Source organism: Pseudoalteromonas sp. ASV78, assembly GCF_047806705.1.
Classification (GTDB): Bacteria; Pseudomonadota; Gammaproteobacteria; order Enterobacterales; family Alteromonadaceae; genus Pseudoalteromonas; species Pseudoalteromonas prydzensis_A.
This window is the reverse complement of record NZ_JBLOPA010000001.1, coordinates 1,268,116-1,325,786: the sequence shown is the minus strand read 5'-3', so window position 1 is coordinate 1,325,786 and position 57,671 is coordinate 1,268,116. Positions and strand designations below refer to the sequence as shown.

At 41.3% G+C, this 57,671-nt stretch carries 46 protein-coding genes and 1 riboswitch (2 of these 47 only partly in view); of the genes, 26 read left to right on the top strand and 20 right to left on the bottom strand.

The annotated features are described in order from the left end of the window. On the bottom strand, positions 1 to 822 hold the 5' portion of the coding sequence (locus ACMVDV_RS05910) for a PQQ-dependent sugar dehydrogenase (RefSeq protein ID WP_416159058.1). The gene continues 363 nt to the left of window position 1, outside the view; only the first 822 of its 1,185 coding nucleotides appear in the window; the start codon lies at positions 820 to 822; its stop codon lies beyond the left edge, outside the window. Here ACMVDV_RS05910 and ACMVDV_RS05905 point away from each other — a divergent pair. Beyond that, positions 807 to 1,262, top strand: a complete 456-nt coding sequence (locus ACMVDV_RS05905) for a hypothetical protein (protein ID WP_416157522.1) — start codon at positions 807 to 809, stop codon at positions 1,260 to 1,262. The genes ACMVDV_RS05910 and ACMVDV_RS05905 overlap by 16 nt on opposite strands. A 104-nt stretch (positions 1,263 to 1,366) precedes the next feature. Here the strand turns inward: ACMVDV_RS05905 and ACMVDV_RS05900 are convergent, their stop codons facing one another. Continuing rightward, entirely contained in the window at positions 1,367 to 2,566 is a 1,200-nt protein-coding gene (locus ACMVDV_RS05900) for an Nramp family divalent metal transporter (RefSeq protein ID WP_416157521.1), read from the bottom strand. Positions 2,567 to 2,903: 337 nt separating this feature from the next. Here ACMVDV_RS05900 and nhaD (ACMVDV_RS05895) point away from each other — a divergent pair, with 337 nt between their 5' ends. Continuing rightward, complete coding sequence (nhaD, locus tag ACMVDV_RS05895) at positions 2,904 to 4,340, top strand: sodium:proton antiporter NhaD (RefSeq protein WP_416157520.1); 1,437 nt, start codon at positions 2,904 to 2,906, stop codon at positions 4,338 to 4,340. A gap of 113 nt (positions 4,341 to 4,453) precedes the next feature. Here nhaD (ACMVDV_RS05895) and ACMVDV_RS05890 read toward each other — a convergent pair whose 3' ends face one another. Then, a complete protein-coding gene (locus tag ACMVDV_RS05890; RefSeq protein WP_416157519.1) occupies positions 4,454 to 5,110 on the bottom strand; it encodes a nitroreductase family protein in 657 nt (218 codons plus the stop codon). 124 nt (positions 5,111 to 5,234) lie between these two features. Between ACMVDV_RS05890 and ACMVDV_RS05885 the strand changes: the two genes are divergently transcribed. Continuing rightward, positions 5,235 to 6,173, top strand: a complete 939-nt coding sequence (locus ACMVDV_RS05885) for a LysR family transcriptional regulator (protein ID WP_416159057.1) — start codon at positions 5,235 to 5,237, stop codon at positions 6,171 to 6,173. Positions 6,174 to 6,360: 187 nt separating this feature from the next. Here ACMVDV_RS05885 and ACMVDV_RS05880 read toward each other — a convergent pair whose 3' ends face one another. After that, positions 6,361 to 9,540 carry an efflux RND transporter permease subunit gene (locus tag ACMVDV_RS05880; RefSeq protein WP_416157518.1) on the bottom strand — a complete coding sequence of 1,060 codons (3,180 nt, stop codon included), beginning with the start codon at positions 9,538 to 9,540 and terminating at the stop codon, positions 6,361 to 6,363. A 3-nt stretch (positions 9,541 to 9,543) separates the two neighbouring features. Next, entirely contained in the window at positions 9,544 to 10,716 is a 1,173-nt protein-coding gene (locus ACMVDV_RS05875) for an efflux RND transporter periplasmic adaptor subunit (RefSeq protein WP_416157517.1), read from the bottom strand. Between the two features lie 127 nt (positions 10,717 to 10,843). Between ACMVDV_RS05875 and ACMVDV_RS05870 the strand changes: the two genes are divergently transcribed. Further along, entirely contained in the window at positions 10,844 to 11,107 is a 264-nt protein-coding gene (locus tag ACMVDV_RS05870) for a YkgJ family cysteine cluster protein (RefSeq protein ID WP_304179190.1), read from the top strand. 47 nt (positions 11,108 to 11,154) lie between these two features. Here the strand turns inward: ACMVDV_RS05870 and ACMVDV_RS05865 are convergent, their stop codons facing one another. After that, complete coding sequence (locus tag ACMVDV_RS05865; protein ID WP_416157516.1) at positions 11,155 to 13,011, bottom strand: TonB-dependent receptor plug domain-containing protein; 1,857 nt, start codon at positions 13,009 to 13,011, stop codon at positions 11,155 to 11,157. 183 nt (positions 13,012 to 13,194) lie between these two features. On the opposite strand from ACMVDV_RS05865, the gene ACMVDV_RS05860 reads away from it, so the two are divergent. Further along, the gene (locus tag ACMVDV_RS05860) at positions 13,195 to 13,698 is read left to right on the top strand and encodes a peptide-methionine (S)-S-oxide reductase (RefSeq protein WP_416157515.1); all 504 of its coding nucleotides are present in this window, start codon (positions 13,195 to 13,197) and stop codon (positions 13,696 to 13,698) included. Positions 13,699 to 13,725: 27 nt separating this feature from the next. Here ACMVDV_RS05860 and ACMVDV_RS05855 read toward each other — a convergent pair whose 3' ends face one another. The 5 genes from ACMVDV_RS05855 to ACMVDV_RS05835 all read right to left on the bottom strand — a co-directional run bounded on the left by ACMVDV_RS05855 (position 13,726) and on the right by ACMVDV_RS05835 (position 19,526). Then, the gene (locus tag ACMVDV_RS05855) at positions 13,726 to 14,034 is read right to left on the bottom strand and encodes a hypothetical protein (RefSeq protein WP_416157514.1); all 309 of its coding nucleotides are present in this window, start codon (positions 14,032 to 14,034) and stop codon (positions 13,726 to 13,728) included. A gap of 150 nt (positions 14,035 to 14,184) precedes the next feature. Next, complete coding sequence (locus ACMVDV_RS05850; protein ID WP_192542713.1) at positions 14,185 to 14,733, bottom strand: DUF4136 domain-containing protein; 549 nt, start codon at positions 14,731 to 14,733, stop codon at positions 14,185 to 14,187. Between the two features lie 169 nt (positions 14,734 to 14,902). Continuing rightward, complete coding sequence (locus tag ACMVDV_RS05845) at positions 14,903 to 17,680, bottom strand: ATPase (RefSeq protein WP_416157513.1); 2,778 nt, start codon at positions 17,678 to 17,680, stop codon at positions 14,903 to 14,905. Beyond that, positions 17,680 to 18,225: a condensin complex protein MksE gene (locus ACMVDV_RS05840; protein ID WP_304180471.1), complete on the bottom strand. Its 546-nt coding sequence runs from the start codon at positions 18,223 to 18,225 to the stop codon at positions 17,680 to 17,682. The genes ACMVDV_RS05845 and ACMVDV_RS05840 overlap by 1 nt, the downstream gene beginning before the upstream one ends. A 5-nt stretch (positions 18,226 to 18,230) precedes the next feature. Further along, positions 18,231 to 19,526 (bottom strand): hypothetical protein, encoded by a 1,296-nt coding sequence (locus ACMVDV_RS05835; RefSeq protein ID WP_416157512.1) that lies wholly within the window; start codon positions 19,524 to 19,526, stop codon positions 18,231 to 18,233. A 178-nt stretch (positions 19,527 to 19,704) separates the two neighbouring features. Here ACMVDV_RS05835 and nhaD (ACMVDV_RS05830) point away from each other — a divergent pair, with 178 nt between their 5' ends. Beyond that, entirely contained in the window at positions 19,705 to 20,952 is a 1,248-nt protein-coding gene (gene nhaD, locus ACMVDV_RS05830; protein WP_304180467.1) for a sodium:proton antiporter NhaD, read from the top strand. Between the two features lie 115 nt (positions 20,953 to 21,067). Further along, positions 21,068 to 21,239, top strand: a riboswitch (Lysine riboswitch). Positions 21,240 to 21,317: 78 nt separating this feature from the next. After that, the gene (lysC, locus tag ACMVDV_RS05825) at positions 21,318 to 22,721 is read left to right on the top strand and encodes a lysine-sensitive aspartokinase 3 (protein WP_416157511.1); all 1,404 of its coding nucleotides are present in this window, start codon (positions 21,318 to 21,320) and stop codon (positions 22,719 to 22,721) included. On the opposite strand, the gene ACMVDV_RS05820 is transcribed toward lysC, so the two are convergent. Then, positions 22,698 to 23,444 (bottom strand): 4'-phosphopantetheinyl transferase family protein, encoded by a 747-nt coding sequence (locus ACMVDV_RS05820; RefSeq protein ID WP_416157510.1) that lies wholly within the window; start codon positions 23,442 to 23,444, stop codon positions 22,698 to 22,700. The two genes, lysC and ACMVDV_RS05820, sit on opposite strands and share 24 nt — an antisense overlap. A 152-nt stretch (positions 23,445 to 23,596) precedes the next feature. On the opposite strand from ACMVDV_RS05820, the gene ACMVDV_RS05815 reads away from it, so the two are divergent. The 3 genes from ACMVDV_RS05815 (at position 23,597) to ACMVDV_RS05805 (ending at position 25,958) form a co-directional block, all read left to right on the top strand. After that, complete coding sequence (locus ACMVDV_RS05815) at positions 23,597 to 24,919, top strand: sodium-dependent transporter (protein WP_416157509.1); 1,323 nt, start codon at positions 23,597 to 23,599, stop codon at positions 24,917 to 24,919. Between the two features lie 120 nt (positions 24,920 to 25,039). Continuing rightward, positions 25,040 to 25,471 (top strand): biotin/lipoyl-containing protein, encoded by a 432-nt coding sequence (locus ACMVDV_RS05810; RefSeq protein WP_416157508.1) that lies wholly within the window; start codon positions 25,040 to 25,042, stop codon positions 25,469 to 25,471. A 7-nt stretch (positions 25,472 to 25,478) separates the two neighbouring features. Beyond that, positions 25,479 to 25,958, top strand: a complete 480-nt coding sequence (locus ACMVDV_RS05805) for a zinc-ribbon domain containing protein (protein ID WP_416157507.1) — start codon at positions 25,479 to 25,481, stop codon at positions 25,956 to 25,958. 443 nt (positions 25,959 to 26,401) lie between these two features. On the opposite strand, the gene ACMVDV_RS05800 is transcribed toward ACMVDV_RS05805, so the two are convergent. After that, the gene (locus ACMVDV_RS05800; protein WP_416159056.1) at positions 26,402 to 27,382 is read right to left on the bottom strand and encodes a 2-hydroxyacid dehydrogenase; all 981 of its coding nucleotides are present in this window, start codon (positions 27,380 to 27,382) and stop codon (positions 26,402 to 26,404) included. Next, on the bottom strand, positions 27,348 to 27,869 hold the full coding sequence (locus ACMVDV_RS05795; RefSeq protein WP_304183386.1) for a glutathione peroxidase: 522 nt from the start codon (positions 27,867 to 27,869) through the stop codon (positions 27,348 to 27,350). Before ACMVDV_RS05795 ends, ACMVDV_RS05800 begins: the two co-directional genes overlap by 35 nt. A 122-nt stretch (positions 27,870 to 27,991) precedes the next feature. Here ACMVDV_RS05795 and ACMVDV_RS05790 point away from each other — a divergent pair, with 122 nt between their 5' ends. The 11 genes from ACMVDV_RS05790 (at position 27,992) to ACMVDV_RS05740 (ending at position 37,042) form a co-directional block, all read left to right on the top strand. Then, positions 27,992 to 28,873 (top strand): NAD(P)-dependent oxidoreductase, encoded by an 882-nt coding sequence (locus tag ACMVDV_RS05790; protein ID WP_304183384.1) that lies wholly within the window; start codon positions 27,992 to 27,994, stop codon positions 28,871 to 28,873. A gap of 198 nt (positions 28,874 to 29,071) precedes the next feature. Continuing rightward, entirely contained in the window at positions 29,072 to 29,710 is a 639-nt protein-coding gene (locus ACMVDV_RS05785) for a thermostable hemolysin (RefSeq protein WP_416157506.1), read from the top strand. Continuing rightward, entirely contained in the window at positions 29,710 to 31,182 is a 1,473-nt protein-coding gene (locus tag ACMVDV_RS05780) for an AMP-binding protein (RefSeq protein ID WP_416157505.1), read from the top strand. Before ACMVDV_RS05785 ends, ACMVDV_RS05780 begins: the two co-directional genes overlap by 1 nt. Further along, the gene (locus tag ACMVDV_RS05775; RefSeq protein ID WP_416157504.1) at positions 31,179 to 31,868 is read left to right on the top strand and encodes a TenA family transcriptional regulator; all 690 of its coding nucleotides are present in this window, start codon (positions 31,179 to 31,181) and stop codon (positions 31,866 to 31,868) included. The genes ACMVDV_RS05780 and ACMVDV_RS05775 overlap by 4 nt, the downstream gene beginning before the upstream one ends. Then, positions 31,865 to 32,659, top strand: a complete 795-nt coding sequence (locus ACMVDV_RS05770) for an SDR family oxidoreductase (protein ID WP_416157503.1) — start codon at positions 31,865 to 31,867, stop codon at positions 32,657 to 32,659. The genes ACMVDV_RS05775 and ACMVDV_RS05770 overlap by 4 nt, the downstream gene beginning before the upstream one ends. 2 nt (positions 32,660 to 32,661) lie before the next feature. After that, positions 32,662 to 33,309, top strand: a complete 648-nt coding sequence (locus ACMVDV_RS05765; protein WP_416157502.1) for a hypothetical protein — start codon at positions 32,662 to 32,664, stop codon at positions 33,307 to 33,309. A 1-nt stretch (position 33,310) separates the two neighbouring features. Next, the gene (locus tag ACMVDV_RS05760) at positions 33,311 to 33,970 is read left to right on the top strand and encodes a response regulator transcription factor (RefSeq protein WP_304183375.1); all 660 of its coding nucleotides are present in this window, start codon (positions 33,311 to 33,313) and stop codon (positions 33,968 to 33,970) included. Further along, the gene (locus tag ACMVDV_RS05755) at positions 33,970 to 35,274 is read left to right on the top strand and encodes an ATP-binding protein (protein WP_416157501.1); all 1,305 of its coding nucleotides are present in this window, start codon (positions 33,970 to 33,972) and stop codon (positions 35,272 to 35,274) included. Before ACMVDV_RS05760 ends, ACMVDV_RS05755 begins: the two co-directional genes overlap by 1 nt. Before the next feature lie 13 nt (positions 35,275 to 35,287). After that, the gene (locus tag ACMVDV_RS05750; protein WP_246175520.1) at positions 35,288 to 35,614 is read left to right on the top strand and encodes a cupredoxin domain-containing protein; all 327 of its coding nucleotides are present in this window, start codon (positions 35,288 to 35,290) and stop codon (positions 35,612 to 35,614) included. Continuing rightward, on the top strand, positions 35,601 to 36,341 hold the full coding sequence (locus ACMVDV_RS05745; RefSeq protein ID WP_416157500.1) for an iron transporter: 741 nt from the start codon (positions 35,601 to 35,603) through the stop codon (positions 36,339 to 36,341). Before ACMVDV_RS05750 ends, ACMVDV_RS05745 begins: the two co-directional genes overlap by 14 nt. A gap of 38 nt (positions 36,342 to 36,379) precedes the next feature. After that, positions 36,380 to 37,042: a hypothetical protein gene (locus tag ACMVDV_RS05740; RefSeq protein ID WP_416159055.1), complete on the top strand. Its 663-nt coding sequence runs from the start codon at positions 36,380 to 36,382 to the stop codon at positions 37,040 to 37,042. 87 nt (positions 37,043 to 37,129) lie between these two features. Here ACMVDV_RS05740 and sbcB read toward each other — a convergent pair whose 3' ends face one another. Together sbcB and ACMVDV_RS05730 are read right to left on the bottom strand one after the other, a co-directional pair. Then, positions 37,130 to 38,575, bottom strand: a complete 1,446-nt coding sequence (gene sbcB / locus ACMVDV_RS05735; protein WP_416157499.1) for an exodeoxyribonuclease I — start codon at positions 38,573 to 38,575, stop codon at positions 37,130 to 37,132. A 186-nt stretch (positions 38,576 to 38,761) separates the two neighbouring features. Beyond that, complete coding sequence (locus ACMVDV_RS05730; RefSeq protein WP_416157498.1) at positions 38,762 to 40,135, bottom strand: MATE family efflux transporter; 1,374 nt, start codon at positions 40,133 to 40,135, stop codon at positions 38,762 to 38,764. Positions 40,136 to 40,264: 129 nt separating this feature from the next. Here ACMVDV_RS05730 and ACMVDV_RS05725 point away from each other — a divergent pair, with 129 nt between their 5' ends. Both ACMVDV_RS05725 and ACMVDV_RS05720 read left to right on the top strand, forming a co-directional pair. Continuing rightward, entirely contained in the window at positions 40,265 to 41,149 is an 885-nt protein-coding gene (locus ACMVDV_RS05725) for a LysR family transcriptional regulator (RefSeq protein ID WP_416157497.1), read from the top strand. A gap of 516 nt (positions 41,150 to 41,665) precedes the next feature. Further along, the gene (locus ACMVDV_RS05720; protein ID WP_192543126.1) at positions 41,666 to 41,839 is read left to right on the top strand and encodes a hypothetical protein; all 174 of its coding nucleotides are present in this window, start codon (positions 41,666 to 41,668) and stop codon (positions 41,837 to 41,839) included. Positions 41,840 to 41,882: 43 nt separating this feature from the next. On the opposite strand, the gene ACMVDV_RS05715 is transcribed toward ACMVDV_RS05720, so the two are convergent. Beyond that, positions 41,883 to 42,806 (bottom strand): DMT family transporter, encoded by a 924-nt coding sequence (locus ACMVDV_RS05715; RefSeq protein WP_416157496.1) that lies wholly within the window; start codon positions 42,804 to 42,806, stop codon positions 41,883 to 41,885. Positions 42,807 to 42,897: 91 nt separating this feature from the next. Here ACMVDV_RS05715 and ACMVDV_RS05710 point away from each other — a divergent pair, with 91 nt between their 5' ends. Further along, positions 42,898 to 43,791 carry a LysR family transcriptional regulator gene (locus tag ACMVDV_RS05710; RefSeq protein WP_304185605.1) on the top strand — a complete coding sequence of 298 codons (894 nt, stop codon included), beginning with the start codon at positions 42,898 to 42,900 and terminating at the stop codon, positions 43,789 to 43,791. Positions 43,792 to 43,906: 115 nt separating this feature from the next. Continuing rightward, entirely contained in the window at positions 43,907 to 44,734 is an 828-nt protein-coding gene (locus tag ACMVDV_RS05705) for a phytanoyl-CoA dioxygenase family protein (RefSeq protein ID WP_416157495.1), read from the top strand. A gap of 342 nt (positions 44,735 to 45,076) precedes the next feature. On the opposite strand, the gene ACMVDV_RS05700 is transcribed toward ACMVDV_RS05705, so the two are convergent. From ACMVDV_RS05700 to ACMVDV_RS05690, 3 genes are all read right to left on the bottom strand, one after another. Beyond that, a complete protein-coding gene (locus tag ACMVDV_RS05700) occupies positions 45,077 to 46,435 on the bottom strand; it encodes a GGDEF domain-containing protein (RefSeq protein ID WP_416157494.1) in 1,359 nt (452 codons plus the stop codon). Between the two features lie 697 nt (positions 46,436 to 47,132). Then, positions 47,133 to 47,729, bottom strand: a complete 597-nt coding sequence (locus ACMVDV_RS05695) for a LysE family translocator (RefSeq protein WP_416157493.1) — start codon at positions 47,727 to 47,729, stop codon at positions 47,133 to 47,135. A 16-nt stretch (positions 47,730 to 47,745) separates the two neighbouring features. Beyond that, positions 47,746 to 48,567 carry an AraC family transcriptional regulator gene (locus ACMVDV_RS05690; protein ID WP_304185600.1) on the bottom strand — a complete coding sequence of 274 codons (822 nt, stop codon included), beginning with the start codon at positions 48,565 to 48,567 and terminating at the stop codon, positions 47,746 to 47,748. Positions 48,568 to 49,326: 759 nt separating this feature from the next. Here ACMVDV_RS05690 and ACMVDV_RS05685 point away from each other — a divergent pair. After that, positions 49,327 to 57,671 carry the 5' portion of an amino acid adenylation domain-containing protein gene (locus ACMVDV_RS05685; protein WP_416157492.1) on the top strand. Its footprint extends 1,711 nt past the window's final position, so the window shows 8,345 of its 10,056 coding nt (coding positions 1-8,345); it begins with the start codon at positions 49,327 to 49,329; its stop codon lies beyond the right edge, outside the window.

Below are 57,671 nucleotides of genomic sequence, written 5' to 3'. Positions count from 1 at the left end.
GTAATTAGTGCCAGCGGTTAAGTAATTTAGCTCGTCGCCGCCAGCTGGGCCATGCTCGTGGCTGATTATTTGCTGTGTGTCGTAATTATACACTAGGCCTTGGGTGTTGCGGTGACCGAGTGAAAAAACAGCCTGAGCAGCACGATTTTCGTGATCACTAAATGGGTTATCGCGGGGCACACTGCCATCTAAATTAATGCGTAATACTTTACCTAGTTGGCTGGTGATAACTTGCGCTTGCTCTCGATAATCAAAGCCATCACCACTTGAAAATAATAAGGTGTTATCGGGCAATACTAGGGCGCGGCCAGCATAATGTTGTGGTGTGTCTTTATTTGTTGCCACTTGATAAATAATTTTAGGCTGAGAAAAATCAGTGCCATTAAAGGTCGCTTTAGCAATTACGAGTCGGTTTGCGGCTAACTCGCCTTGTGCGTAGGTAAAAATAACTTCATGGGATTCACTGTAGTCAGGAGATAACACGATATCGAGTAGACCGCCTTGGCCGGCAACATATAATCCTTCAAGGGGCAGTTTAACTCTTGATAGCTGGTTGTTTTTTATTATTACTACATGGCCGTCACGCTCGGTGATTAACCAGGTGCCATTAGGTAATTCAATCATACTCCAAGGAGAATTAAGCTCAGTAGCAAGGGGAGCTATGTTGTATTGTTTTATGGGTAATGTTGAGCCTGCGTGTACTGAAAACGCAAAAGACCAAATAAGCGTAATACAACAGATAGATTGTTTACAGCTTAAGCCTTTGCTAATGTGGATAATACGTTTCATTTTAAGTTGAGATAACCATGCCATTTTTAACACGTTTGTTGCCTTCATTTTTAGCTTCCTGGTTACTTACATTCACACTTGCTAGCTTGTTTCATAGTCAATATGTTGTCAATCAATTAGTTAATGTGGGTATAGAGATAAGCTTTAGTGATCGTGTTAATTTAACGCTTGATGATTGGCTTGGGTTATTACCTACCTATGGCGCAATAATTGCCGTTGCACTTGCGCTCGCATTTTTAGTTACAGGACTGCTGTATAGAAAACACCCTAAATATGGCATTCAACTATTTGTTATAGCTGGAGTAACGGCGTTTGCAATTGCTTTAGTAGCCATTGAGTCAATTATGAATATCACGATTATAGCAGGTGCCAGAGGATGGGGGTTCTATACACAACTGATTGCTGGTGCAGTAGGTGGGTATGTTTTCGCTATGTTAGCTAAAAACTATATTAGTAAAGATGACCGCTGCTAATTTTAATATGAATAAAACTCGCCGCGGTATATTTTTCTTTGGCGACTATCAATCAAAAAGCCGCTGTTGGTAATAAGCAGCGGCTTTGGGTTTTAAGAGGCAAGCTAAAAAATCAAGCTAATTAATTTATAGCTACTTAGGCCGAAAATGAGTAATAGCACAGGCAAGATCAACAGATTAACAATAATTGAGTTGGTGTAGTTGCCCATTACAGACTTTTGATTGACTAGCCATACAAGGTAAGTGGTCACAATCGGCAGTAATATGCCATTGGCGGCTTGGGCAAAGATGATCACGGCAACAGGGTCTAAGCCAAGTGAGGCAACTGCAGCACCAAATACTAAAATAACAATGGCGACTAGTTTGAAACGGCTATTGTTCATGTCATTAGACCAGCCAAGCATGCCACATACGGCGTATGCACCAGCAAGTGGCGCAGTGATAGCACTGGTTAGCCCCGCGGCAAATAAGCCAATCGCAAAAAAGTAATGTGCGGCATTGCCTAGTAATGGCTCTAGCTGCATCGCCATATTTGCTGCGCTGACTTTTCCGACCTCAGTGCCGTAAAAAGCGACCGATGCGGTGGATAAAATTGCAAGCGTTATAACCCCACCCAGCGTGATTGATATACCGGTATCTAAATTAGTGTGTTTGATGAGCTTACGTTGATCAATTTTTTTGTCGTGTTTTGCGGCGAGTATACCTGAGTGTAAAAATAAGTTGTAAGGCACAATGGTGGTACCCACTAAGGCTAATACCGTAGTCGCAGAGCCTTCAGGTATACTGGGTATAAAGCCTGCAAGTACTTGAGTCACAGGCGGAGCAGCCATAACCAAGGTGGAGATAAACACTAAACTCATCAAAAGCACTAAAAAGATCAGTGCGGTTTCTACCACTTTATGTTTGCCGCTATAAAGTAAAAGAGCGCTGAAAATAGCGATTAATGGCGTCCAAACTTGTGTTTGTACTTGAGGGAATATTTCGATTAACCCCATTGTGGCGCCACTTAGGTTGCCAGCTTCATAAGCGGCACTGCCAACACCAATGGCACTGATCACTAAAAAGGCGGCGAGGGGTTTAAATAATGGGTGTTGTATATGTGTGCGTAGCGCTTGGGCAAGATCTTGACCAGTAACTACCCCAAGGCGGGCAGCCATTGATTGCAATAATATGGTCGCTATCACTGAAAATAGTAATGTCCAGAGCAGCGCAAAGCCAAAGTTGGCACCCGCTATACTGGCGGTGGTTATAGTCCCTGGGCCAATAAAGGCAGCAGTCACAAGTAGGCCTGGTCCTAATCGCATAAGTAACCTTATATTTTGTTTTAATGGTTGTAACTGTATTCAGTCACTCGGCTTGATATCAATTTATCAGTAAGTTACAGCATACAAGTTAATTAATGTTGTTAAAAGTACAATAAAAATCCAGCCGTTTGTATTCACCGTTATTATCATTGCTATAACGCAAAACAATGAAAATTTAGACTTCTGTATAATAGCGTATGGCGGTTATTATGGTACTTTACGTCAACTTTTTGATAGCACTTTGTTAACAGTGAAACTAAAAATAAAAACTCATGCTGACTACTGGACTGCCAGCTATCAAAAATACAAAATTTAAAATTAAAACAGGACGTACCGTGTGAAAAACTTACTACCAGGCTTTAATCTATTTAGTCTAGTACTTTTATTATTTTGCTCCCCAACGTGGGCAGCTGATGGGCAGTTAAATTTAACTACTTCAACAGTGGGCCTAGTCTGCATTGCGATATTTGTTTTAGCGTATGCGGTCGTTATGCTTGAAGAGAAACTGCATTTACGAAAATCAAAACCGGTATTGGTTGCGGCCGGATTAATTTGGATTTTAATTGGCGCGTATTATGTAAACAATGATGTGCCAGACATTACCGAAGCGGCATTTAGACATAACTTGCTCGAATTTGCCGAACTTATGTTGTTTTTATTAGTGGCAATGACCTATATCAATGCATTAGAAGAGCGCAGAGTCTTTGATGCGCTGCGTTCTTGGATGATCCGCAAAGGCTTTAATTATAAAAATTTATTTTGGATCACAGGCTTCTTAGCGTTCTTTATATCCCCGATTGCAGATAACTTAACAACCGCACTGTTAATGTGTGCTGTAGTAATGAAGGTAGCAGAAGGTGATAAACCGTTTATTAATCTTAGTTGTATAAATATTGTTATTGCTGCCAATGCCGGTGGAGCATTTAGCCCGTTTGGCGATATTACCACCTTAATGGTTTGGCAGGCTGGTTTAGTCCACTTTAATGAGTTTTTAGTTTTATTTTTACCCTCGCTAGTTAATTATCTCGTCCCTGCGACCATTATGAGTTTTTACGTAGCTGATAAGCAACCCACGGCCCAATACGAAGATGTAGAGCTTAAACGCGGTGCAATCAGAATTTTAGTGTTGTTTTTACTGACTATAGGCACGGCAGTAGCGAGTCATAGTTTTTTACATTTACCGCCTGTGCTTGGCATGATGATGGGGTTGGGGTATTTACAGTTTTTTGGTTATTTTTTAAGAATGACTTTACCAGGATCACTCGCTCGAAAAAGAGCGCACGCGGAGCAACTAGGTGATAATGACCGTTTAGCTAAGCTTGGCAGTGTTGTACCTTTTGATGTGTTTAGTAAAGTGTCGCGTGCCGAGTGGGATACCTTATTATTCTTCTACGGCATTGTAATGTGTGTAGGCGGCCTTGGCTTTTTAGGTTATTTAAATTTAATGTCTGAGATGCTTTACGGCAGTTGGTCGGCGACAACGGCCAATATATTCTTAGGGGTTATTTCAGCGGTTATCGATAACATCCCCGTGATGTTTGCAGTGCTGTCTATGCAACCGGATATGTCACACGGGCAATGGTTATTAATCACCTTAACAGCGGGGGTCGGCGGTAGTTTATTGTCAATTGGCTCTGCTGCCGGTGTAGCATTAATGGGGCAAGCCCGCGGTTATTATACTTTCTTTGGCCATTTAAAGTGGACGCCAGTTATTGCGCTTGGCTATGGCGCAAGTATCATGCTGCATTTATGGTTAAACGTTGATCTTTTCTAATAACAAAAGAGCACTGAACAGCAAAATTAAAAGCGAACAAGTTGCTACTTGTTCGCTTTTTTCTTTATACAGATAGTTAAATTTTGTGAGCCAATTTAAACCAACAATATTATTTAAATCACTTTAATGATTTGCTCTTGGCTTAACCGTGATTTTGGCAGTTTTGCGTTATAGTCGGTTTGTGTTTCGTGATAACCGATGACAAGTGCTACTTCACAAATATAACCACCTAACTCATCGGCAAAAAGCTCACCAATTAGCTCGCTATCAACGCCTTCCATTGGGGTTGAATCAATACCTAAACGCGCAACGGCGTGCATAGTATTACCAAGTGCAAGGTAGGTTTGTGCTTTGCTCCAGGTGCCATTGTTACCAGATTCATCGGTATTTAAGTCAACGAATGCGTATGCGCCAAACGCTTGCTCGCGATTTTCTGCTGGCGTACGGCCGTTTGCTATATCTGCATCAATCACTTTTGCATAATCTTCGCGGCTGTATTTTGGGTTGTATGCAAATAAAATAATGTGTGAGGCAGTTTTAATATGAGGTTGATTAAATTGAAACTTGTTAGCAAAAGTATCATGCATACGTTGCTTTGCTTGCTCAGACTCAATAACAATGAATTTCCACGGCTGTGAGTTAATTGATGATGGAGATAAACGCATAGCTTGATAGATAACAGCTAAATCATCTGCCGATACGCGTTTAGTTGCATCATATTTCTTGGTTGTGTAACGCGCTTCTAAGTCAGTAATAATCGGGTGTGTCATAATAGGTTCCTGTAGCGAATAGCTTTATTTAATCAAAGCCGTTGAATGAAGCAGATGATAGCGCTTGCATTACTTTTGATAAACAGCATAATTATTGAATCATTATCAAATATATTTAGATAATATGCAGATTGACGATTTAAAACTCATACTGAAAGTCGCTGAATTTAAAAGTATTACCCTTGCGGCGGCAAAACTTGATATGCGTACAGCAACCGCCAGCGCCGCTATCAAACGAGTGGAAGCGATATTAGGAGTTGACCTATTTGTGCGCACTACGCGGCATTTAAGGCTTTCAGCAGCAGGTGAACGCTACATTCCACAGTGCGAGCAAGCAATAACGATACTTGAGCAAGCTCGGCAAAACCTTAAAGGCGAACACGATGAGATTGAAGGCGAGCTAAGGGTGGCATTATCTTCTGATCTTGGCCGTAATTTAGTGATCCCTTGGATTGATGAAATTATGGATAGTTACCCTAAGGTGAGTCTACGCACGCATATTAGTGACAGTAACGTAGATTTTTACCGAGATTCGGTGGATATAGCACTGCGTTATGGCTCGCCAAATGATGCCAATGTTTATGGATTTAAAATTTGTAACGTGCCCCGCTTATTGTGCGCCACCAAAGAATACGTGCAGCAATATGGTGATCCTCAGCACCCAGATGATTTAGCCCAGCATCAAGGGTTATTTTATCAACTGCAAGATATTATCAATAATGTGTGGGAATTCACCGACGGGCACAACAAATATAAAGTAAAAATGCAGGGCAAGCGCGCCTCTAATGATGGTGACTTAGTACGGCGTTGGTGTGTTGCCGGCAAAGGGCTTGCCGTAAAATCATCATTAGATATAGCCGATGACCTACTAAATGATCGAGTCGTTACCCTGATGCCGGGCTATCAACATACCTGTGGCGAACTCTGGCTCATTTGCCCAAGTCGTCAATCAATTACTCCTGCAGTTAGACTATTACGTGATGCGTGTCGTGAAAAAGCACGCGCGATAATCAGCCAACTAATTGATAAAGGCGTACTTGAACACAGTGTACTCGACAACTAATTATTAAACATATTCTGCGCTATAACGTGGCAATTGAGCATCAAGGGGAGTTTACTATTATTCTGTAGGGTCACTTTTATTTATATGCTTCGCGATTTCGTTTAAAGATAACTCCTTTAAAGTTTTTGCTTCAAATAAAAAGCCCGAACTGTATACAGCTCGGGCTAGTTGGTTGGGATATCAAATTTTATAAAGGTGAGTGGCTTACTTTGCTGTCCACCTTGTCATTAGCCGGAGTTCCATCTAGCAGCGCTTCTTTACCGCGCCATTTACGAATTAATCGTTTGGTATCTTCTAGTGCGACATATTGACATGGGATCAGGATCAGCGTGATCACCGTGGCAAATAACACACCAAAAGCGAGCGATACCGCCATGGGGATGACAATTTTAGCTTGTAAGCTGGTTTCCATAATAATTGGTAACACGCCAATAAAGGTGGTGATTGAAGTGAGCATTATCGCTCTAAAGCGGCGTGCACCAGCTTGCATTACCGCATCTTTTATTGCAACACCGTCAGCGCGGGCTTTATTAACAAAGTCCACCATTACTAATGAATCGTTCACAACCACACCGGCTACAGCAATGATCCCGAAGATAGATAAACCGCTCATGGTCATGCCTAAAATCATGTGACCAAACATGGCGCCAATTACTCCAAATGGGATCACCGACATAATGATTAACGGCTGTGAGTATGAGCGCAGTGGTATCGCTAATAACGCGAAGATAATCATCATTGATAGTGCAAAATCACGCACTTGCTCTGCAACGCTATCCATTTCTTCTTGAATACGCCCAGCAACATTACTTTGTACACCAGGGTAGCTCTTCAATAGTGCTGGTAAGTATTCATCACGAATTTCTTTGGCAATTGCAAACGGTTCAACTTGGTCGGTATCAACCGCAGCCCATACGTTAACGGTGCGTTTTGAGTTTTCACGGCGAATGCGATTTACACCATCAACCAGTTTTACATCAGCAATTTCAGCTAAAGGAACTTCTGCACCCGTTGGTGTAATGATCCGCGCATTGCCGATATCGCTGATTGAATTACGTGCTTCTTCAGGATAGCGGATCATGACTTTTACTTCTTCGCCGTCACGTAAAATACGTTGTGCTTCAATGCCATAATAACTAAAACTGACTTGTGAGGCGACATCAGCAAGAGTGAGTCCCATGCTGTACGCAAGTGGTTTTAAGTCAAGCTGCACTTCATCAGTAGCACTTTGCATTGAGTCATTGACATCACCCACACCTTCCATGGTGTTGAGTTTTTCTTTAAGTTTTGCCGCTACTTCTTTTAGCTGTTTGGCATCTTTACCTTCAAGGCGGAAGCTCACATCACCGTCGTCTCGACCACCATTCATAATACTGTCTTGAATGGTTAGTGTTTTCACGCCCGGTAAAGGAGGCATTTGTTCACGCCAAAGGGCGCTCAATGCAAAGGTATCGATAGGGCGTAACTCAGGATCAATTAATACCGCCATAATGCTGGCATCTGTACGGCCACGTAAACTAACTGACAGGTCACGTACCATGGCTGTGCCATATTGCTCTTTCAGTTGTTTATCAACATTGATAATGACTTGCTCTATTTTTTGCGCGGTTTCTAAGGTGGCTTGCTCAGATGAGGCTAAGTTCATTTCAACCGAAATACGTGGAAAGTCATGAGGAATTTTAGGATTCGCGACAAATTTCACTAAACCACCGGCAAACATACCACCACTGACAATTAATACACAAATAAAGCCAATAATGACGGTATAACGATAGTGAATACAATGACCAATAAATGGCGTGTAGTAGTTATCAACAAAGCGCTTTAAACCACTATCCATGACTTTACGAAGGCGATGCAACGGGTTTTTAGGATTAGGTTCACGGTGTTTCATCGCTGCTAGGTGGGCGGGTAAAATAAGCTTTGATTCAATCAGTGAGAAAATTAAACACAGAATAATTACGCCGCCAATGGCTTTGGAAAACGCAGCACCAGGGCCACTTGCTAAAGTTTGTGGTAAAAATGCAGCAATGGTGGTTAGTACGCCAAAGGTTGCAGGCATCGCCACGCGTTTCACACCACGCACTACGTTATCCAGCGAGTGGCCATGTTTTTCAATTTCAGCACTGGCCGATTCACCCACGACGATGGCGTCATCGACCACAATACCGAGTACGAGTATAAAGGCAAACAGTGACGCTAAGTTGATGGTGACATCTAAAAAGCCCATTGGCATCATTAAAAAGGCGCCAAGGAATGACACAGGCAAACCCATCATCACCCAAAACGCTAAGCGCAGCGGTAAAAATAGCGCAAGCACCACCATAACTAGCAGACCGCCCCATACCATGTTGTCGATCATCATGTCTAAACGACCTTCAAGGTAATAAGTTAAGTCAACAATGGGCGTGAGCTTAACACCCGCTGGAAGCTGGCCTGCTTTATCCGCTAAGTATTGTTTTAGCACTTTGGCTACTTTGGTGATGTCTTGATCTTTTGAGGCGTTTACTTCAAATGACAGGGAGTTTTTACCATTATATTTTGAGTATTGCAGGCCTTCTGCAAAGCCATCGTTGATGGTTGCTACATCACCTAAATACACTTGCGCGCCATCAGGCAATAAAATCAGTGGCAGTTTTTCAAACTCATTACCGCGATAGGCTTGTTTTTCAACCCGCATTGAAATATAGCCATTTTCAGAGCGAATTTGCCCTGCCGACATATTGGCTGAAAAAGCACGTACGGTACTGGCAATATCTCTAAAGTTTAAACCGTACTCGCGTAGTTTATCTGGGCTGACTTCAATGCTAATTTCGTAATCAAGGCCGCCATTAAATTCAACGAGGTTGATTTGCGGCAGTGCTTGTAGTTCATCTTTAATATTATTGCCAAGCTCTTTGAGCTGATAATTGCTCATGTCGCCGTAAAGGGCGAGGATCATCACTTCTTGCTCAAACTTATCATGGCGCACAATTGGGCGCTCCATGTCAGCAGGGAAGGTGTTGATCGCATCAACTTGCATCTTTATTTCATCGAGTACTTCTTTAGTATCGTATTTTTCTTCGATTTCGATCCAGGCTTGAGAAAAGCCACGATTTGAATAAGTAATTTTCCGCTTGATGCCTTCTAAGCCTTCGAGAGCTTCTTCGACCTTAATGGTGATGCCTTCTTCAACTTCTTGTGGGGCAGCACCTGGGTAGACTGCTTGTACGCTGATCCAGTTATTTTCAAACTGTGGGAACATCTGCTTGCGAATAGAAAATGCCGTTAAAATACCGCCGACTAAAATAAAAATCATCAATAGGTTTGCTGCAACAGGGTTACGGGCAAACCAAGCAATTAAGCCTTTTTCGCTATGAATGCTCATGGCTTATTCCTCTTTCAGCGCAAGTTGCGTTGCACCGATAGGCTTATCAGCGTCATTTAGTTTGACTTGCATGCCTTCGGTTGGAAAATCTAAAGCCGAGGTGATCAGTTGCTCACCATCATCTAAGCCTTGTGACGCGATGATCATGCCATTTTGCTCTCTGATGATATTGAGAGACTTAAACGAAAGCGTTAAATCGTCATTCATTACCGCTATTTTAGCGTTTTTCACTAAGTGATGAGGAACGATAATCGCATTATCCAGTTCACGCCCAGCAATTGTGGCATTGATATAAGAGCCAAAACGCAATGGTTGCTCACTGGCATAGGGGGTATCAACTTGTGCTACTAAATAGCTCATACGACTTTTTTGGTCAATAACGCCTTCGCTACGGACAATCTTAGCCTGCCACGTGGTTGGCTTACCGGCATAGTCTGCATTGAGTGTTACATTCGCGCCGATACCACTGTTAGTCAGGTATTGTAATTCTTTATCAGCCACGGGTAGGCGAATTTCAGCAACCAAAGTTGAACTGAGTGCACCAAACTGGCTACCTGGGTTAACAACACTGCCTAAACTAATTGCGCGTTCAGAAATAATCGCATCATAAGGCGCTTTGATATACGTACGCTCTAAATTACGCTTGGCGCGTTTTTCAGAAGCTTGCGCTGCGCGATAGCGGGCGAGTTTTTCTGCTAACTGTGGTTTGCGCAAATAGAGTTGTGAAGGGATCACTTGGTTTGAATCGTCTTTTATACGGTCCCATTCAGCCTGCGCAACATGTGCTTGTGCACGTTCAATTTCTAAGTCTGAGCTTGCTTGCGCTAACCCTGCTTGTGCTTCAATTAATGCCGCTTCATAATCATTTGGATCTATTCGTGCTAGAATATCGCCTTGCTTAACAAAACCACCTTGCACAAATTGCTCAGATACAAACACCACTTGACCGCTCACTTGCGCAACTAGCGGGGTGTGGTCTTTTGCTCTAACAACACCATACGATTTAACGTCTAGGGTAATTGCATCAAGGTGAACTGGATTAACAGAGACCAGTGGGCGTGTATCTTGTGCTGGTTTTTCTTCAGGCGGTTGTTTCATCGCTGAAAACGCAACCGCAAGACCTACACCCGCGACTAACACGGCAATAGGCAGAATGATTTGTTTTTTAGTAGCCACAGGGCTTTCCTCATAATTAGGTGACGCTGTCATTATAATGAAGAAAGTGTTTACAAGGCGTATGAAGATGTAACAAGTCATTACACGATTAACATATTGATGAAATAGATCACAAAAGGGGCAGATTATGAACATATCAGCAATGGCATGTCGGCTTGGCTGTGGCGCATGTTGTATTGCACCAAGCATTAGCTCACCGATCCCAGGAATGCCGCATGGCAAGAAAGCGGGAGAGCGTTGTATTCAATTAGATAACAATAACTTATGCAAATTATTTGGTGATGAAAGCCGCCCGAAAGTGTGCAGTGATTTTAGTGCAACAATCGATGTTTGTGGCACCAGTAACGCACAAGCATTGCAGTTGATCACCGAGCTTGAACACATGACATAAAAAAACCGCATCTTAAAAAAATGCGGTTTTTAGACATATTTTTTTACTTACCAGCTATAAGTTGCACTCAGAGTGTATTGCTCACCGCGCCCAGGTGTACCGGGGATCTCTTCAAATGATTCGCCCCATAAGTTATCAGCCGCTAGGGTGATAAATAGATTATCAAGCTCTGACGGGGTTATTTTCAATGTTAAGTGGGTAAATAACGCCTCATCATCGCCATTTCGTAATGAATTCTCATGTTGCTTACGCCATTCATTGTCAATTCTAAATTCAAGCAAATCCATGGGTTGCCAAACAACGCCAAGCGTGACGCGATGATCAGGAAAGTTTAATGCATAAAAACTGGCATCTATATCTGCTGCGCCATAACTTTCTGACTTGTGCAGATAAGTGTAACTGCTTATAAGTTCAACAGTATCAAAATGCTTAGTTGCTAAAAACTCGATACCAGTGGTGTCGATATCAACGGCGTTAGCAGCACGGGCAGAGGTCGAGTTGAAACTGTAAGTCCAATCGGTTAGGTTTTCATCTTGGCGGTAAAAAATGGCTGAATCTAAACGCCAAGTTTGCTGTTCAAGCAATAAACCCAGCTCTAGGTTCTGGGTGGTTTCGCGGTCAAGATCATAATTACTTCTGAATAACCCACCCGATTCACTGCCACCAATGGCTGTGTATCCGGCTACTTGACTTGCCTGTGCAAACGATAAGTACACCGTGCGCTCTGTACCATCATTATTGAGGGTATGCCAAGCTAAGTCGCCAAGCAGTGAGAACTGCGAGTCATCTCTATTGGTATCATCAAAAGCGGCGCCTAAGCGAATGGTCAGTAATTGGTTAGTATCAATAGCTGTTTTGTATTCTGGTAATACACTGAGTTTATAATAATTGCGCGAGGTAAAGTTATTCTCAAGGGTTGTAGATTCAATTGCATCTTCCATGTATTGCGCTGAGTAATTTATTGCAAACGATTCACTGTTACTATGGCGCCCTGAAAGCGCCAGAGATTTAACTTCTGTTTCATGAAAAGCTTGAAACGCACTGGGGTTTTCACGAGAGTAAATATAATGGTCGTTATTTTTACGATAATAAGCCGATACTTCAACAGAACTCGCTTTTGCATAGCCTTGTTTATGGTTAAGCATGAATAATTGTGTATCAAGATCTTCGCTTTCGTTCACCCCAAATGGCGTGTACAAGTTTGGCCAACCAAAGAACTTTTGTTGCGAGCCATAAAATAAATCTGTTTGCGATTGCGGGCCAGTTAATTGCACGCGCCCAGACGCACGGGTAAAGTCATGATCGCCATTATCAATGGTGCCGTCACTTTGCGAGTGAGCGTAGTCACCTTGAAAACCCAGTTGCCAATCAGGCTGGCCTGCAAGTGGCACACTGACTCCAGCATTGATGCTTTGTAAATTAAAGTCGTTATTACCAGTACCTAATGAAACACTGCCGCCAGTATTGATGGGCGTCCAACCAAACGACACCGTACCAACAGAGCTATTAACACCATACAGGGCATTATCAACGCCAGTAAAAATGTTTGCCGTGTCAAGCATCTGCGGTGCAATTGGGATTTCAGCAAAGTAATGGCCTGACTGTGGGTCGAATAGCGTTGCACTGCCCACCCGAAAGCCGGTGTTTTCAAAAATACCACCGCGAATAGTCACATCCGCTTGTGCTTCGGCCATATTACGTGATTGTAAATCAACACGTGGGTCGTATTCTAAATTTGAGATGGGCGCGGCAAAGGTGCCAACAGGCTCATTATTTGCAGTGGCTGACACTTTTACTGTTATTTGTTCTATGTTGTCAGTGTTATTTATTGCATCAGCTGCGAGTACCGCAGTTGATAAACTGCAAAAAATAGCAGGTAGGACTAGTTGTACTGTTTTTATCACTTTAAAATCTCTTCACGCTTTTATGTATACTGTGCGATAGCTATTGTTTTTAAGTATTGCTCCATGAGCGAACACGCAATAACAGCGTACTATCTGAATAGGGCGCTATTGTACATTAATTCGTAAAATTGCCTATTAATGGCCCATTTTTAACTTACTTTGATGTGATTGAGGTCTCAATAGATGAATATACAACACGATAATAATCTTAATTTAGACAGTGTTTATTTTGCTGGCGGCTGCTTGTGGGGCGTTCAAGAGTTTATCAAGCATTTACCCGGTGTGATGAGCACTGAAGCCGGGCGTGCCAATGGCACCAGTAACAATACCGCGGGTGAATATGACGGTTATGCTGAATGTGTGCAGGTGGTTTTTGATACCGATAAAGTGGCGTTGAACACCTTGATCAGCTATTTCTTTGAAATTATTGACCCTTACAGTATTAACAAGCAAGGCGATGACGTAGGAGAAAAATACCGTACGGCCATTTACAGTAAGCAGCCAGCGCATCTAAACATAGCGAAAGACTTTATTAGTACTCGTGATGATGCAGACAAAATAGTGGTTGAAGTACTGCCTTTGACAAATTACGTAGCAAGCGATCCTGAGCACCAAGACCGCTTAACCAATTTCCCCGATGATTACTGTCATATACCGCAGTCGTTACTGCATAAATACAAAAAGTAACGTACTGAATTTAAGCTCAGATGTTATTTAGGTGTTTGGTTGACCAACTTTTTCATTTTTACCAAAAAAAGTAATAATAAGTGCAACAAATATACCTACAAAACCAACTGTTGAAAATACGAGTTGATATTCACTGTAAATATTTAATATATTCAAGATGCTAGTAAGTAGTAGTAACGATATACCAGTGATTTTTATGAGCGTTAGTTTTTTATTTTGACAAAACCACGCTAGGCATGATGGACACTGTTTCTCGGCGTAAATACTGCTTTTGTTCATCTGTTTAATATCTTTGCTGTTAAATTTTTCTTGGCAGTGAGGGCACGTTAGTTTCATTATTATTCCTTTAACTATAACATATTGAATTGTAATATTTTTCCACTTTTGGTCGCATATTAAACTGAGTCTTAGCTAATACGCTCCAAATTACTACTGGGTATAAAAAAGCTCACTAAAAAGTGAGCTTTTAAAACTATTTATAGCAGATTATTTTGCTAGTTTTTCCGGCGGGAAGCCAGAAAGAATAGTTGCAACGGCTTCGTTTACTGCTGCGTTACGCTGTTCAGGTGTTTGTTTCTTTTGTAGGCGACCTTCACGAGCACCACGCCACACAAGTTGGTTAGAGGCGCGGTCAACAACGTCAATCACTAAAGTGCCTACATCATATTCACGAGTTGTTGTTTGGGTGTTATAACCCATACCCCAGTAATTCCAACGCGCACCGTAACCTACGTTAAATGTGTCAACGTCAACTTTAGTATCAACAGAGGCGTGATAGTTAATCAATACATCAGCTGAGGCTTCGTCGGCAGGTGTCATACCGTTTGCTTGTAATTGTGCATTTACCGCTTCTCGTACACGTTTTTCCATTAATGGACTGATTTGATAATTACCAGCATCTGCTAAGGTAGCTTGTGGAAACCAAGCAAAGGTTTTGTAGTTAGTAAAGTCCACAGATTTGTCGTAATCAATATCGGGGGTTTTTGCACAGGCTGCAAGTAGTAATACAGCAGCTGCAATTAGTATATTTTTCATGGAGTTTGCTCCTTGGCAAATGTAATTACTTTTCGTTAGATAACATAACATAGAATTAATTCAAGGAAATGTTATTTTTTAGCTGTAATTTGTGTACAAAATAGGTGTTGATCAGTTTAGTCGTCCTTGACTGAATGATACATTAATTTACAGAGATACCGCTATTGCCCTATTCATGCTCCACTTCTATCCAGTCTTTTTCATCAACCCAGTTCTGGGCGCCGTCTTTAACTGAGCGAATGGGGACGATATAGTCACAACTGATCTGTGGTTTTACCGAGGCAAAAATAGGCACAAAGCCAAAACTGAGTGCGGTCTCTATGATTGCTTTTTGATTTTGCGGGTCGATATCAGCCGCTTCATCAATATAAATTGGAATACGGTATAAATTTTGCTCTTGGTCGCTTAATAAGTAGCGAATAAACAACATGCCGCATAATAATTTTATGGTGATGCGGGTACCGTTTGAGCCAGCCGAATCAATCTTTTCAAAATGCTCGGTTTCGCCTGCGCGGTTTACTACTTCAAAGCGGATATCAAATAAATCAGTTAAGGTTAAACCCGCTTTATCGGAGGCAAGTTTAATTAAGTGATCTTTGGCTTCGTTTACCGCGCTTTCGCTGTACGGTTCTTGGCTCAGTAAATCCAGCGTGTCGCCTTGCTCAAACTGATTTGAAGTACTGATGATAGTATCAATACTCTCTACCAACATTTTGCGCGGGATCACGTTAATTTTAAACGCTTGTAAGTTAGAAATACGGTGCTGACTAATGCCTTTGTTAAAGCTGTTCATTTCACGGCGCAGTCTGTCTAAATCTTCACGTAGACCTTTAATCGTGGCGGCTACTTCAGTTAATGCGACACGCGCTTGGCGTTCAACCGCATCGCGTTCGTTATCAATATTATGAAACGCGCCAATCAGCTTTTGATATTTACTAAACTCGTCGTTTTCGTTATCAAATTTAGTAATACCGGCATTATAAATATGTAAATAGGTATTACGTACGTTGATATCAAAATTACGCAGCTCTTGGCAGTCTTTATTAAAGTGATGCACTAGGTCGCTGAGATTATCAAAGTCAATTTGAACATCAATCATATAGGGCGTGACTTTACCGCTATATAAATCGAGGGTGTGGTCAATTCGCTCAGATTTAACTTGGCGTAGGCGATCTGCTTGGCGGGAAATAAGATCTTGTTTCGATTTAATAATCGAACGTCTATCACTAATTGAACCGCTGTTATTTTGAATATCTTGCAGGTAGCTATCGACTTGCTCGCGCTCAGCTAATAACTGCTCTTTTAACAGCGCCTGTGCATCATTAGATTGCAGCATAATTTGGTATTGTTCAAAGCGTTTCAGAGCGCTTTCTGCTGCCATTAGTTCATCGTATAAGGCATCTTTTTCTTTTTGCTTTTCAGCCACGTTTGCCGCTACGTCACGCTGTTGTTTGAACTCATTAAGAGAATGCTCAAGGGCGTTGAGTTGCGCACTGAGCTGCTCTTTATTTTCACCGCTTTGCATTTGCACTGGTGACAGCTTTTTCAATTTAATAGTCGCGCCGGGCAGGGTGAGTACACCGCCTTTCACGTTATCTGATAATTGTTCTAAAAATGCACCAAAGGCGTCTTCGTCTGTAATATCAATATCACCATTACTGGTGGTGGCAAATGAGAGAATATCAGGGTTTAAAATACGCGAAATTTCTTCCACTTCTTTTAGCGATAAATCCTCACGCATACGGGTAAATAAATTAAACTCAAGATTTTTAAGCTGCAGCTTTAAGCTCTTAATCTGCTTTTGGGTTTCACTAATACGGTAATCAAGGGTATGTAAACTTTGCCCTTGGGCACTGTTGATTGAATGCGATAGTGACTCGTAATCTTGTTTTAATTGCGCAAGGCTGACTTTTAAAGTCGCTAAGTTGACTAATTCAAATTCAGATTTTAGGGCACCAAAGTCTAAAAACCATTGCTCAATTTGTGTTTGCCTGCGTTCAATATCACGCGATTGCTGGACATAAAGTTGTTGTTTTTGCTCAAACTCGTGTTTTTCGTGTTCAATGTCTTCAAGGGCAATATTAAGCTCAGCTAATTGCGCTTGTTGATAAGTGTCAAAGTCAATCAAGGCTTGGTCAATTTTCGGCGCGTATGCGGCAAGCTTTCCTTTGAGTACGGTTTGATTCTCAAGCATTGATTCAAGGGCGCTGATAGGCTCTTGCATCGACTCGAGTGCTTTTAGCTCACGTTTTGCACGGTTTACTTTATCAAAGGAGCGACGCCACACTTCATAAAAGTCGACCTTAGAGTTTGACATATGACGTTCAAATACGCGTAACATAAAGCGCTTTACGTCGGCAGCGCCTAATTTATGCAGGTTCAAAATACGGCGGAAAATTTCTTTATAAATTGCCGAATCTTGCACGTTGTTAAGCGGGATCATCTTTAAGTTAATGTCGCCATCAAATGGCGTGGCACCACCCGTTAATAGTGCGTTGAGCTCTTGCGCTTTAAGCTCGATAGGGTTAAAGCCTTGCTCTTTTAAATGATTAAACAGCTTAGTGAACTTAATAATGGTTTTACCTTGAGTGTACTGCTCAAGATCAAGCTTGCCTTGGTAACAAAAAAACTGATGTGCGTAACCGGCAATTTTACCAAGCCCAGCTACACCAATCACCACCGGGCCATGGGGCAGGTCGGCTTCGAGTAAAATATAGGATTGATCTGACGAAAAATAAAATTTACGAGTTTCGTCTAAATCATGACCGTCCCATTCTGTTAGGCGTAAATCATTAATAAGCGGAAATTGCAGAGCATTGATCACCGAGCTTTTACCGGTGTTATTTGGTGCACAAATTGAGCTGCTTTTATCAAGCGGGATCACACATTTGGCATAACCGGCGGTGTTTAATAATGCCAGCTTACTGAGGCCGTATAGGTTTTTCATTATTCGTCCTCTCCAATATAGGTTTCTTCGTTTACTTCCATTAGCGCATCAATATAACGGTAAATAGGCGCTTGCAGCATAAAGCCATTTTCTACTTCTCGGCCGAGGCCTAAACGTACCATGCGTAAGTACACGTCTTTGCGTAAATCAGAGCCAGAGAAAATTTCGAGCTGATCAAACAAGTGTTTGTTCATTTGCACTAGCGTTTGCATCAGTTCTAAATCGTTTACTTCGTCAAATAAGGCGCGCATTGGATCTTTACCTGAGTTGGCGTAATGCTCAATAAGGATATAAACCGTTAAGGCAATAGCGCGGGAGATTTTGCCCATATTGGGTGTACTTTCATCGCTGGCAAAATAGTAAAAACCACGACTGTCGTGTTGTAAATCGTGGCCCAGCGCATTAAACAAGGCACGGTAGGCATCAATTTGTTGATCAAGCTCTTGCCACATCACGGTGTCTTGCTCGCTAATATGATAGCCGGTGACTAATTTTTTATTAATCGCTTGTAGATGGCTCAATTCGTCTAAGTTTATCTGTGTCATAACGGTTACTCATTCCCTGTTGAAGATTGCTCTGAGGCAACAGGTTTAGAATCAAATGGTTTTGTATTAAAAGGGAAAAGTGAGAAATGTTGCCCTGCGATTTTTACGCGCATTTTTTCATCGCTTTGATTGATTTCAATCTCAGTGTCGCTGACCAATTTTTGATATAAAAACAGCATTTCGTCGGCTTCAAGGTCGGGGTAGCTTTCCCCTAAAAAGGTCAATAATGGCAGGGGCTTTTTACGCTTCGCATTGAAGCGTTTTTTAAAGTTCGCTTTAACATTATTGTAATCTGGAATATTTGGCGTAACAAAAGCGGGCACGTCTTGTTGATCTGGAAGCTCGTATTCACTGTGTTCAAACTCAACGAGTGCAGCCATGTAAGCGACCATATGCCGTTGTTGCCCTAATGAGAACCGCTGTGTGTCAGAGACAAAATGTGGTTGTACGGCACTGAGCATATTATCAACGCCATTTTTGCGCACTAAACCAAGCACTTTAGCTGCTTGACGAGTGATCATATTATTACGGCGCAACTCTTCACGCAGTGGCATCAGCATATCAGCGCTTTTGCGTAGGCTTTCTCGGCCTACTAAGTGCATTTCTAAAATACGGGTACGTAATCGTTCAAGCATACGTTTATCTTGGTACGCTTTACCGCTGCGTTCTATATATTCGATTTGCGTGCTTATTTGTGTTTCGATGGTATTAAAACAAGCATGAAAATCGCCACGAATATCAACCATCTCAAGCATAGGTTCTATGTATTCATCAAAGGCTTCAATAACGGCTTTGTAGCGTTTTTGCAATGATTGCACCGCATTGTTGGCTTTTGCTTGTTCTACAATATTTAAAATAGCATTTTCGTTGTGGGCAAATAACTTCATTATTTTGCGCACCCGATCATCCATAATACGACTAAAACGGCGCATTTCGTCGTAGTCTTCAATACTACCGGCATTGTCCAAACGGTTACCCAAACGGGCTAAATCTGCAACCAATACGCTAATTTCTTGGGCTAAACCTAAATGCTCTTCTTGCAATAAAAAAGTGGCAAAATCAGCGATCGCGCGATTAATTTCAAGCTGCGACGACTTAGCCAAAGGAATAATAATATCTTGGTTTAAAAGGCGGTTGGTCTCTTTGTAGATACGTTCATTTGACCACGTTGGCTGTTTTTGTTTGATCGCATTTTGTACGTCTTTTAAGCTGAAATCAGCCATCTTAAAACGTTTAAATAGCAGTTCTAACATTCCCCAATGCTCTGTAAGGGTATTTAGCAACTTTTTAGCTGGGATCATAAAGCTCCAGTAACTCGAATTAATACTGCATAGCCTAGGTACAGGCTATCAGCGATTTGTCTTATAAAAGTGAATTTGCAATAGTTTTACACAGTCTTTGGTGCTAGACTGCGCGCCGTGTCGTCCTGCGGCATATAGCATACAATTTTTACATTTTTATAAAGGTTGTTCAAACACCATGGTATCTGCAATTATCCTAACCCTGATAACGCTTGCATTCGTGCTCATCGTTATAGAGGATATTATCCATGTAAACAAGGCCAAAACCACGCTTTTCTTTGGTACTTTATGCTGGATTATCTTATTTATCTCGCCGCTCAACGGGCAAAGCCCCGAAAATATACAACATCAACTTGATCACAATATTTTAGAGATTGCCACACTCTGGTTGTTTTTAATGGCTGCAATGACCTTTGTTGCCTATTTAAACTCCAAAGGTTTTATCCAAAATATTGTGCACAGAGTCATGCCCAGTGCAATAAGCGAACGCAAATTGATGTTTTTGATTGGTGGATTCTCCTTCTTATTTTCGTCAATTTCAGACAATATCACAGCCACATTGATTTCGCTTGCGGTGGTGATGTCGTTAAAACTGGATCCTAAGAAGCTAATTAAATACGCCACATTAATTATTTTTAGCGTTAACTCAGGTGGTGTGTCTTTGATCACCGGTGATGTGACGACATTAATGATTTTCCTTGATGGAAAAGTCAGTATTGCTAACTTGTTATTGTTAGTTGTGCCTGCACTGGCAAGTGTGGCACTGCTGGCGATTATGTTGTCGTTTGGGTTAAATGGTGCTGTTGAGTTTACTAAACAAGAAGAGCGCCGTATTGAAAAAACTGATATTACAATTGCAGTCATTTTCTTATCAACCATTATCGCGACGCTGACACTCAGCGTACTTTATCATGTGCCGCCGTTGTTAACCTTCTTATTTGGTTTATCGCTGATGTTTTTAGTGGCGCAATTTTTAATGCGTAAAAAAGACGTGAATAAAAAAATCATCGATTATATTCGCGAAATAGAATACGACACCTTGCTGTTCTTTGTTGGCGTATTATTACTTGTAGGTGCATTGAAAGAAGTCGGCATGCTGAACAAGTTCACTCACCTTTATGAATTAATGCCAGCGCAATATGCTAACTACTTAATGGGTATTTTGTCAGCTGCGGTTGATAACGTACCGCTGACGGCTGCATTGCTTAAAGCAGAAATCGTGATGAGCCCGCAGCAATGGCTATCGTTCACCTATGCAACTGGCGTGGGTGGCTCTATGCTAATCATCGGCTCGGCTGCCGGTATTATTGCCATGAGTAAAGTAAAAGCGCTGACCTTTATGAGTTACTTACGTATGTCGGTGTATTTATTGATAGCGTATACAATCGGTTATATTGGATCATATTTAGCAGGTAGCTTTATTTAATAACTTTTATTATTTAAAACAACTTGACAGCTAGACGTCTAAACGATAACTTTCAAAGCCCACTTTATGTGGGCTTTGTTATTTTAATTGGTAATTATAGAATGCAATTAATCTAACATTCAGAAGAGGTGCGGTATTTAGGTACTTAATGTGAGGCGACGACTGCCTACGACCATTAAGGAGGGAAATATTCGCCGAGAAAAACAACTGCACGTCACAGTGGTTTTTCGGTTTATGGGGCTGAATCCTCAAAACTGTCACCAATTAGGTGGAGAGCTTCTGGCAGTGGACTTTTTCTTATCGAGCCCCCCCTTGCCAAGTTCTTCTTGTTTTATCGTGGTGTGAATGCCACAAAAGGAGACGACATGAATACCCAATTAGCTGCTAATAACGTGCAACAGTCAGCGAAAAATCAAAAATCAGACTACGTAGTCGCAAAGTTCGGTGGCACCAGTGTGGCTAACTTTGAAGCGATGAGCCGTTGCAGTGAAATTATTGTAGCCGATAACAATGTACGAGTAGTGGCTGTGAGTGCCAGTGCCGGTGTAACCAACCACCTAGTTACCTTGTGTAAAAAAGATATCTCAAGTGATGAACGCAGTGAGAACATTGCGGGCGTTATTGCCATTCAAGACGCCATTTTAAACGAGCTGTCATTGGATGCTGATTTAGCTCATGGCTTTGATGAAACCATTAAAGCTTTTAAGTTACTTGCCAGTGAGCCACTAAAATCAAAACAACAACATGATGAGTTATTGAGCTTTGGTGAGCGTTTATCGTCGTATTTATTTACTCAAGTGCTGCGTTTAAATGGCTTAAATGCGGTGCGTTTTGATGTGCGCCAAGTACTTAAAACCGATAGCCAGTTTTCTAAAGCAACGCCAGATGTTGCAGCAACAGCCGCGGCGGCAAAAGAGCATTTAATACCGCTTTTAAAAGAACATGTGGTAGTTACCCAAGGTTTTATTGGCAGTGACGCGCATGGTCAAACTACCACACTTGGTCGTGGTGGTTCAGATTACAGTGCGGCATTACTTGCCGAAGCCATAAACGCTAAAAGCGTGCATATTTGGACTGACGTAGTGGGAATTTTTAGCACCGATCCGCGTTTGTGCGTAAAGGCCACACCTATTGCCCGGTTAAGTTTTGATGAAGCGGCAGAAATGGCGACCTTTGGTGCTAAAGTCTTACATCCTGCCACTATTTTACCCGCGAGCCGCAGCCACATTAGTGTATTTGTAGGTTCAAGCCGTGAGCCTGAGCGTGGTGGCACCTGGATCGAACGTGAAAAATCACAAGTACCAGGTATTCGCGCGGTAACACAGCGTAAAAACCAAATTTTGTTAACCCTAAAAAGCCCTGAAATGCTGTTAGCGAGTGGTTTTTTAGCTCGGGTGTTTGCAATTTTAAGTGAGTTTAATATCTCGGTTGATTTAGTGACTACCTCTGAGATAAGTGTTGCTATTACGTTAGATAATGCCCCGAATGCCTCGCGTCCTGAGCTTGATCAAGAGTGTTTAGACAAGTTAGCTGAGTTTTGTCATGTATCGGTTGAAAATAATTTAACCTTAGTGGCGCTGATTGGTTCAGAAATTCAGTTGCGTCAGCAGCAAGTTAATTTAATGCAGGTGTTAAGTGATTTTAATATTCGGCTAATTTGCCACGGTGCGAGTAAACATAACCTGTGCTTTTTAGTGGAGCAGAGCGAGTCAGACTTTGTTGTGCAAGCGATCCACAGCCGTTTATTAGAAGTTCAACACGCCGCGTAACTGCGAAATAGAATTCACCACAGAGCACTGCCAGTCAGTGCTCTTGTCACTCACTACAGTGATATCAAACTCATTATATTGACAACTCACTGCCGCTAAATTTGCTCGTGTAAGCTCGGTAAATACATTGGGACTCAGTAACTTGGCAATTGGTTTACTGGTAGCTTTAGCCAGTGCTTCTTTTAAGGTCCAAATTCTAAAAAAACGTGCAGCGCTTTGCTGTTGGTTTTGCGTAATTAAATTAACTTCATCTTGATGATAAAAATGCTTAGCGAGCTTTGTAAATGGACGCTTCAGGTTTATTTTTTCAATATCAAAACCAAACTCACTGCGCGTTACATTCAGCGCCGCACCGACAAAGCCGTTTGAATGCGATAAGCAACTGCTAAACACCGTTTCGCTGCCGGTGATATGGATGAGTAACTTACTGCTTGGCTCGTCAAATTCAGAACTGATCTGATTTGCAGGTAACTGACTGAACTGCGATGAATTTTGCTTTAGCAAATACTTAAGTAATAGCCGAGTGGCTAAATACTCTTGCTTGGCTTTGTAACTTTTACGCCGAGTAATTATTGCCAGCTCAAAGGGGCTTAACAGCGCGTTTAAATCGAATTCATCGACATTTAACTGCTGGGCATCAAATAATAAAATAGTATTCGCATTGCACGGTTGCACGCTGTGCTCGTTGATAACGATTTGCTGTTGAAAAAATAACGCAGGCATAAAATCCACAATTAAAGAGATAAAAGAACAAACATGTTTACATTTTGTGCGGTTGTGCACTGGTTAATTAAGCCAAGGCAAATTTATTACTCAGTGACTGTGAAATATGGTTTAATTCACAATAATGAAAAATAATAACAGATTGTAGATGTATGGCACAATTGCGTGATGGTTTTCAAAGCCGCCTTGGCTTTGTTTTAGCAGCCTCTGGCGCTGCGGTTGGATTAGGTAATATTTGGGGGTTTCCTACGCAAGCGGCAAATCATGGCGGTGGCGCGTTTTTACTGGTTTATTTTATTGTTATCTTTTTACTGGCGTTACCCGCTTTATACACTGAGTTGTATTTAGGCCATCAAGCACAAGCGAACCCTGTAAAAGCACTTAAAAGTGCATGGCAACAGCAAGCACCAAACGTGGGCGCAGCCGCTGGCTATTTAGGCTTAGTGGGTGCCATCGTGATGCTGAGCTTTTATTCAATAGTCGCTGGCTGGATGCTGGCCTATGCGCTTGAGCCAATAAGCACATTTTTAGGCTTTACTGAATTAAGCCAATTTTTACAAACCGACTCTATGGCACGTAATTTTATATTTACGCCATTGATGCTAATACTCACTGCGAGCATTATTCTCAAAGGAGTTAAATCGGGTATTGAAATTTGGTCGCGACGGTTAATGCCGATGTTGTTGGTGTTACTGGTGGTGTTAATTGTCTACATTGCAACGCTTGACGGTGCCAGCGAAGGCTTTGCAGCCTATTTAGTGCCAGACTTTAGCCAAATACTCGATCCAGGGTTAATTATTGCGGCAATGGGGCAGGCGTTCTTTTCGCTGTCATTGGGTGTCGGTTGTATGATGATTTATGGCTCGTACTTGCAGCCTGATGCTAATTTACCGCGGTTAACTGCGTCGGTCGCGTTACTTGATACAGGGGTTGCCTTTTTAGCGGGTTTATTAATTATTCCTGCAATTTACGTGGCGCAGCACAATGGCGTGCAAGTATTTAGTGATGGAAAATTAGTGGGAGAAGGGCAACTGATTTTCGCAATTCTACCGCAGTTATTTAATACTATGGGCGAAATTGGCTTATTGGTTGGTTTACTGTTTTTTGTATTAATGTCGATTGCATCACTCACATCGACTATTTCATCAACTGAAATTCCAGTGGCTTTTTTAGTTGAAAACCATCAAGTAGAGCGTAAAAAAGCGACGTTTTTAGTGAGCTTAACAGTTTTAGCCGCGTCATCCTTGATTATTTTCAATTTTGATTGGCTATTTGGTTTAGTGATCATGGTACTGACTCAGTATCAATTACCGCTTATGGGCTTATTTTACTTTATCACTGTAGGGTGGTTATGGCGCCGTGGTAATCAATTAAATGAGGCTGCAAGTGGTATGCGTTATTGGTTTGCTCAGTACATACGTTTTGTATGCCCAGTACTGATGACCGCCGTGTTCGCTAATGTCGCGTTTGGTTGATAATTTAGCCGTCAGCCGTCAGCCGTCAGCCGTCAGTTTTTTAGTTTTAAGCGTTAGACTATTATAAGCCATAAGTGAGTACAAGCAGCGTTAACGCTGCGTTTTATCCAAGGAGGAATTATGAACATAGATGTTAAAGTACCCACGCTTCCAGACTCAATACACACAGCAGATATCGCTAAGCTTTATGTTAGTGAAGGTCAGCTTGTTTATGCAGGGGATGTGCTATTTGATGTTGAAACTGAAAAAGTTGTATTAGAAGTCATGGCTGACTGCAATGGCATTATTGAGAATATAACGATTGCAAATGGTGACCATGTTAATTCAGAGGAAGTTGTGATGACTGTAAAACAGCTTGCAGACAGCGAACTGCCAGCAAGACCAACAGTAGACCAAACCCATGACAGTAAACCGTCAGTAAGCGGCTCAGCAGAAGAAGACGCTATTGCTTCTGCATTATTTAGTAAATTAAATACTATCTGTTGGGTAATTGGTTTTATTATCGGTGTGGCCGCAGGCGCTTTAGGCACCCTTATTGTGCTGGGTAAATAGGTTTAATATGACCAATTATGTAAATCACCCAATATATGGCAGCGAGCCAATCCTCTCTGCTAATAGTTATACAAAGCAAGAAATCGATAATGCCCATTGGCGATATGCAAGTTTGCGTTACTTTCCTGAGACGGCGATCCCCGCAGCAATTGAAAAACAAAGTTACTGTGTATATCCAAGACAACTCTACGTTGATATAGAAGAGCAATGTGTTGATTGCCATAGAGCGTTTATATTTTTTGCTAAAGAGCAGCAATATTGGTTTGAAGAATTAAAGTTTTGGATTGATGCACATGCGATCAAGTGCTTTGAATGCAGAAAGAAAAGCCGTGCAATAAACCGGTTGCAAATTAGCTATGCAAACTTAATCATTAAAGAGCATAGAACGCTTGAGGAAACTCAATTGCTCAAGTCCAGCGCGCAGCAACTTTTTGATTTTGGCGTGCTCAAGAAAATAAATAAACTAAATGCTATCCGTAAAATGTGAGCGTTGGTTTTTATGGGAGATCTAATTTGTATCAGTTATTAAAATTAACCAGTATTGTATTACAGGGCTTTTTACTATTATCACTCTTTAATTTTTGTTCGGGTTTATACCGTGCTTTTTTAGCGCTGCCCACAAATGATCCTAAATTAATTTCAGCGCAAATTTCAGCTGGTGTGATTCTTTCAATTATTCAAATAATTCCTGCTTTAGTTGGACTTTTTCTTAGTGTGCGGCTTATTAACAAAAATAACAGCTCAAAGTCTTTTAATTTTTTCTGTAAATACTTCGCGTATCTTTGGCTGTTATTTATTCCGATTGGGTCGGTTTTAGGTCTTATGCAACTTAAAAGGTTAAAGCGAAGCTAACTTGGTTGACTTTGTCTCTTAGTTTTTAAACTTCTACCTAGCACCTAGCACCTAGCACCTAGCACCTAAATCAACCCCTTATTTAACTTCATTACTCAAAGGGAGTTGATGCGCGATTTCATGGGCGTTTTGTAATGTAGTTTGCGCAATTTCACGCAATGCTTCTTTGGTAAAAAAGCCTTGGTGGCCGGTGACCAGTACGTTTGGAAAACTTACCAAACGCGAAAACACATCGTCTTGCATAATTTCATCACTGCGGTCTTTAAAGAATAGTTCTGACTCTTGTTCGTACACATCTAGCCCTAAATAACCCAATTTTTTAGTTTTAAGTGCGCCAATACAGGCTTTGCTATCAACTAATGCGCCGCGGGAAGTGTTTATAAGCATCACTCCTTGCTTCATTTTGGCAAAAGCGTGTTCGTTGATCATATGATGAGTTTGCTCGGTTAACGGGCAGTGCAAAGAGATCACATCGCTTTGACTTAATAAAGTGTCTAGATCACAAATTGTATAATTGCCTGGTACTGCATAAGGATCGCAAACTAATACCTTGGCACCAAAGCCATTGAGTATATTTACTAAAGCCAAGCCAATTTTGCCGCAGCCAATGATACCAATGGTTTTTTTGAATAAGTTAAAACCTAGCAAGCCATTTAAATCAAAGTTATCTTCACGGACACGGTTATAAGCTTTATGGGTTTTGCGGTTGAGGGTAAGCATTAATGCCACACAGTGTTCGGCAACCGCCTCTGGGCTGTAGGCAGGTACGCGGCATACTTTTATACCGTGCGCTGTTGCGGCCGTTAAATCGACGTTATTAAAACCCGCGCAGCGGAGCAGAATAGATTTTACGCCAAATGCGGCGATCTGTTTTATTACGGCTTCATTCACAACATCATTTACAAATACACAAACGGCATCAAAACCTTGACACAATAGTGCGCTTTGTTCATTGAGGGCTTGTTCAAAATGGTTGAGGGTAATGCCTGTGTGGTTAGTTAAACAGGCATCAAAAGACGCCTGATCATACTTTTGCGAACTGAAAAGCGCTATTGTTATTTGCGTCATTAAGGGTACTCTCTATCACCATTTTTAAGGTTTCGGGTTTAGTGCGCGGTGCATAGCGCACTGATAACTGTCCCTCAGAGTTTATTAGAAACTTAGTAAAATTCCATTTTATGGCACGGTTTTGTGCAATTCCTCGGGTGTGGGCTTTTAAGTAATTAAACAGTGGGTGGGCTTCTGGGCCGTTCACCATTACTTTACTAAACACTGGAAAGCTAACATTAAACTGTTGTTGGTAAAAGTCTTTAATATCAGCATTAGCAATTGGCTCATTGTAATCAAACTGATTGCACGGGAAAGCCAACACAATAAATCCGTGCGCTTTATATTGCTGATACAGCTTTTCGAGCGCAGCTAATTGCACCGAAAAGTTACATTTACTGGCGGTATTGACGATTAAAATCGTTTTACCTTTTAACTGCTCAAGAGAAAAATCCTCACCGTTATAAAGAGGGGCGCTGAATTGATAGATGCTATCCATAATGTACCTGCTGTGTACCGTCCATGAAGAAATTTAATGAAGACTTTTTCATTCGCTTTTTTACTGTTCGGTTGAGATAATCAAAGTATCTTTTTAAGTTACCACTGAAATAGGTCAATTTTATGTCAATGAATGTTTCGTTTATCGGTTTAGGTGTTATGGGTTATCCAATGGCGGGTCACTTAGCGAATGCAGGTCACGCTGTTACCGTTTACAACCGTACTACAGCAAAAGCTCAGCAATGGGCACAGCAATACACGGGCGAAGTGGCACTGACACCGGCGCTTGCTGCAAAAGGGGCTGATATCGTATTTATGTGTGTAGGTAACGATGACGACTTACGTTCAGTGGTTTATGGCGCTGACGGGGTGATTGCAGGCATGCAAGCGGGCACTATTTTAGTTGATCACACCACAACCTCAGCCGACGTTGCGCGCGAAGTATCCGCTAATGCGGCACTAAAGGATATTGCGTTTATTGATGCGCCAGTATCGGGTGGCCAAGCTGGCGCTGAAAATGGTGTATTAACCGTCATGGCCGGTGGCGACGCAGCCGTGTTTGCAAAAGTACAACCTGTGATGGCGGCTTTTAGCCGTTTTAGCCAGTTACTTGGTGAAGTTGGCTCTGGGCAGTTGTGTAAGATGGTTAATCAAATTTGTATCGCTGGCGTTGTGCAAGGTTTGGCTGAGGGCTTACATTTTGCTAAACAAGCAGGCCTTGATGGCGAAAAAGTCATTGAGACGATTGCAAAAGGTGCGGCTGGTTCATGGCAAATGGAAAACCGCTACAAAACCATGTGGGCGGGTGAATATGAGTTTGGTTTTGCGGTTGATTGGATGCGTAAAGATTTAGGTATTGCCCTTGATGAAGCGAGAAACAACGGCGCAACACTCCCTATGACCGCAACGGTTGACCAATACTACGCTGACGTACAAGCCCTTGGCGGCGGCCGCTTTGACACATCAAGCTTATTGGCACGCATCGAAGCGTTACATAAAAAATAGATAATCAGAACCTCGGATAATAAATCTATCACCAGCAAGTAATTAGCGGGTAGATATGGCTTGTTATCCCTGAAATCTCCGGTTACGTAATCACTGACCCAAACATTGTTTGGGTTTTTTATAAAAATTAATTTTTCTTAAGGTTTATTTAAGTTTTGCTCGTTAGATTTTACCCATAGTCTAAAAAGAGCGAACACTATGCAATCACTTCAAGTTACTAACTTGCCTGTTACAAACACACATGATTATGTGTGTGCAAATGCAAACATGCCATTTCGTGTGCAATTAGAGCAAGTCGTTAAAGCGAGTTTTGCCAGAGCTTACGGCGCCAATATTAAGCAGTTTATGCCGGTATTATGCCAATTAAGTATTGCCGCTGATTCTTGCACGCTGGGGCTGAGAGCTGCTACTCAATCACTTTTTATCGAGCAATACTTACCAGAGCCGATTGAATACTTTGTTGATGTACCAAGGGAAGATATTTATGAGCTTGGTAATTTATGTTCAACAAACCGCAAAGCGACCCTCGCTCATTTTGTACTAATGAATGAAGCACTTTATCAAATTGGCGCAAAACGCTTGGTATTTTGTGCCACTGCAAAAGTGAGAGCATTATTAAAAATGCTCGGTGTTAATTGCACCGAAATTGCATTAGCCAATAGTCAGGCTCTTGATAACCCAGCAGATTGGGGCACTTATTATGAGAATAAACCAACACTGTGTGTGGTTGATTTAGCAGCTGCTCATGATTGCGTAATAAACACACCTCATTTGTTTAATATTAAACAGCACTATCATCAAGCGAGTTACCAATTAGCATCGCAATTGGAGGCATAATGGGGTTTTTATCGCAACTACCACACGCCGCGCTTGATACTGTGATTGTTGATCATCATGACCAACAAATGCAGCCGATCAGTAAACAGACGCTGATGCAAGCAGTGGCTGAGTTAATTATCGACTTTAAAGCGCTTGATATGTCAGCCGTGGCGTTTGTAATGGACAATACGCCTGCTTGGTTAATTGTTGACTTTGCATTGATTGAGTTACAACAAGTAAGCATTCCGCTGCCGACCTTTTTTAGCCCACAACAGCTAACTAATAGCGTGAATAAAAGCGGCGTTTCGCATTTTATCAGCGACACCCCCTGTGAACTTGACGGGTTAGAATGTATTGCGACGTTGAGCGTGTTAACCCGCTACCCGCTTTATATCTATAAAGTAAGCGCGTCGAGCCCTACACCATTTTTTACCGATACCCAAAAAGTAACGTTTACTTCAGGCTCTACCGGTGAGCCAAAGGGAGTGTGTTTATCGTTACAAAGCCAATTACAAGTGGCGACCTCATTGCATAAAAAAATAGCGATAAAGCAGCCAAAACATCTGTGTTTATTACCTTTGCCAGTATTACTTGAAAACATTGCAGGGGTTTTTGCACCGTTATTAGCCGCAGGTGAAGTGCATGTTATGACACTGCCTGAATTAGGCTTCTCTGGGGCAAAATTAAATGATGCCAGTCAACTGATCAATGCCATTGATCGTGTGCAACCGAATACGCTTATTTTGGTGCCAGAATTATTGACCTGTTTAGTGTGGTTTGCCAAGCAGGGATGGACAGTACCAAAGAGCCTGCAATTTATTGCCGTTGGTGGCGCGGTGGTCAGCAGTGAATTGATCACTGTGGCGCGTAGTTTAGGGTTAGCAGTTTATCAAGGTTATGGCTTATCTGAAGCTTCATCAGTGGTGAGCTTAAACACGCCAAATGATGATGACATAGAGTGTGCAGGGCGGGTGTTAAAGCACTTGCAAAGCAAACTGGTAGACGGCCAGCTATTTATTAAAGGACCCTTATTTTTAGGCTATTTAGGTCAACAGCCCCATGATCAAACGAGTTGGTATGCAACCGGTGATTTGGTTGATCAACAAGACGGTCGGTTAACTATTAAGGGGCGTTTAAAAAACCAAATTATTACTAGTTTTGGGCGCAATATCAGCGCTGAGTGGCCTGAATCTTTGCTACTTAGTAACAGTGAAGTACAACAAGCCGTTGTCTTTGGTGAAGGTAAAGCGCATTTAGTGGCACTTATTTATGCATCAGTAAATATGACTGATGAGGTATTAGCCGAGCATTGTCGAGGTATTAACGCACAATTACCTGAGTATGCCCAAATTAAGACATTTTATCGCTTAGCTGAACCACTTACTGCAGAGCGGGGATTATTAACCAGTAATAACCGCTCTAAACGCCAAGCAATAGCAAACTATTATCATGCACAACTAACAGCACTGTACAGTGAGGCAATATTATGAGCAATTTTTTCGAGACACTAAAATCACAAACCCAAGCAGAGCGCGAGTACTTGCTGGCTGCACCGATCATTGCTCGAGTATTTAAGGGGCAAGTAAGCACAACTGAGTATGCTTCATTTTTAGTACAAGCCTATCATCACGTTAAACATACGGTGCCATTAATGATGGCCGTGGGCGCGAAATTATCGACTGAACAAGAGTGGATCCGCGAGGCTGTTGCACAATATATAGAAGAAGAAATTGGTCATCAAGAGTGGGTGCTCAATGATATTGCAGTCTGTGGTTTTGATAAACAACAAGTACGTCAAAGTGCCCCTAAATTTGCCACCGAGTTAATGGTTGCTTATGCCTACGATACAATTAATCGTGGTAATCCATTGGCATTTTTTGGCATGGTGCATGTACTCGAAGGTACTTCAATTGCGTTAGCCGATAATGCGGCAAGTAATATAGCCAATATGACCGGATTACCTAAAAAGGCATTTAGCTATTTAACATCTCATGGCGCTTTGGATATTGAGCATGTGAAGTTTTTTGAAGATCTGATGAATAAAATAGAGTCTCCTGCAGATCAACAAGCGATTGTGCATGCCGCTAAATGTTTTTATAAGTTATATGGCAATATTTTTCGTGAATTAGATACAGATCCACAGTTTGCAAGCAGCGACTTGGAGCAAACTGCATGAACCGTCCACTTTGCGTGTTAACAGGTGCGACAGGCGGAATTGGTCAAGCCGTGGCATTAAAGTTGATTCAGCATGGCTGGCGTTTACTGTTAGTTGCTCGTCAACAAGCACAGCTAGAGGCATTACAGGTTAAGTGTGGCCAAGACTGTGAGATATTTATTGGTGATTTAACATCAGCACAGACTCGCCAAAAATTACTCAAACATGCTAAATCACTTGGTGGTGCAACAATGCTTATCAATAGCGCTGGCATTAATGTGATGCAAAGTTTTAGTGAAATGACGGAGCAGCAAATAGATGACTTACTGATAGTTAATCTGTCGGTGCCAATTAAGTTATGCCAACTATTTTTACCACAAATTTTAGCCAAAAAAGGTTCAATTGTTAATGTGGGATCATCGTTTGGCAGTATTGGTTATCCTTATCAAACCTTATATTGCGCAAGTAAATTTGGTTTACGAGGAATGACCGAAGCGCTGGCCCGCGAACTCAGTCACTGTGATGTAAAAATATTATATTTAGCACCTAGAGCAACTGATACAAATATCAATTCAGTGCAAGTACGCGCGATGAATAAAGCTTTAGGCAATACAATGGATCCACCTGATAAAGTGGCAGATGCGCTTATTTCATTATTGAAATCTGGAAATTCACGCAGTTACATTGGCTTTCCAGAGCGCTTATTTGTCAAATTAAATGGTGTTTTTCCATCCTTAGTAGATAACGCAATTGCAAAACAACTCCCTAAAATTAAAAGTTTTTTTGCAGATAAAATTGATAAAGGTGAATGACTATGACTAAACTATTTTATACTAGTTGCTTGTTAACTGGGATATTTTTAACCAGTGCAGCGCATGCCGATCTTGCTAGCGAATTAACTCAGGTACAAACAAGTTGGGCAACTGTGAATTATGAGTTAGCTGATAAAGCACAGCTCAATGCATTTGAAAAGTTATCAGAGCAGGCCGCTGGGTTTGCAAAGACCTATGCTGATCAGGCACAAAGCCATATTTGGTATGGTATTGTGCTATCAAGTTATGCTGGGGCAAAAGGCGGCTTAGGTGCGTTAGGATTAGCAAAAGATGCTAAAGCACAGTTAGAGCAAGCCATAGAAATTGACGGCAATGCGTTATCAGGCTCTGCTTACACCAGTTTAGCGACTCTTTATAGTAAAGTACCGGGTTGGCCAATTGGATTTGGTGATGATGACAAAGCGAATGCATTATTCAACCAAGCGCTTGCTATAAATCCAAACGGTATCGATAGTAATTATCTATACGCGGCATTTTTGTATGACGAAAGACAGTACAAAAAGGCAAAAACACATTTACTTGCTGCTCAACAGGCACCAGCACGCCCTGATAGGCCAAAAGCGGATTTATACCGCCAGCAGGAGATCACCCAGTTGTTGGCAAAAGTAGATAAGAAACTTAAGAGATAATATGCATTTACTACTGGTTGAAGATGATAAGTTAGTGGCTGAAGGATTATGTCGTTCACTTCGTCAACAAGGTTACAGTGTCGAGCACTGTGCAAGTATAAAATCAGCTATACAATGGCTTGAAAATGACGAAATCGAACTACTTGTGCTTGATTTAGGGCTTCCAGATGGCGATGGCATTGATGTATTAAAACACGTCAAAAAGCATCGCCCTAACTTACCTGTGGTGATCTTAACGGCACGCGGTAGTATTGACGACAAAGTTCAAGGGCTAGATTTAGGTGCTGATGATTATTTAGCTAAGCCATTTGATCCTGCTGAATTATTTGCTCGTTTAAGAGTCGCGAGTCGGCGCGTAACTCATGCGCAATCAAGTACTATTAGTGTAGCAAATGTAGAAATGGATACCTCAGCCTTTACAGTCACACTTGATCAGCAACCGGTAAATCTGCCGCGTAAAGAGTTTATGTTGCTAAAAGCGCTTTTTGAAAACCAAGGGCGCGTATTGTCTAAACAACAATTAGAAAGCAAACTATATGAATGGGGCGAAGAAGTCGGGTCAAATACTATTGAGGTACATATTCACCATTTGCGTAAAAAACTCCCGAAAGATTTAATTAAAACCTTACGTGGCATAGGTTATGTGGTAGGCAAACGTTAGTGTCAATTAAACGTAGACTCACGCTGATTATTCTATCGACGGTGATCCTGACTTGCTTTTTGGCATTCAGTAAAGGTTACCGTGAAAGTATGATCCAGGCGCAGCTGCTACTAGATAATGAATTGCAAACCATTGCTCATGTACTGATCGAGCAACCTATACACACTGATGCACCGATGCTGCGCAGTGATCTCAAACAATTACTGTTTCAAATTTGGCAAGATAACAACTTACTCAGCGCGTCTAAATCATTAGCTGAACTGGCGCAAAAACCAAGACTGAATGGATTTAGTGTTGAAAACTTAGCCGGGCAGCGGATGCGAGTATTCAGATTAACCATGCAGACAAAACAAGTGCTGGTGGCTGAACCGCTGAGTAAACGCTATGCCCTTAGCGAGACCATGATTTTGTCAGCAATGACACCTTTGCTTTGGAGTGTGCCACTGCTTGCAGTGTTGATCAGTCTATTTGTCAAACAAGGGCTGAGGCCCTTAACACGCCTTTCAACATTATTAAAAACGCGACAAGCCAATGACTTTACTGCCATTAATTGGCAAGTGAGTGAATACGAAATCAAACCGGTGATCTCACGGTTAAATGACCTATTTAAACGTGTAGAAAGTGCCTACCTGAGAGAGCGCTTTTTTGCCTCCGATGCCGCCCACGAATTACGCACCCCGTTGAGTAGCTTAAAAATAAATGTGCATAATCTACGCGCACAAGGTGACGGTTGCTTGGAGCTTGATGCAATGGCACAAGGTATCGATAAACTAAGTAATATTGTTGAACAAATGCTGATTTTGGGGCGCACCTATCCAGAGCAATGGCAGGCACAATTTAGCCCAATTTCAGTGCTTGAGATCAGCCAACAAGTGGTTGCACAGCTGTACGAACGACTTGATGCAAAACAACATATGATCAGTATTGAAGGCGATGATTATGTTATTAATGGTGATCAATTTACCTTGGCAACCCTATTTAGTAACTTATTAAGTAACGCCATAAAGTACACGCCCAGTGGTGGCAACATAGTGATCCGCTTAAACAATCAACAAGGTGCGTATGGTTGGCAGATTGATGACTCAGGCCCGGGCATTGATGATGCCCATAAAGCACGAATTTTTAACCGTTTTTACCGTGTTGGAGGTGATAAACATCCCTCTGCAGAGCAAGGTGCCGGATTAGGTATGGCGATAGTTGAACATATAATAACAATTTATGGTGCAAGTATTTATTTAGCCGACAGTGAATTAGGCGGCTTACAAGTACGAGTTGAATTTATGCAAGGAGCAGAGAGTGAATAACTGGTTAGGGTTTATCAGCCTGCTGCTATTTAGCGTATTACCGTTTTCGTGTTTTGCTAAAGAATATAAATTAATTTTAAAAGATCACCTTTTTTATCCAGCGGAGATCATTGTACCGGCCAATACTAAACTAAAACTTTTAATTGAAAATCAAGATAGTACCCCAGAAGAGTTTGACAGCTTTGATTTAAATCGAGAAAAAGTGCTGTATCCAAATCGTAGTAGTGTGATTTATATCGGGCCACTGAGCCCTGGGCGTTATGAGTTTTTTGGCGAGTTTTCACCTAACACAGCCCGTGGTGCAGTATTAGTAGAAGGAAAGACTGATGCTGATAACTAGTTTATTGATGAGTATCAATCAGTTGTTACCGGTCGTGATTTTGCTCGTGCTGTTACAGTCATTACTAAAGCTAAACCAGCGCGTGCTGATAGTGACCACTTTTGTTGGGCTACTTTGTAGCATTATTTATGTTCAAAGCGCCGCTTGGTTGAGCCAGTTATTTGATCATCGCGGCCTAGAGTTTAGCCAAATGTTGTTGTGTGTCATTGTGTATGTTGCGTCACTAATAAGTTGTAAACAGCGACGTTCATTCGCATTACTCGCAATAGTTGCGGTTATGGTGCTGTATTTGAGTCACTATTTTATTTATCTGGTTGGTTTTTGGCATAACACCGACACAGCAAAACCCTTGCTGATAGGGACATCTTTGGGAATAGGGATCTGTGGGAGTTTTGGTGTGTTGCTATTGTTTTTACTGCACAGTGTTAGAGCACGATTTGGTGTGTATCCGCTGATGTTATTTTTGGCTTTTAATGCCTCGGCAAAATTACTGATAGTATTAGATCTGGCCAGCCAAATTGACTTGATCAATATTACCTCCAACTACTTTGATTGGCGTGCAGTGCTAGTCGAAAACTCAGAGTTAGGCCGTGTACTCAAGGCCTTAGTTGGCTATGAAGCAACGCCAAGCAAAACAGCATTATGGCTATATCTAGTTGCGGTTTTAGTCTTTATTGGCACCAGCATAGTATTTACTCGGCAATTTTCTCAAAAGGAGCGATCATGAGATTTATTCTCGCGTGGTGCTTAACTTCGCTTTTGTTCATGGCATCGTTTAATGTGCGAGCCGATGGAATAGTTGTCGATAAAGTTTACCACCCTTACGTGTTACCCTTTGAGCGCGAATTTGAATGGCGTTTGATCTCTCATCAAACAGATAAGGGCAATATTTTAGCCCAACGAATTGGCTTCGGTGGCTCGTTCAACGACACTATGAGTTTGGAAGGTTATGCAGTTGGAGAGCGTGATGATGACGGTAACTTTGGCTTCTCAGCCTACGAATTAGAATTACGTTGGCAGTTGGTTGAGCAAGGGCGGCTGTGGGCTGACTGGGGCGCCTTATTTGAACTTGAAATGCAAGAAGGCAAAGACAGTTATGAAGCCACAACTGGCTTTTTATGGGAGAAAGAATTTGGCCGGACTAGCCTCACCATGAATGCATTTTTAGTCTACGAGTGGGGCGGTGATATTAAAAATGAATGGGAAACTGAGTTTCGCGCACAGTATCGCTATCGTTTTCGCTCTGAGTTTCAGCCTGCATTAGAGCTATACGCCGGAGAAGACTTCTTTGGTATTGGCCCTGGTTTTATTGGGCTACATCGATTTTCAGCGAAGCGACAACTAAAGTGGGAAGCAGGGTTTGTGACCGAGCTGAGTCAACAAGGTAAAGATCACAGTTTTCGCCTTGCCCTAGAGTTTGAATTTTAAAGTAAAAAGCCGCGAATAACTTTACTCGTGGCTTTAAATCTCGTTGCTTGTTCTGCTAACTAGCGCTCTTGATAAGTAACGGGAAAACTACATACTTTGCGCGTAGTTATACAGCGCTTTTAGAATAGTCAGGTTCTTTTCATTATCGTCATGTTCATGGGCGAGATTTTCCAGTGTCACCATAAAATCTTGTGCGCTGATCGATGGTTGATCTTCACCATGCATTAATTTGTTTTGGCAATATTGACGCCACTGATCAAGTTCATCTTGATTCAGCGATTGCGGCCAATTACGGGCACGGTATTTAAACAATAAGTTATCAAACTTTTTATCTTCAAAATCCAACTTCATACCCGCTAATTGCTCAGGGCTGGCATCACGGATAATGGCAAATTTAGCTTTATCAGCATGACTGGTGAAGCCGTCGTATAACATGTAATCAGTATTGGTGGTTTTACCGTAATCGGGCTTATCGTTAAATACTTCAGTGACTTTATCGCGAAGACTTGGGTTGGCTTTTAAAATCGCAAGATTTTTTAAACACTGCTCGCGGTCAATGCCTAAACGGGCGGCGTTTTCAGGTAATAAGGTTTTAGCAGGCGCTAAAATAGGGCACTTGTTTAAATGCACCAATTTTAAACCAACAGGCAGTTCATCTTCGCCAAGTTCGCTGCGTTTGGTATACAGGCGAGTACGTAATTCTTCTACCGATAAATCCAGTAATACTTGCGGGTCTTCAGTTAAATTAAAACACACCACGGCATTTTTATTAGTTGGATGAAAGCTCATTGGCGCAATCCAACTGGTGCAGCCTTGGGTTGCAGGAATACGTGATGAAGTATGCACCAGCGGCGTCATATTAAATACATCAACTAACTCGGCTAGCGCTTTTTTACCGCGTAAACTAAAAAAGAAGTTATACAGTTTAGGTTGTTTTTCTTTAATGAGTTTTGCCAGGGCAATGGTTGCAGTTACATCGCTTAGTGCATCATGCGCCGCGGCGTGTTCAATGCCATTGGCGACTGTTAAATGTTCTAGCTTAAAGCTTGGGCTGCCATCTTCTTTTAACGGCCATTCAATGCCTTCGGGGCGCAGTGCATAACAAGCACGCACTAAATCTATAATATCCCAGCGGCTGTTATTGTTTTTATATTCGCGCTCGTAAGGGTCGTAAAAGTTACGATAAAAGCTGTAACGGCTTACTTCATCATCAAAACGAATGCTGTTATAACCGGCAACGCAGGTATTCGGCATACTAAATTCAGCATGAATTTTGGCAATAAACTCAGCTTCAACTAAGCCTTTTTGCATCGCCACTTGCGGAGTAATACCGGTGATCAAACATGCCTCAGGGTGCGGTAAATAATCAGCCACAGGCTTGCAATATTCAATCAACGGCTCACCAATAATGTTTAAATCAAGGTCGGTACGAATCCCCGCAAACTGGCTCGGCTTATCCTTTTGCGGACTCGCCCCCCAAGTTTCATAGTCGTGCCAATAAATAGTTGCTTGATTTTGCTCTTGATAAGCCATTTAAAAACCCTTTAAGTTAGCTTGCAGCGGTTGCAATACCGCCAAGTTACTAAATTCATGAATTATTTAGATTATGGCATATGGGCGCAGGAGTTTATAGGTTTAAAGGGCAAAGTTGTATTCGTTTAAATACTCAGTTTGGCCATCCATGGCTTATTTGTAGTGTGTATGTCAGTGATTTTCACTTTATTTGATAAAAGAAAACGCGGGGTCTGTTGGCTTTAGTTTATCGATTTTTAGTAAACCTTTTAGGCTAACTAACAACATTGGCAAAACAATCAATGTGAAAGCAATATTTGATAAAGGCACTGCTAACCATACTCCATCTATGCCTAAAAATTTTGGCAAAATAAATAAAAACGGAAACTGGATCAACATATTCCCCAGTGAAACAAACAGTGCTTGGCCACTTTTACCCATTGCGACAAAATAAGTGGCGGCCATAAATAAAAAGCCATCTAAAAAAAGTGCAAAAAGATGTAAGCGTATGGCATGTTTGCTTGTCTCCAAGAGCGTATTATCTGTGGTAAAAATATTAATAAAAATGTCAGGAGCAACATTCAACATGGCCACGAATACAATGCCAGATCCAACGGTCACAGAAAAAGCCAGTTTTACGGTATCGGTAATACGCTTGTATTGCTTAGCGCCCAGATAATAACTAATTGGTGGCTGCAAACCGCTTACTAATCCTTCGGCAAAAAAGTAGTAAAAGCTAGCCAAATAACCAACAATTGCAAATGCTGCCAGCTCGGTCGTATTACCGTAGAGCATAAATAATTTGTTATGAACGGCGACGACAAAACTAAAATAAATAAACATAATGAGGTTTGATACCCCTAACTGCACAATGCGAGTGGCTATCGCTTTATCAAATTGTTTAATGGCTAATTTGGTTTTGGCCTTTGCCGAAGTAAAGTAATGTAAGCACAACAAACAAGTGATTAGCTGAGCGATTAAAGTTGCAATGGCTGCCCCTTGTAAGCCCATGTCAAGGTGCGCTAAAAAGACGTAATCCAGTACAATATTGAGCACTGCACCAACAATAATAAAGAAAGTAGCCAAGTTAGGACTGTCGTCATTTCGCACTAACATGGGCATAGCACTGGCTCCAATCGAGATGAGCGCACCAAAAGACATCATTTCAATATATTGCCAGCTCATCTGTAAAGTAATGCCAGATGCTCCTTGTAAATGTAGCAACGGCTGAGCAAAAACAATAAACATCAGAGTTACTAATAAGCCAATAATGACGAGTAAAAAAAGTGCGGTTACTAAGGTGGCTTGGGTCGCTGCAAGCTTGTTTTCTCCGCGATATTTAGACAACACACTGCCTCCGCCCATACCAACAAGCATACCAAAACCCATCACTAAACCCAGTAATGGCAAGGCCATGTTGATCCCCGCGAGGCCATCGGCACCAACAAAGTGGCCAACAAAAAAGCCATCAATAATTTGATATAAACCACTGACCAACATGGCGACAATAGCTGGAATAGCAAAACGCCAAAACGCGCTAGCGACGGAGTGTGAATTGTGAAGTGGTTTAGCAATTTGCATAAGCGAATCCCCATAACGTAAGAATGAGGGCATAATATAATAAATTAAGATATAACAAAGTTAGTTACCATCTTATTTTCGGATAGGTTGGCCTTTTGCTAAAACAACTAAATACGTAAGGAGAGGTCGATGAATTGGACACTTGATCAATTACTGGCTTTTGTTACGGCGGCTGAGCTTGGCTCTTTTTCAGCAGCCGCCAGAAAGTTACAAAAAGCACAATCGAGGATCAGTAGTGCTATTGCTAATTTAGAGCTCGATTTAGGCTTTGAATTGTTCGATCGCAGCGCCAAGTTTCCTGTACTGACCGTGTTAGGGCAAGAAATGCTGCCTGAAGCTAGAGCAGTATTAAATCAGTGTCTGCGCTTAAATTCGCGAGCGCTCACCGCTGCAAATAAAGAGCCAATTTCATTACGTGTTGCCATCGACGAATCGCTACCGCTTGAAACGATGCACTCTATATTTTCTCAAGTAGGCACTTTATTCCCTAATATTCACTTGGTTATTACGAATGGCTCACAAGACGATATTGCCCTAGCGATTGCAAATAAAAAAGCGGATATCGGGTTTATGATCAGCAATAGTGCCTTACCAGCCCAGTTAACTTTAAATTCTTTAGGCTATTTTAAAAAAATATTGATTGTCGGTAAGCAGCATCCTTTAGCCAAAGAGAGCGTACTTAGCCTCTCACAATTGCAGCAATACCGGCAATTGGTACTTTGTAATCGCTCTGGAGAAAATCGTGAAAGCGCGCTTAGTCCTAATCATTGGGATTTAGACAGCTATTATTTTATTTGTGAGTTAGTTACACAAAACCAAGGATGGGCAATTGTGCCAGAGCATATTGCCAAAGCGCCTTGGTTTTTTGAACAAATAAAAATTGCTAAAAGCGATTTTTTAACAGATGTACTAATCGAAGTAGGCATAGTAAAACGCCTCGATAGTCCAAACAGCAAACTGACCGATTGGCTCACAGAGCACATGCGTCATTTAATGGACAAGCGCTTATATTGATTTGCTAACTAAGAAGGGGAGCTGTGAGTATCAGCAGCTGTAACGATCAATACATTAACTGTAGTCAGACTTTATTCTAAAAAAAGGTGCACCGAAGGCGTTAAGCTTGCTGACGCATTTTTGAAGCTGTACGGCTCAGTGATAGCCTGAAATTTATTATAAATCAACGTTCTATATTAAAGTCCTTATTTAAGGTTTTATCGCCGCGGGGACATAATAACCTTCTCCAGTTCAGTCATCCAGAATCTCTCTTGCAAAGCAGTGCTTTTCGCTCATTACTTATATGGATTTAAATACTTAGGGTTTGTCGGGAACAAAAACCTGCCATTAAATAGAATTACCCGTCAATTACTCATTTTCAGGGCGTGATGAGGAGGATAGGTGTTAAATATGAGATTTCTGTTTGATCTTGGCAAAAAGCAAGATCTAACCCCCGTGACTGGAGAAGTTAAATCAATTAGATTCGATGGCTATTCCTTGTTTTATCGGTGTGCCAAATCAAAATGTAGGATAATTATGTTTTCACAATTAGAACTTAGGCTAATAAAAAGTACTCTTAAAAGTAGAATTGAAAAAGAAACAACAGAGCTTAAGCAGCTCGATGAAGATAGCGATGAATACATGGAAAAAGCTAATGACTTAATGGTGCTTGACGCATTAGTTTCTAAAATAGACAATTCGCAACATTAAATCTTAAAAGTATTACAAGCGAAGCTTTCTTTGCTATTACTCGTTATTTACAAGGTTCAGGAATGCGTTTGAGGGTAACTAACCGTGGCAGTAATAAGCCGATGATCACAACAATAATGCCAATTAATTGTAGTTCGGTAATAGGTTGGCCCATCAAAAATGCTGTTAACATGGCAAATACAGGAACGAAGTTAAAAAATAACGACGCATTCGCTGAGCCAAGTTGGCGTATGCCATTAAGCCACAGCAGATAGCCGGCAACAGTTCCAAATAAGCCAATATAAATAACATCGATAATACCTACCATTGAGCTATTACTGAGTTCGCTAAGCGGGTGTACATTGGCGGTCACTAAACACATTAAGCCAATGATTGTTGCACCACTTAGCATACTAACAAAAGTATAAGGTAATACAGGCATGTACTGATTGATCCCTTGGCTAAAGTAAGAGTATGAACTCCACGCTAACATACCTAAAAAGATCATTTTGTCGCCGGCATTGATTTGCATATTCAAAAGCACGGCTAAGTCGCCATTGGTGATTACTAATAATACACCTGATAGGCTAACGATTAAGCTAAAACATTGCGCTGCAGTAGGCATTGAGCGCTTTGCAACTGAGCTTATTAATGAGGTTGCAAGTGGGCTCAGCGCCATTATTAACGAGCCGTTTGCGGCACTGGTATGCTCTAGCCCAGTAAATAAACCGAGGTTTAAGCCACCTACGCCAACAGCACTAACAATAATCACCCAAGCCCATTGGTTGAACGTTAAACTCGGTTTTGCACTGTTAATTATTTTTAAGTAGATAGCCAAACAGATTGCGGCAATACTAAAGCGCCAAAATACTAAAGTCAGTGCGTGTACTTGATTTAATGCATGTTTACCAATAGGAAAACAACTTCCCCAAAAAAATGCACATAATAACAGGAGTAAAATAGCTTTTGTGTTGGCTGAGAAGTTCATCAGCAATCCAGAGATGTTGAAAAGTTGCGGCAAGTGTATTACTTTCCATAATGTGGATAAATAAGCAAAAATAAGAGAGTAGATTCCAAAAATGAAATATAGATATTCACTAGACGATTTACGCTATTTTTGTATTGTTGCCCATTTAAAAAGTTTTAAAGATGCTGCACTGGCTTTATCAGTGCCTTTATCAACATTGAGCCGTCGTATTCGACAACTTGAAGATGATTTACAGCTTAGATTGTTAAACCGTGATGCTCATCGCGTATCGCTGACCCATATGGGGGAGTTGTATTACCAACGTTCGAGTGCATTGTTTACTGAGTTAGATGGCATTAATGATGATCTTCATATCGAGAAAAATCAACCGAAAGGTAAGATCATAATCAGTGCACCTATTAATGCTGGCTCGCAATTTTTAAGGGATATTTTTTATGATTTTTTACTGCAATATCCTGAGATCCAACTAGATATTAGGCTCTCGAATACTTTAATTGATATTGAAGCACAAGCAATGGATGTGGTGTTTAGGGTGGGTAATACGGTGGTTGATAATTGGATTGCGAGGCCACTTAAAGATATTCACTTTATTTTATGCAGTAATTCGCAGATGGTGGCCGACAGTGTTAAACATCCCACTGATTTATGTGCAAAAAGCGCTGTGATTTGCCAGCCGATGTCTATTTGGCAGTTAGTAAATAAACAAAATGATGACGCTTATGATTTTCAACCCAGTAAGGGCATTCGTTTAGAGCTTGATGAAATTCAAATGCTCACACACGCGGTTAAAAAAGGCTTGGGGATTGGTTATATTCCTGACTATTATGCATTACCAATGATAGCTCAAGGTGAGCTTCAGCATGTTTTACCTGATTGGCAAAGCAAGGCACGCACTTTATTTATGTTATATCGGGATCGTGACCATTTACCATTGCGCGTCAGATTATTCATCGAATATGTGCTAGCTAGATTTGAGCAAGGTTAGTATGCTTTTTTATTACTTTTCTGAACTGTTGAGTAAGTAAAATACAGCCTGTTTGGTTATTGATAGCGCCGGACTACAAATTTTAGTGCCTGTATATTAAAAGGAGATATTAAATATGCAAACCAATTTAGTGGTTGAACGGTTTAAGCAGCAGGGGTTTGTGAAAATTAAACAAGTACTTAAACCAAGTGTAATCACAAAGCTGCAGCACTTTTGTGATGAGTTAGTTGCTCAAGCACAGTCACACTATGTAGCCGGTTTACCATTTGATAATATTGCTGTTATGCAAACTGCAGATCAGCCTTTCGTTTATCGCGTTAATGAACTTTTTCAATTTCAGCCACAATTTGCTCATCTGCTAGCGCAAACCGAACTAATGAGTTACGTTGAAGCTATTATCGGCGAAGCTGTTTTATCTAGCTATGAGTCACTTGTGATAAAAAATTCATTAGATGCACGCGGGTTTGATTGGCACCGCGATATGGCGGTGAGAACTCAAGAGCCTATTTTTACCGTGGGGGTATATTTAGATGATGCAATAGCGCAGCAAGGGGCGTTAACAGTGATCCCGCAATCTCATCGCAGCCAAGTAAGTGTGTGTGATTTAAAGCGCCAGCTATCCAATGCACAATTACAGTATGTGGATATTACGGCCAATGCAGGTGATGTGGTAATTCACCATGTAAACACGGTTCATGCATCAGGTAGACAGAAAGGTTCAGCTATACGAAGAACTATCTACTTTGAGTTCAGAGCTGTATCACATTTTATTGATAATCCTTGCTTTCCTAGTGAGTGGATCGAAAAGCGCCAAGCGCTAATGGCTCACCTCAACACGCTTAATTCAGATCAAATGGCAAATAACTTACAGTTATCCAAAAATTTCTATGCAACTCAAATACAAATAGAGCCGGCAGAATATTGTATTGAGTTTGCCAGTTAACTGTATCACCACAGGTAGTTGCATGTGTGTAAAGCCTGTATATAAATTTGCTCTGAACTAGGGCCTGTTGACCTTTCAGGATTAAAATTTGTTCAATCTAGGGGCGATTTAATCGCGGCGCGAGATTTGTAACCTAGTGGGCTAAGTAAAAATCGAGCAACAAAGAGTTAATCGCCCCTAGGCAGAACCCTTCGGGCAGCGCATGTTTGGCATTTATGCTACGTTATCGCCTATTTATGGGGAATAACCACACTACATAGGCTCTGTCTTGCCTAAAAACCAAACATACTGCTGCAAAATTAACCTCGAAAGATAAACAGGCCCTAATACAGCCTATACAAGTTAAGCGACTACGATACAATTACGACCTTGTGCTTTTGCCTCATAGAGTGCTTTATCTGCGCGATTAAAAATAACTGAACTCGAGTCATCTGTCTGATAACATGTTACCCCAAAGCTTGCAGTCACTTTAGGTAAGCTTACCTCATCTAATTCATTAATATACACTCGTAATCGCTCTGCAAGTTGATGGGCTTGTTGCTTATCTTGTGTGGGGGAAATAATAGCAAACTCCTCACCACCGATACGAAATATCATATCTTCGGTGCGAATTTGCTGTTGTAATTGTGTCGCAAGCTGTTTTAATAATCGATCACCTATTTGATGGCCAAATTGGTCGTTAACTTGTTTAAAGTGATCAATATCTAATATTATTAATGCAAACTGATACTCACTTCGTGATGCCATAGTGATCTGGTTTTCTATTTGTTCTTCCCATTTATGGCGGTTAAATACACCGGTGAGGCGATCTTGTGTTGCTAATATTATTAATTGTTTTTCAATTTCCTCACGGCTGGTCATTTCTTGATTTAAGCGTGAAATGACAATTTTGATATCGTGTTCTAATGCAGCTAATTCATCTTTGGTTTTTATACCATTTTGCAGCTCTAATGGTAATTCGTGATGCTCAAAAGAGGTGCTTAAAGTCTCGATGTTAGATTGAATTCGCTGAATACGGCGTAAAATAATTTGAATAATATAGCTAGTTAACAGCAGCCCTAAAATAATTGCGCATAGGCCTAGGAGGGTGCTTACAAATAAAAAGTCTTTTTCGTGTTCATCTGTGTAATAAGCATCATCAGCGGTTAATTTATTTAATTGCAGTATGATTTTTCTCTGTGCATGTTCTAGTTCTGTGGCCATTTCTTCAACACGCTGGCGCTCTAGTTCAGTCAGTTGCTCTCGAGCGTATATATTAGAGAGGTAATTTTCGAACTCGTTACTTTTTTTTGCATAGTTTTCAATTTTGTTGGCCACCTTTTGATGAGCTTCAGCTTGTAAAACCACTTCTTTTGATGCTAATGAGTGGTTGATCAGTGCTACGGCTTTATCAAGCAATTTTTTTATTTGTTGTTTTTCAAAAGTAAACTGTTGGTGAGGGTTGAGTGGTTTATCACCCATCTGTTTTTTTAGTTGAAATTGTTCAAATTGCAGGTGTTGCTCAAGTTCTATGAACTCAACTTGTTGCATCAATTGACTTAACGGAATATCCAAAAAGGCTACAACGCGCATTTCACGTTCGATCTGATTGACTTTATAGGCCGAAAAAACGATAACACAAAACATAAACGCTAATAGAAAAACAAATAGTCCACCAATTTTTTGCTTAATTGATGCATGATACCAACTGAATACAGACATAAAGTTTTTCACTGCTAAAATCGTACCTTAAATAGAGTTTTAAAAAGCCGACAATTTAGTTTACTCAATATGGCAGCAGCAAGATTATAAAGGAATTAAGCCAATTAGTAATATTAAATAAGGGTTAAAAAATTAACCTTAAAGAGTTGCTGATTTTTATACGCTAACTTTAGAGCCGAATATGCGTTTTAAAAACTCTTTATGAAGGTAAATTTTGTAGTAGTTACATCGTAACTGCAGGTTTAATAAGGGGTGTAACTTGTTTTGTATTAGCCTCAAGTCTACGGGTTAGTTTTCCTCACCTATTGAGTTTATTTATATCGTTTGTAGAAGTTGAGTCAACACTCTAAAGTTCAGTTGTCGGCAACAGATACGACTAATTTAATAGGAATATTAGCATGAACAAGTTTAAACGATTTGCACTAAAGCAATTACACTTTTACAAAAAAGCAGTGAGCCATAATTTAGAGTACATGAGTTTACAGCATAAAAAGTGATTAACGGTTTGTAGCGCTCATGATTGTTGCCAACAGCGAGATGGTTTTTTATAACCTAATTTGCGCTGAATAATACTCTTCTTTATAAGCTTACGGCTTATAGAAAAGCCCATATTGATTGATTCAATATGGGCTTTTGCGTTTATAAGGCAGGGACCAGAGTTGGTGTATTTAAAAATCTGGGGCAAACCTTGCCGTTATCACTTTACTAATATTTGCGTGACGGCTATATCTACCGCGACTACCACAAGCAATGCGGCCATCAATAAATTTATTATTTTAAAGTACGTTGCGTGGGTCATGTGTTTACCTATGACTTGTCCTGCGAATGAGTAGCTTGCCGGTGCGCCGAATGCTAATAGTGCGAGAATACATGACCACAACACAATACTACTGCCAGCAATGCCCGCTGCTGGAAACTGAATGGTGGTGATTGGCAAGGTTGCCGCTAGTGCTTTGGGATTTAGCAGTTGCATAAATAGGCCGTTACTAAAGGTGAGCGGCTTTGTGCTGGTGGTTTGGTTGTCAAAGTTGACCTGTGTTTTAGCTATTCTCACCGCGATATAGAGAATATATAAACAACCCGCAAAGCTTAAAACCGGTAGTATTTTCGCTGGGATCAATTCAATCCCCACATAGCCTAAAAGTAAAAATAACAACAGCATCGCACTGGCTACACCGGCAAAAAAGCCTAAGTGAGCGGTGGTTTTATTATTGATACCACTTTGCAGACCGAGCAAATTTATAGGCCCAGGGGTATACATTATACCAATGGCATAAGCGAATATTTCTAACATAGTGAACCCTTGTAATTTAAAGCGAGAGTTGTAGTTGGTATTGTTTGGGTGTTAAACCAAAAACACGTTTGAAGTGACGGTTTAAATGACTGTTATCGGCAAAGCCCGTATCTAATGCGACCCGAGAGACATTAAAGCCAGACTCAATGTATTTTCGAGCTTGGTTGATCCGACAATTCAACACATATTGGTGCGGTGTGATGCCAAATTGTTGGTTGAATAAACGAATAAAATGATATTTCGACAACGTGGCGGCAGCAGCAATTTCATCGATCGAGATGTCATTGACTAAGTTTGCCATGATGTAATCTTTTGCCTTAAGTAATAAGGTGTCTTTTTTTGAGCTGATACTGAGTGCGGCAATAGCGCAGCCGGTTTGCTTGATGATCGAATGGGCAATATTAAACAGCGCAGCTTCGCCATCTATGCGTGTGTAGTTGCCGTTATTTGTGAGCCGTTTAAGGGCTAGGATTTGCTGCGCTAATACAGGGTTGTTTAATAAAGGGGATGCCACTCTAGGCGCTGCGTTTTTAGTGTAGCCCAATGCTTTAAACATTGGTTCAAATTCACTTGGGTGTACATAGAGCATTACGTATTCAAGATGTTCTGTTAAACCTGAGTGACCATCGTGAACGTCTTCTGGGTTAAATACTATCACTCCACCAGTAGGGCTTTTGTGAAACGCACGTTGACTGAAAAAATCTTGCCGACCTTGCAAAGTTACACCTAGAGAATATTCTTCATGGGCGTGTTTTGAATAGCTAAAGTCAGTCATCTTCGCATCAAGCAGGGTAAACTGGTTTAATGTTTTATCGTTGCTGTACTGAAATTGATTCATTTGCTTCACGCTCTTTACTAATAACCTATTGCCTGAGTATAAGCAGGTTGAAACTTAAAAACTTGAACAAAATTGCGCAATTTATCTGAGTTTTTTATATCTGATAGATTTCTGCATCACATTTAGTCACTGCGTATTTAGTCACGTAACTTGCAGAGTCCAATAATACCCACGCAGAAAGCCTGAAAATAGCTGAGGTAAGCAATAGCTCAAGCTAATTGTTGCCTTAAATCAATCACTACCTTTGCGTTAATAAATTCTTAATAAAATGTAATGCCTTGTAATATTTCTATAGGGTTTGATCAAGTAATATGAAACTTGGCATTGAGGGTTGACTGATAAATACGCCTTTAGGGTGGTTTTTGGTGTTAATTTGTAAATTATTGGTTTTGTTAATGTTGGTCTAGTTTTTTTGTACTACTCTCTAGTCGCAATATTAATTATTTTTATCATAGTAACTTTATTTATTGGTATTTATATACCAAGTTTTAAATGAAAGTTATTGCAAAGTTAAGGTGCAGTTGATTAGCGTAGCTTGTGGTTTTAGCGGTTAGTTTACCTTTAAGTTTCAATACGTTACTTATATTTTGCGGATCACAATATCTGCAATCGTTAACTAATGTAATGTTATGAATCTATGTAATTGATTATATTTCAATTTTAGTGGTTTATACACTGAGGCAACCAAGCTGTAGAAGTGCAGAGCTTTATTTTAGGCTTTGGTGTTGCAGTGAGCCGCAAACAAAAATAGGTCATGGAATGAATATAAATTTAGCGGCTAGGTTAGTTAAATTAGCTAACACGCGTGGTAGTGACACTGCATATCAATACTTTTATGACGATCAGCAACCTTGTAAAACGCTTACTTATGCACAGTTAGATGAACGTGCTAAGCAAATTGCTCGGCACTTGCAGGAGCATTTTTCGCAAGGGGATAGGGCGCTATTGCTATTTAATTCTGGTTTTGAATTTGTAGAGGCATTTTTTGCGTGTCTGTACGCTGGCATTGTTGCTGTTCCTGTCTATCCTCCCAAAAAGAATCAAAATATTGACCGTTTAAGAACTATTGTTGTGGATGCCGGTGCGAAAGGTGCACTGACCACAGAAAAAATTAATGAAATAGCACGTCCATTATTTGAAGCTGAACCTTTATTGGCTGATTTAGCTATTTTTACCACTGACGCTGAACCCACTTATCAAATTGACACGATAGATTTTCAGCACTGCGAAGTAGCAGCCGACGAATTAGCCTTTCTACAATATACATCTGGCTCAACGGGTGAGCCAAAAGGGGTAATGGTTAGCCAAGCCAATATTCTCGATAATCAAGAAATGATGAAGCAAGCCTTTGGCCATGATCACAGCACCGGCATTGTTAGTTGGTTACCGCACTTTCATGATATGGGTCTTATTTTTGGTATTTTGCATCCGATCTATATTGGTGCACCAGCGGCTTTGATGAATCCGACTTACTTTTTACAAAAGCCGTATCGCTGGCTCAAACTGTTAAGTGATACTAAAGCTGTAACCTCCAGTGCGCCTAACTTTGCTTATGATTTATGTGTCGATACAGTTAAAGATGCTGATTTAAAAAATCTCGATTTATCGCATTGGCGCTCTGCATTAAATGGTGCGGAGCCCGTTCGAGCGACGACGTTGGAGCGCTTTGTTGAGAAATTTAAAGCCTGTGGGTTTCGCCGTGACAGTATTTCTCCTTGTTATGGCATGGCGGAAACAACTTTATTTGCAAGCGGGGGTAAGTTATCACACCCACCAACTGTGTTACGCCTTGTCACAGCCGAATTGCAAGCTGGTAAACTAACCAACGTAACGCATGGCGATGATGATTCATTTTGTGATTTACACACATCATCCGATAACTCGCCTTATTATGCGGTGTCGTGTGGCATTACCTGGCACAACCATACAATGGCCATTGTTAATACAGACACTAATAAACGTTGTGCTGACGGCGAAACCGGCGAAATTTGGATCAAAGGTGCAAGTGTTGCACAAGGTTATTGGGGAAAAGCCGCATTAACAAAAGAAATATTTCAGGCCTATATTGATGATAACGATGGTCCATACGTACGCACTGGCGACTTAGGCTTTGTATATCACGATGAGTTGTTCGTCACCGGTCGCTCTAAAGACGTATTAATTTTTCGCGGTAAAAATTATTACCCGCAAGATATTGAATTGACGGTAAGTAATGCAAATGCGGCACTTGATAATAACGGTGGTGCGGCATTTTCGATAATCTGCGAACAGCAAGAGCGACTCGCCATTGTGCAACAAGTAAAGCGTACTGCGGTGCGTAACCTTGATCCTGAAGCGATATGTAAAGATGTGATCCAAGCGATTACTGAGCATCACGGTATTACGCCCTATGATGTGGTACTGATAAAACCTGGGCGGGTATTAAAAACATCGAGCGGAAAAATTCAACGTCAAGAAAACAAACGTCATTACTTAGCGCAGCAACTAACGCCGCTTTACCAATTGCGTGGTTGTTTTGAGAGCGAAACGTTTGCGCCACAATCAGCAGATATATTGCATAGTCACTCTGTACATGAAGATGAACAACAGGCAAATTTACTTAGCTTGTTGCAAAGCGTCGTTGCACAGGAAGTTGATATGGATCCGCAATCACTTGCTGTTGATGCCTCATTTCAATCTTTAGGGGTTGATTCAATGAAGGCGGTGCGTATTTCGGGTGAGTTAATGGAATTGCATGATATTGAGTTAGAGCCGACGGTTTTATATGACTATCCATCTATTTCACAGCTTGCTAATTATTTATGGCAATTTGCTGCGATCCGCACCGCTGCTATATCATCAAATACAGTCACTATGCCCGCGGATATGCCGACACTCAATGGCGCTGCTCACTCTTTAAGGGACGCCACGAACAAAGACATTGCCATTATAGGAATGGCATGTCGTTACCCTGAAGCTGAAAGTATAGCGGCGTTTTGGCAGCTATTATGTAACCAACAAGATGCAATTGGCCTGCCAAACGAAAGTCGCGCCATGTTATGCCCACATTTGGATAATACCCGTCTAGGTGGTTACATCAGTGACATTGAACAATTTGATGCAAATTTATTTGGTATTTCCCCAACCGAAGCTAAGCATATAGATCCTCAGCATCGCTTGTTGCTAGAAACCAGTTACCATGCCATTGAAGCCGCAGGTTATGCGCCGATGCAATTATCGGGGGAAAAAGTAGGGGTTTATATTGGTATCTCGCAAAATGATTACTTTTTACTTTCTCAGCAATATGAAAAGCAAAATGCTTATTTAGGTACTGGTACTGCGCTGAGTATTGCGGCTAATCGGTTATCGTATTATTACAACTTCAGCGGGCCAAGTGTTGCAGTTGATACTGCATGCTCATCTTCGTTAGTTGCATTGCATTTAGCCATGCAAAGTATTCACAGTGGTGAAATAGCCCAAGCTTTGGTGGGCGGGGTGAATCTGATCCTCAGTGATGAGGTAACGAATGCCTGTGAAAACGCGCAAATGCTTGCAAAAGATGGCCGTTGTAAAACGTTTTCAGACGCCGCAGATGGCTATGTACGCAGTGAAGGGGTGGGATGTTTATTATTAAAGTCGTTAGCGCAGGCAGTACAAGATAACGACCCCATTTACGGGGTACTAAAAGGCAGTGCAGTCAATCAAGATGGCCGCAGTAATGGCATTACAGCACCTAATGGCTTGTCACAGCAAAGTGTTATTAAGTCGGCGTTAGCTAATGCACAAATTGCAGCAGCTGACGTGCAATATGTTGAAGCCCATGGCACTGGTACAGAGCTGGGTGATCCAATAGAAGTCTCGGCGCTGAGTAAAGTCTATAGGCCACAAACAAGCCTAGCTGAGCCACTTACTGTGGGCGCTGTGAAAGCGAATATTGGCCATTTGGAATCGGGTGCAGGCATCGCTGGTGTGATCAAAACCATGTTATGTATGCAGCATAAAAAAATACCCGGCCAAGTTCATGCTAAAGCGCTTAACAAGCACATTGCTTGGCATAAAATTGCGTTAAAAATTAATCGTGATTTACAGCCGTGGCCTGTTAGTTCAGACAATGGCTGTATTGCTGGTGTTAGCTCGTTTGGTTTTGGTGGCACCAATGCACATATTATTTGTGCGAGTGCACCTCAACGTGCGGTCGATAGCATTGATTTAGCCTCGCAAACGGGGTTCTATCTGTTACCGCTATCAGCGAAAACTCCTGATGCGTTAGCCGCTTTACTGACGCGTTATGAAGCGAGATTAACGAGTGCATCTGAGAATGAATTTGATGCGCTGATCTACACAGCAGCACATCTGACTAAGTTTAAAGAAGCAAAACGTGCCGTATGCGGCGTAGATCGTGCTGATTTATTACGTGCGATGCGTGGCTTAAATACAACCTCGCATTTAAGTGCGGCTGAAAATGATAAAGCTGCGACAAATTATGAGTTAGTAATGCTATTTACTGGTCAGGGCTCGCAATATCCTGCAATGGCAAAACAATTGTATGATACGCAAATTGTATTTAAAAACGCGCTTGATGAATGTGACCGTTTACTTGGCGATAGACTCGGCGAGTCATTGCTAGCGGTTCTATATCAGCAAAGCCATAAACAGTTTTTAGAACAAACTAACTGGACTCAAGTCGGCTTATTTGCGGTTGAGTATGCTACGGCCAAACTAATGATCCACTTTGGCGCCACCCCTAAGCTGTTATTAGGTCACAGTGTTGGGGAGTATGCAGCGGCATGCATCGCTCAGGTGTTTTCGTTAGCTGATGCTATTTTATTGATAGCTGCGCGTGGCCAACTCATGCATCAACTTACTGATAATGGCGGGATGTTTGCAGTGCGTTGTAGTGAGCAAGTTGCCCAGCAAGTCATTACAAAATGCCATGATAATGGCCAGACGCAAATTGCAATTTCAGCCTATCATGGTGCTTCTGGCGTGGTGTTGTCAGGCGAAAACTCAGCGCTTGAGATGGCCATTGAGTTGTTAAAAGAACAGAATCTAACGGTTAAACAGCTCAACACAGCACGCGCGTTTCACTCACCGCTCATGGAGCCAATGCTTGATGATTTTGCGGCTGTAGCAGCGCAAGTAAACTATAGCAAACCTTGTTATCCCTTGTTGTCGTCGGTGACGGGTCAGTTAGAAACAGACGCTTTAGCAACCCCTCAATACTGGATTGAGCAGATCACTAAACCTGTTCGCATTGATTTATGCGTGAAGGAGTTAGAAAAACGTGAGCATTTGTGTGTGGTAGAAGTTGGCCCAAAACCTGTGTTGATGGCGTTATTGCAAGAAAACTTGCCCCATTTAGCTGCTGAATATTTACCTATATTGCACAGTCAAGGTGCTGATAAAACACGCTTAGTAACCAGTTTAGGGCGTATTTTTGAACTAGGTATTGAACTAAATTGGGGGCATATTTATCCACAAATAAATGTTCAAAAACAGCCATTACCCGCTTATCCGTTTGCAAAAACTGCACATTGGATAGTGCCAACAGCAAAGCAACCAGCGCTAAAAAGTACTGCAATGCAGGAAAATATGCAGGCCAATAAATCGGCAACAAACATAAACCAAGTTGTTGCGCGAACTGAGCTTATTCGTGACATCGTACTCTCTAATCTTGCAAATTTATTATCATTACCAGTTGCTGCTATAAAAACGAATGTGCCCTTACTTGAAATGGGGGTTGATTCATTAATGATAATGCAAGCTGTGCGCACCTATGAAAGAGAATTTGGTTTAGAGTTTAGCGTACGCCAGTTTTACGAAGAACTAAGCACAGTGGATAGTTTATTGGATTATATTGCGCAACATAGTGACTTTTCCCCAGACACTGACGATGCCCAGTTAACCTCGGATATTGCACTTGTAGAGCAAAATAAACCTTCGCACTCTGATACCACAACTTCTTCAGCCAATATGGGGGTCGATCAACAGACTATCATGGCAATTTGCCAGCAGCAGCTGCAAGCGGCCGCGAGTGTAACTAATGATTTTGGCCGTCAAAGCATTGCAGCGGTGACAGCGCAACAATTAGGTTTTCTACAGGGCAGTGCTATAACCGCCACGGCAAGTGTAACGCCAGACAATATGCCTCAGCAGCAAGTAAAAACAATTGCAATGCCGGTAAATAAACGCGCCACAGAACTGCCTGCATCGCAAACTAGACAATTACACATGCAGCACCAGTCACCCGCTATGCAGCAGCATTTTGCACAACTAAAAGCTGACTACTGCGCAAAAACCAGCGCATCTAAAAAGCTGGTTGCTCAACATCGTGGCTACTTAGCTGATTGCAGAGCCTCAGCTGGGTTTAGGTTATCAAGCAAGGAAATGCTTTATCCAATTTATGCAAAGCACTGCGAGCAGGCCAGATTATGGGATATAGACGGCAATGAATACATCGATATTACCATGGATTTTGGGGTTAATTTATTTGGCCATCAAGCCGAGTTTGTGACTGCTGCCTTAGCGCAACAACTAGAGCAAGGTATTCAATTAGGCTTAGCCAGTCCTTTAGCATGTGAAGTGGCTGCTTTGATCAGCGAATTAACTGGTTTGGCGCGTGTGACGTTTTGTAATTCAGGCACCGAAGCGGTCATGACTGCACTGCGTTTAGCACGCAATTATACAAAACGTGACAAAATTGTGCAGTTTAGTGGGGCATATCATGGTCATTATGATGGTACTTTGGCGCACTCTGTGGGCCAAGGAGACATCGAGCCTATGTGCGCAGGTGTTCGCCAAGGCGCAGTTAATGACAACTTAGTATTAGATTACGGCAGCCCGCAGGCGCTGGAAATTATTCGTGCAAATGCACATACAATTGCTGCGGTATTAGTTGAATCGGTTCAAAGCAGATACCCAGAAGTACAACCGTGGGAATTTTTAAAAGAGCTCAGAGCAATAACCGCAGAGCATGGCATAGCACTGATTTTTGATGAGATGATCACCGGCTTTCGTGCTCACCCAGGCGGCGTACAGGGATTAGTGGGGATCCAAGCTGATATGGCAACCTATGGCAAAATTGTTGGTGGAGGGTTACCAATCGGAGTTGTTGCTGGTAGTGCCGATTACTTAGACGGCATTGATGGCGGTGCATGGCAATATGGCGATCAGTCTTATCCACAAGCTGATACGACTTTTTTTGCTGGAACATTTTGTAAACACCCAATGGCAATGGCCAGTGCAAAAGCGGTTTTAAGCGAAATTAAACGCCAAGGACCACAGTTACAACAAAGGCTAACTGATAAAACCAGTTATCTGAAAACAACCCTTAATCGCTTTTTTGCTGATGCAATGATCCCAATTCAAATTGAAGCTTTTAGCTCTTTATTTCGTTTTAGATTTAGCCAAAATCTAGATATGTTTTTTTATGAAATGCTTAATCGTGGCATCTTTATTTGGGAAGGGCGTAACTGCTTTTTATCAGCAGCACATACCGATGCAGATATAGCGATCATTATTACCGCAGTTAAAGACAGTGCCTTGAGCTTAAAGGCGGCAGGTTATTTCGGTAGTGACCGTGATGATAAGACGAGCTTAAACACCTTGCCGACGACATTTCCATTGACCGAAGCGCAGCAGCAATTACTTGCCTTAGCGTCAAAGTCACCTGAGGGGGCTTTTGCGTATCACTTACAAGCCGTACTTAAATTAACAGGTCAGTTAGATATAAGTCGCTTAGTTACCGCAGTTGATAAAACAGTACACGAGTGCACTATTTTACAGTATGCAATTGATAGCGATACGCTTTGCCATAAGTTAGTGACTGAGCATCGTCCTCAATTGTTAGTTATTAATCTACAACACTCAGATAATAACCTTGTAGCAACTCAGTTGCAGGAGTTACGTTACCATGCTTTTGATTTTAATAATGAAGTTGCATGTCGCTTTGCGCTACTAAGAGAAAATGATAATACTGCTTACTTAACTGTGGTTACGCATCATTTACTCTGTGATGGCGTATCGTTGCAGATTATTTTGAGTAAAGTTGCCCAGCACTATAACAACACCACAACAGAGTCGTTGCCAGCACCGGTAGACTTTAGTGCATATGTTAAAGCACTTGATCACTATAAAGAGTCTGCTAATTACCAGCAAGATAAGGCATTTTGGTTGGCACAACTAGCGCCAAGTATGCCGTTGCAACTACCAACAAACACTGCGATTGCAACGACAACGAACTATGCAGTATCGGTATTGACTGTTGAGCTTAATGAGCACACCAAAGGAAATATTGCTGATCTGGCTAAACAGCAGGGCTGCGGTCAATTTGCCACTTTATTGGGGTTATATATAGCGTGGCTAAGTAAGCTTAGCCAGCAGTCAATGATCACCGTTGGCATTCCTTGCTCTGATCGACAATTACTCTCTCAAGCTGATAGCGCAGCATCTTCCGATAGCGAATTAGTCGGTTATTGCACGAATATTTTACCTATTTGCATTGATGTTGCAAACATCAGTAGTGTTCGAGCGTTAATCAAAACAGTGCAATCTGAATTATTAACTGCATTTGAACATCAACATTTCCCTTATTCAGCGTTAGCAAATGAATCGCTTAATTTACCTAATACTTTATTTAATTTAGATAAAGTTACGGCCTTACCGGCATTTACTGAATTGCAATTAAATACCATGCCAAGCAATAGCTGTTATAGCCAATTCCAATTAAGTTGTAACTTAACTCAGTTTGCTAACAGTTGGTCACTCACCCTTGAATATCAACAAGATAAATTTACAGATGAACAGGTAAATCATTGGTTATCTGGGTTAATAGGGCTGTTTAGCAACGCTGTTGGGACTGACGAGCTAAGCAGTGCGAACTGTTCATTGTTAGATGATGTACAAATAGCGACATTGGTTACTAAACAATGTGAGCGTGTTGATACACAACGTTGTGGCGATTCTTGTATCGTTGCATTTGAACATGCTGCGACTCAATATCCTGACAATATTGCTATTACCTGTGATGGTCAAAGCCTTAACTATTCACAGTTAAATCAACGCGTAAATACCTTCGCCCATTATCTTATTGAGCAAGGTATTGGGGTCGGCAGCTTAGTGGCAAT

Bases quoted from the DNA above. Each gene is read 5' to 3' on its own strand.
- ACMVDV_RS05905 (WP_416157522.1), top strand. From the start codon at position 807: ATGCCATTTTTAACACGTTTGTTGCCTTCATTTTTAGCTTCCTGGTTA.
- ACMVDV_RS05900 (WP_416157521.1), bottom strand. From the start codon at position 2,566: ATGCGATTAGGACCAGGCCTACTTGTGACTGCTGCCTTTATTGGCCCA.
- ACMVDV_RS05890 (WP_416157519.1), bottom strand. From the start codon at position 5,110: ATGACACACCCGATTATTACTGACTTAGAAGCGCGTTACACAACCAAG.
- ACMVDV_RS05885 (WP_416159057.1), top strand. From the start codon at position 5,235: ATGCAGATTGACGATTTAAAACTCATACTGAAAGTCGCTGAATTTAAA.
- ACMVDV_RS05880 (WP_416157518.1), bottom strand. From the start codon at position 9,540: ATGAGCATTCATAGCGAAAAAGGCTTAATTGCTTGGTTTGCCCGTAAC.
- ACMVDV_RS05870 (WP_304179190.1), top strand. From the start codon at position 10,844: ATGAACATATCAGCAATGGCATGTCGGCTTGGCTGTGGCGCATGTTGT.
- ACMVDV_RS05860 (WP_416157515.1), top strand. From the start codon at position 13,195: ATGAATATACAACACGATAATAATCTTAATTTAGACAGTGTTTATTTT.
- ACMVDV_RS05855 (WP_416157514.1), bottom strand. From the start codon at position 14,034: ATGAAACTAACGTGCCCTCACTGCCAAGAAAAATTTAACAGCAAAGAT.
- ACMVDV_RS05850 (WP_192542713.1), bottom strand. From the start codon at position 14,733: ATGAAAAATATACTAATTGCAGCTGCTGTATTACTACTTGCAGCCTGT.
- ACMVDV_RS05845 (WP_416157513.1), bottom strand. From the start codon at position 17,680: ATGAAAAACCTATACGGCCTCAGTAAGCTGGCATTATTAAACACCGCC.
- ACMVDV_RS05840 (WP_304180471.1), bottom strand. From the start codon at position 18,225: ATGACACAGATAAACTTAGACGAATTGAGCCATCTACAAGCGATTAAT.
- ACMVDV_RS05835 (WP_416157512.1), bottom strand. From the start codon at position 19,526: ATGATCCCAGCTAAAAAGTTGCTAAATACCCTTACAGAGCATTGGGGA.
- nhaD (WP_304180467.1), top strand. From the start codon at position 19,705: ATGGTATCTGCAATTATCCTAACCCTGATAACGCTTGCATTCGTGCTC.
- lysC (WP_416157511.1), top strand. From the start codon at position 21,318: ATGAATACCCAATTAGCTGCTAATAACGTGCAACAGTCAGCGAAAAAT.
- ACMVDV_RS05820 (WP_416157510.1), bottom strand. From the start codon at position 23,444: ATGCCTGCGTTATTTTTTCAACAGCAAATCGTTATCAACGAGCACAGC.
- ACMVDV_RS05815 (WP_416157509.1), top strand. From the start codon at position 23,597: ATGGCACAATTGCGTGATGGTTTTCAAAGCCGCCTTGGCTTTGTTTTA.
- ACMVDV_RS05810 (WP_416157508.1), top strand. From the start codon at position 25,040: ATGAACATAGATGTTAAAGTACCCACGCTTCCAGACTCAATACACACA.
- ACMVDV_RS05805 (WP_416157507.1), top strand. From the start codon at position 25,479: ATGACCAATTATGTAAATCACCCAATATATGGCAGCGAGCCAATCCTC.
- ACMVDV_RS05795 (WP_304183386.1), bottom strand. From the start codon at position 27,869: ATGGATAGCATCTATCAATTCAGCGCCCCTCTTTATAACGGTGAGGAT.
- ACMVDV_RS05790 (WP_304183384.1), top strand. From the start codon at position 27,992: ATGTCAATGAATGTTTCGTTTATCGGTTTAGGTGTTATGGGTTATCCA.
- ACMVDV_RS05785 (WP_416157506.1), top strand. From the start codon at position 29,072: ATGCAATCACTTCAAGTTACTAACTTGCCTGTTACAAACACACATGAT.
- ACMVDV_RS05780 (WP_416157505.1), top strand. From the start codon at position 29,710: ATGGGGTTTTTATCGCAACTACCACACGCCGCGCTTGATACTGTGATT.
- ACMVDV_RS05775 (WP_416157504.1), top strand. From the start codon at position 31,179: ATGAGCAATTTTTTCGAGACACTAAAATCACAAACCCAAGCAGAGCGC.
- ACMVDV_RS05770 (WP_416157503.1), top strand. From the start codon at position 31,865: ATGAACCGTCCACTTTGCGTGTTAACAGGTGCGACAGGCGGAATTGGT.
- ACMVDV_RS05765 (WP_416157502.1), top strand. From the start codon at position 32,662: ATGACTAAACTATTTTATACTAGTTGCTTGTTAACTGGGATATTTTTA.
- ACMVDV_RS05760 (WP_304183375.1), top strand. From the start codon at position 33,311: ATGCATTTACTACTGGTTGAAGATGATAAGTTAGTGGCTGAAGGATTA.
- ACMVDV_RS05745 (WP_416157500.1), top strand. From the start codon at position 35,601: ATGCTGATAACTAGTTTATTGATGAGTATCAATCAGTTGTTACCGGTC.
- ACMVDV_RS05740 (WP_416159055.1), top strand. From the start codon at position 36,380: ATGGCATCGTTTAATGTGCGAGCCGATGGAATAGTTGTCGATAAAGTT.
- sbcB (WP_416157499.1), bottom strand. From the start codon at position 38,575: ATGGCTTATCAAGAGCAAAATCAAGCAACTATTTATTGGCACGACTAT.
- ACMVDV_RS05730 (WP_416157498.1), bottom strand. From the start codon at position 40,135: ATGCAAATTGCTAAACCACTTCACAATTCACACTCCGTCGCTAGCGCG.
- ACMVDV_RS05725 (WP_416157497.1), top strand. From the start codon at position 40,265: ATGAATTGGACACTTGATCAATTACTGGCTTTTGTTACGGCGGCTGAG.
- ACMVDV_RS05720 (WP_192543126.1), top strand. From the start codon at position 41,666: ATGTTTTCACAATTAGAACTTAGGCTAATAAAAAGTACTCTTAAAAGT.
- ACMVDV_RS05715 (WP_416157496.1), bottom strand. From the start codon at position 42,806: ATGAACTTCTCAGCCAACACAAAAGCTATTTTACTCCTGTTATTATGT.
- ACMVDV_RS05710 (WP_304185605.1), top strand. From the start codon at position 42,898: ATGAAATATAGATATTCACTAGACGATTTACGCTATTTTTGTATTGTT.
- ACMVDV_RS05705 (WP_416157495.1), top strand. From the start codon at position 43,907: ATGCAAACCAATTTAGTGGTTGAACGGTTTAAGCAGCAGGGGTTTGTG.
- ACMVDV_RS05700 (WP_416157494.1), bottom strand. From the start codon at position 46,435: ATGTCTGTATTCAGTTGGTATCATGCATCAATTAAGCAAAAAATTGGT.
- ACMVDV_RS05695 (WP_416157493.1), bottom strand. From the start codon at position 47,729: ATGTTAGAAATATTCGCTTATGCCATTGGTATAATGTATACCCCTGGG.
- ACMVDV_RS05690 (WP_304185600.1), bottom strand. From the start codon at position 48,567: ATGAATCAATTTCAGTACAGCAACGATAAAACATTAAACCAGTTTACC.